Raw genomic sequence first — 57671 nt, 5'->3', positions numbered from 1 at the left:
GTAATTGTCGAAAAGTTTGAATTTTCATCCATCCTCACTTTTCTCACAATTTCTATATTAATACAACCTTTTATATAAGTAAATAACAAGAAAGTTATTGTTTCTGATAAGTTTTTCTTATAGTAAATTTCATTTTAACGATTTTAATTGTTAAAAAGCGATAAATGAAAGCGTTTTTCATTTAGTGACATAAATTTTACATTCTTGGTTATTATGCTGAAAAAATAATAAAACATTAGCTCTACATCGGAATTTTATCATAATTTGTCATAATCCAAGGAAAAATACCTCCTACGGAGGTGATTTTCTATGGCTAAACGAAAAGCAAATCATATCATTGAGGGCATGAATGCAGCTAAGGGGCAAGGCATGGGGACTGGATACAATGAAGAATTCTCCAATGAGCCATTAACCGAAGCGCAAAAACAAAATAATAAAAAGCGGAAGAAAAACCAGTAATATAGAAAAGCTTTGGCGCCCTTGCCCATCGGCGGAGCGTGATGGACTGAGGCCCGCAGGACAAGGAATGCTACGGCAGCGATACATCGCACGACCAAAAGCGACAGCTTTTGGGAGGACGTGGCGCTTTTTGTCTGAGTTCCTTTTATGAGATAAAGGAAACATGAAGAACAATAGTGATTCGATGTTGACTTATAACGCTCGGAAACGCGCACGCTCTATGCGCCTCGCCTTACTAGCACATCCTGTGCGTCGTGGCAGGAGAGGTGAGGGAAGCACGTCGGGTAGACAGGGTACCGGGCTAGACAGTTATCAAAGTTCAGAATTTATACTTTCAGTTAATAATAAAACCCGGCTAAGAGGTAGCCGGGTTCTCCATTTTATTTCCTTTAAAGCCTGCTTTTAATACTGATTTACATCATCCACCATGGACTTTAAGTCCTGTTGAAATCGTTCCAGCTGTGCACGCTGGTGTTCAGAGGCAACTTCCAATGCATTTTCAATTTGCGCATATGCTTCATTTACTTCCTGCTTAAGATGTTTAAGCTGGTGGCCATAGCTGGCTGAATCTTTAACAATCTCAGCATATAGCTCCTGTGCGTCTTCCATTCCCTGCTGTGCTGCCTGGAATGCTTGCTGTTTATCTTTATGGTATGGCATACCTTGTTCACTCCTAATAAAAATTTGTACCATTAAATTGCGCATTAGCCGATAAAAATATTCCGCAAAGTGGTTTAGGAGCAAATGTTCAATTATAGCCACATTTTGCAAGGCAATTTTATCGAAAAAAAAGCCAAACTAACACTAGAAATACAGGTGAAATTCACCTTATTTCTTTAATCATGAGGAGGGATTGAGATGAACAAAAACAATGGCAAAGACATGAGAAAGAATGCGCCTAAAGGCCACAATCAAGGCCAGCCTGAGCCTTTAAGCGGATCCAAAAAAGTGAAAAACCGCAACCATACAAGACAAAAGCATAATTCCCATCATGATATGTAATTTTTTTAATATGGGCTGTGTTAAAGGTCATTTCTTATGCAGAGCCTAATTATAAAACAGCTGCCGTTTTTAGCGGCAGCTGCAGTTTCTTTATATGGAAGATAATGCGTTTAAAATGTTCTCCTCTTCTTCTACAGTAACCGTGCGCAGATCGATTAGTATTTCTTCTTTATGAATCCTGACAATAATCGAAGGAGTGAAGCCCGTTCTTAACTGCCGGCCTACATGCTCAGCTGAGTATTGTTTATGCTTCAGGACAGCAATCCAGGAAGGCAGCTTCACATCAGGCATTGTCCCCCCGCCTACTTGTCCTGCACTTTCCTGCATTGAAAAATGATAATTTTCCGAGAGCTTTTCCAGTTTATGAATGAAATGTTCTGTTCGCTTTTTAAGTTCTTCCCTGGTTGTCAGTACATCCCGAACAACAGGAATACTTTTCAGGCCAGCCTCGCCTTTTAAATAATCAAGAAGTGTCCCTTCAAGGGCTGCAAGCGTCATTTTGTCCACACGCAGCACTCGGGCAAGCTGATGCTTCTTTAATTTATTGATTAAATCCTTTTTGCCGGCTATAATCCCAGCCTGCGGGCCTCCCAGCAGTTTGTCGCCGCTAAACGATACAATGTCAGCTCCCAATTTGATGACCTCGCTGACTGCCGGCTCGTCTCCGATTCCCCTGCTTTTAAAATCCAAAAGGGCTCCGCTGCCAAGATCTTCGTAAAAAATAATATTCCTTTCTTTCGATAAGTCAGTAAGCTCTTCTGTATCAACTTCTTTTGTAAATCCGATAATTTTAAAATTGCTCGTATGAACTTTTAGAATCATCGCAGTTTCTTCGTTTATGGCTTTTTCATAATCTGACAAATGAGTCTTGTTTGTGGTTCCGACTTCGGCAAGCTTTGCACCGCTTTCTTCCATAATACTTGATATCCTGAAGGATCCGCCAATTTCTACAAGCTGGCCTCTGGATACAATAACTTCTTTATCAGCTGCAAGGGCTTTTAAGATAAAATAAACTGCCGCAGCGTTATTATTAACAACCATGGCGGCTTCCGCGCCTGTTAACTCCTTTAAAAGGCCTTCAACATGGCTATGCCTCGAACCGCGTTCACCTTCCGCCAGTTTATATTCCAAATTGGAATAATTTATGGCTGTTTCAAGCATGTGTGCGGCAGCCTTACTGCTTAGACGGGCGCGTCCAAGATTGGTGTGCAGGATCGTTCCTGTTGCATTAATTACCCTTTTTAGCGTGTAGGCATAACGATATTGGATCGCTTCCTCTACCCTTTGAAAAAGTGTTTCCATGAATCCCTTCATACCCGGATCATCATTCTCCCAGCGGGCACCCAATATTTCCTGTCTAATATCCGAAATAACATCTTTTAGGATGTTTGTCATATGTATAAAATCCAGCCCATTCTGGGCCATAAGCTCATTGAACCTGTCTTCCTTTTGCAATTCATGTACAGATGGTATGTTTCTAAGTATTTTTTTCAAAAGTATCCCTCCAACACTAGCCTGTTTATTATACCATTTTTCACTAATTAGCATGGAATGAATACTATAGAAAGAAGCAAGGGGGTAATGGAATGAATAAAAAGGAAGATTTGCACTCCTTTAATATAAGCGAAATGGAGAAATGGATGGAGAATTTTTTCCTTGATCCTCTCACATCCTATCTGGATCAGCTGACTTTTCGCATTGATTTATTTGAGACACAGAACGAAATCATCATAGAAGCTTTATTGATCGGCTGTGATCAGAAAGATGTAACCGTTTCCTTAAAAGAAAATAAGGTCTTCATAAAAGCTGTTAAAAGGGAACTTCCCTTGGGAAAAAGTGGTCAACCCTGTATGCGGAAGGTAGAATTGCCTTTTAAGGTGATTAATAAAAGAGTAACAGCCGCCTTTTCGAATGGAATCCTGGAGATTTTTATTGCCAAAAACGAAGCTGGGCCTGGCTGTAATAGAAATATAACGATTCCTTGATTGAGGGTAAGTGTGAGTATGCCTATTTTTATAATCATGTTTACATAATATTATTATGGTCTCAATAGGCCGGTAAAAAACCTCCTCCTGATTGGAGAAGGTTTTTTACGAGTTAACCCTGCATTTGTTCTATAATATTTTTTGATTTTGGAAATACACCTGTATCCAGTTTGGAATAAAGCTTTTCACCATTAACTGTCACCTCAAACGCTCCGCCTGAGCTAGGAATAAGCTCCATTTTTACAATATCAGAACGGAAATGAGAAAAAAGTTCCTCCGCGAAACTCGCGGCTTTTGGCGCGTAGTTTCACATCATACAAAATTCAACAGTTACTTCAAATGTCTTCATGTTAATTCCCCCGTATGTATAGTTGCTAAAAATGTAAATATATTGACATTTTAGTACAAACAGCTTTTCAGTGCAAATCGTAATTTTTAGAGCAGGCAAAGCTTGCCATTACTTTGAAAATAAAGCAATATAAACATGTACTGCGTAATAATGAGGTGATTTTATGAAAATACAGGAATACCTAAACCGTTTATCTGTACCAGCAGATAATAAGCCGGATTTAAAGTATCTGACTCAACTGCAGCAAAGCCATATGGAGAGTATCCCTTTTGAAAACCTGGATGTAACTAGAAAGGTTCCTATCGAGCTTGACGCTGATTCTTTTTATGAAAAAATTATGGTACGGAAACGAGGCGGCTTTTGTTATGAATTAAATGGTCTCTTCCAACTCCTGCTGTCAGAGCTCGGGTTCCAAGCCCATTTAATATCCTGCACCGTAAAAAAGCCGGATGGCTGGGTTAGAGCAGATTCACATGCGGCCATTCTCGTTTCGATAAATCATTTTCCTTACTTGGTGGATGTTGGTTTTGGAGATTCTGTCCGCCAGCCTATGCCTTTATCCGGTGAAGAAAAGTCAGATGTAAGCGGATCTTACAGGATAAAAGAGATCGGGAAGGGTATTTTTGACCTTGAAAGGCTGGAGAATGAAAAGTGGAAAATCCTTTACCGTTTTTCCGATAAGCCTAAACAGCTCAAAGACTTTACTGAAGCTTGCATCTTTAATCAAACCTCACCGGAATCAAATTTCACTCATGGCGATCTTGCTACGATTGCAACCAAAAATGGCCGCATCACTCTCGCGGGACATATTGTCACGAAATCTGTAAATGGACAGAAAGAGAAATTAGAATTAAATGAGAGTGAAATACACGAATATCTGCAGAAGCAATTTCATATCAAAATATGAAAGGACAGCTTTATGGGCTGTCCTTTTGTGTTCTTTATAATTTTGTCTTTAGCTTATCCAGCATGTCTGCTGTCATTTTTGCCAGATCATATTCTGCTTTGAAGCCCCACTCTTCTTTTGCTGCTGATGAGTCAATCGAATTTGGCCAGCTGTCAGCAATCGCCTGGCGGACAGGATCAACATCGTAAGTAATCTCAAAATTAGGGATATGCTTGCGGATTTCCGCGGCAATCTGCTCCGGTTCAAAGCTCATTGCTGTCACGTTAAAGGAATTTCGGTGACTCAAATTATCAGCGTCCGCTTCCATTAAGTCTACAATCGCATTTAAAGCATCCGGCATATACATCATATCCATATAGGTGCCTTTATTGATATAGGAGGTGTAACGGCCATTTTTAATGGCTTCATAATAGATTTCAACAGCGTAATCCGTTGTTCCGCCCCCTGGAGGAGTAACGTAAGAGATTAAGCCAGGGAAACGCAATCCTCTCGTATCTACACCGAATTTGTTGTAATAATAATCTGATAACAATTCGCCTGCCACTTTGTTTACACCATACATGGTAGTCGGCCGGTGGATGGTATCCTGTGGTGTATTGTCTTTTGGCGTTGAAGGTCCGAATGCGCCAATGGAACTTGGCGTAAAGAATTGTGCTTTGCATTCTCTCGCTGTTTCCAGGGCATTCATCAGTCCGCCCATGTTCAAATTCCATGCAAATACTGGATTGGCTTCAGCCGTGGCAGATAAAAGAGCAGCCATATGGATGACTGAATCAATATCATATTTTTTTGCTATTTCAAGCATGGTTTTTGCATCGGTCACGTCAACCATTTCAAAAGGGCCTGATTGGGCAGCTTCTGACTCATTTTTTCTGATATCAGTAGCAATAACATTATCTGTTCCATAGATGTCTCTTAATTTTAAGGTAAGTTCAGAGCCGATTTGCCCTAAAGCACCTGTAATCATAATTCGTTTCATTGTTTTCCTCCAACTTTTCCTCTTTGCCTATAAAGCTTTATTTAGAAGTGTTTTGTTTTATTAGTTCTGTTAAACTTGCCTGTTGATTTCCGCTCAATCCACAGGTTGCTGAAATCAAAATTGAGTTTTAACACAGCGGATTTATCAATAAACCAAGCTTAAATAATGCCCATTTCTTTGCCTGCTTTTTCATAAATAGAAATTGCGTTATCAAGCATCTCTTTCGTATGTGCTGCAGACGGCATATTTCTCACGCGGCCTGTTCCCCGAGGTACTGTTGGGAAGACGATTGACTTCGCATATACACCTTCTTCGTTAAGCTTTTTGCTGAATTCCTGGGTTTTAACCTCATCCCCAATTATGCAAGGAGTGATTGGTGTTTCGCTGTCACCGATATCAAATCCTAATTTCTTTAAACCATCTTTTAAATAGTTGGCGTTTTCCCAAAGCTTTTCATTCAGCTCCGTACTTTCCATTAATAGTTCAATGGATTTTATGCTGGCAGCTACATCCGCAGGTGTAAGCGATGTTGAGAATAAGAATGGCCTGCTGCTTACTTTCAGCCAATCAATTAAATCCTTCTTGCCGGCCACATATCCTCCGACAACACCGATTGCCTTTGAAAGTGTCCCGATTTGGAAATCAATTTTATCAGAAAGTCCAAAATGCTTAACCGTTCCTGCGCCTTTTCCAAGAACACCAGAACCATGTGCATCGTCTACATAAGTGATTAGATCAAATTCTTCAGCAATTTCCACAATCTCTGGAAGCTTTGCAATATCTCCATCCATTGAGAAGACACCATCAGTGATGACCATGATTTTGTTGTATTGGCCGGATTCCTTGGCTTCTTTCGCTTTTGCTCTTAGGTCGTCCATATCTGAATGGTTTACCCGGATAATTTTTGCTTTGGAAAGGCGGCAGCCGTCAATAATGGAAGCATGGTTTAATTCGTCAGAAAGAATGGCATCGTTTTTGTCCATAACCGCGGAAATCGCGGCCATGTTGCAATTGAACCCTGACTGGTAAGCGATAGCTGCCTCTGTATGTTTAAACTGGGCAAGCTTTTCTTCAAGCTTTGTATGCAGCTCAAGTGTTCCATTGATTGTCCGGACCGCACCTGCTCCCACTCCATACTTTTCAACTGCTTCGATCGCAATCTTCTTGAGCCTTTCGTCTGTGGCCAATCCCAAATAGTTATTAGAGGAAAGGTTGATTAGCTCTCTGCCGTTGATTTTAATAATAGGCCCATTTGGACTTTCAAGAGGGTCAATCACATTATAAAGTCCTCTTCCTTTCAAATCCTCAAGGTTTTCATTTAAAAAAGAATCTAAAGTTTTGCTTGTCATCTAAAATCCCCCTATACATTTTTAATAAATGTCGCTAACTCATAAACAATTGTATTCCCAGAGCGGACATTGAATTTACTGATTAGATAAGGCTATGTAAAGGTTTCTCATTCATTACTTTATCACATTTTTTGAATTTGTACACTTATGGAGGACACAATTTTATAATTTCCTCTTCAATGGGTACCCCGTTTTATTAGTTTGTCCCTTTAATCCAAAAGTGTTTCATAACCTGTTAAAAGTATTGTTTTCATATTATATATACAATTAATTTTTTGAACTCCAAAACCCATTTTCTTTATGGTGAATAAATATACACAAAGTTGAGCTGTTTACTCTATCAAATCCAAGGGAACCAATTCTACATAGTAAAATTTGGTCAGGCTTAAAGCCTATGGAGGTTATAGAATGAAACACCCATTAAATGTCACATCGGAAATTGGAGAGCTTAAAACGGTTCTTCTGCATAGACCGGGGAAAGAAATTGAAAATCTTACTCCCCAATATTTAAAAAGGCTATTATTTGATGATATTCCATTTTTGCCTGCAATCCAAAAAGAACATGATTATTTTGCAAACATTTTAAGCAATCGGGGGATTGAGGTTTTGTATCTCGATAAGCTTATGACAGAAGCTATTCAAAAGGAAGAAGTTCGTCTTTCTTTTATTGAAAAAGTTTTATTGGAAAGCCAGTCAAATATTAATGGATCATATGAAACTGTGAAGGAATACTTGCTATCTCTTCCTGCCTATGAATTAGTCAGCAAAGTAATGGCTGGTGTTGTGAAATCTGATATTGAACAGGAGAAGAAAGTCCACCTTCATGAGCTGATGCCGGATCACTATCCATTTTATTTGGATCCAATGCCAAATCTATATTTTACAAGGGATCCCGCGGCAGTTATTGGAGAGGGCATCACCATTAATCGCATGCATGAACCGGCAAGAAGAAGAGAATCCATATTTATGGACTATATCATGAATCATCATCCCCGTTTTAAAAGACATGAAATACCAACATATTTTAAACGGGATGATATTTATTCGCTGGAAGGCGGGGATGAACTTGTCCTTAGTGATGAGGTTGTTGCAATTGGAGTAAGTGCGAGAACATCCGCACAGGGCATTGAAAAGCTTGCGCACGAATTATTTCGCCGCCAGGAATCCATAAAAAAAGTTGTCGCAGTTGAAATACCGAAAATCAGGGCATTTATGCACCTCGATACTGTGTTTACTATGATTGATTACGATAAATTTACCTACCATCCTGCTATTGAGGACAGTGACGGCAGTATGAAGATTTACATACTGGAACAGGAAAATAATTTTGGTCAGCTGAAAATCACAGAAAAAAACTCTCTTACAGAAACGCTAAAAGAAGTATTGAATCTTGATGAGATCGTATTAATTCCATGCGGAGGGGGCTGTCCAATCGCATCGGCAAGGGAACAATGGAATGATGGCTCCAACACGCTCGCGATTGCACCTGGCGTGGTCGTCACCTATGATCGCAACTACGTATCCAACGACATCCTCCGCCAAAACGGCGTGGAAGTCATCGAAATCCTAAGCTCGGAGCTATCAAGAGGCCGCGGCGGCCCAAGATGCATGAGCATGCCAATATTGCGGGAAAATATAAGCTAAAAAATTCGGGTGGTACCAGGTACCACCCGAATTTTGTCGAATGACTCTTAAGCAGTTGCGAGTTTAATTCTATTGCCTGACGGGTCTTGGACAAATATCCCACCGATCGTTTTTTCTATAGTTGTACCCATTTCTTTTAATCTTTGCAGAGTAGTGCCTCTTTCAGCCTCATCCCGCAGAATGAGGGTAAAATTATTTAGGCCCGGTGTGTTATCTTCGGCTGGTTCTCCCCCCCTGCTTTGCCATGTATTAAGGCCAATATGATGGTGGTATCCCCCGCTGGAGACAAAGATGGCCTTGCTGCCATATCGGTTCACAAGATCAAACCCCAGGCCTTTACAGTAAAATTTCTCTGTTTCTTTTAATTCGATAACCTGCAGGTGGATATGGCCCATAACCGTACCTGCAGGCATCCCTTCCCAATCTTTATCATTTCCTACAGTTAATAAACCGTTCGCATCTAAAGGTTCCGTTGTCATGTGAACTTCACCTTGGTTCCATTGCCACGTTTCTGCAGGGCGATCAATATATACTTCAATGCCATTCCCCTCTGGATCCGCTAAATAAATGGCTTCACTGACATAATGGTCTGATGCTCCCTGAAGCGGATAATCGCTTTTAAGCATATGACGAAGAAACCTTGCCAAGTCAGACCGATCAGGCAGAAGCAGTGCCATATGATAAAGACCAGGAGCTCCCGCCTTTTTTGGTACAACCTCCCCCGCTTTTTCAATTGTTATAAGAGGTTTTTCTCCATCAGCACTAAAATCAGCTTTGCTTTCTGTTCCCTTTAAAAGCTTTAATCCCAAGATATCCCTATAAAAAGATTTACATCTTTCCAGGTCCTTAACCAATAACCCAGTATGGCTGACAAAAGTAATCGGACTTTCATGAAAACTCATTTACCTTTCCACCTCACAAATTAAATGGTATTGTTCTAAATTTTTGGCTCTATTAAATTTGCCTGTTGATTTCCGCTCTAGGTGCTCAGCAAACCACGGGCGATCAGGGAGCCTCCTCAAGCGTTAAGCCTGCAGGGTCTCCCTTTGATCCTCACTCCCGCAGGACTTTGAATAAGTATCCTGAGTAAACACCGCACAAAGGAAATGCGGATGCATTTTCGAGTATCTCGCACTTTCCGCTCTAATCCACAAAGTGCCAAAATCAACTTTGAGCTTTAACAAAGCCAAATTTTTAAAAGCAGTTCTTTTAAAGAATAACCTAAATATAAATATACTAATGTCCATTAAAACAAGCACCTTTTAATAACTTTTCCACTTTATTTATAAAAAATTCTTCTTAATAATTTATTTTTATTTATAATTATTATAAAAAAGTATTGATTTTATATTGAGAAGTGTTATCATTATTTTTGTAAGTAACCTATTAAACTATTTATGAGGTGATTAAAGAATGACGAAAAACAACAACCTTACTACTAGCTGGGGCGCACCTGTAGGCGATAACCAAAATTCATTGACTGCCGGCTCACGCGGGCCAACCTTAATCCAGGATGTACATTTGCTTGAAAAGCTGGCCCACTTTAACAGAGAACGTGTACCTGAGCGAGTTGTCCACGCCAAAGGTGCTGGCGCCCACGGCTATTTTGAAGTAACTAATGACCTCACAAAATATACAAAAGCAGCCTTTTTATCTGAAGTAGGAAAACGCACTCCTATGTTTATCCGCTTTTCCACTGTGGCAGGAGAGCTTGGATCAGCTGATACAGTCCGTGACCCGCGAGGTTTTGCGGTTAAGTTTTATACAGAAGAAGGAAATTATGACCTTGTTGGAAACAACACACCTGTATTCTTTATTCGCGATGCAATCAAGTTCCCTGACTTCATCCATACACAAAAACGCGACCCTAAAACACACCTGAAAAACCCGACAGCAGTATGGGATTTCTGGTCTCTTTCACCTGAATCTTTGCATCAGGTAACCATCTTAATGTCGGACCGGGGCATTCCTGCAACACTTAGACATATGCATGGTTTCGGAAGCCATACATTTAAGTGGGTTAACGCTGAAGGAGAAGGTGTTTGGGTAAAATACCACTTTAAAACAGAGCAGGGCGTTAAAAATCTTAGTGTTGAAGCTGCAGCTAAAATGGCTGGAGAAAACCCTGATTATCATACAGAGGATTTATTTAATGCGATTGAAAATGGAGACTTCCCATCATGGAAACTATGTGTGCAGATTATGCCATTAGAAGATGCGAACACTTACCGTTTCGATCCATTCGATGTAACAAAAGTTTGGTCACAAAAGGACTACCCATTAATCGAAGTAGGCCGCATGGTTCTGAATAAAAACCCTGAAAACTACTTTGCAGAAGTGGAGCAGGCAACCTTCTCGCCTGGAACATTAGTACCGGGTATTGATGTATCGCCTGACAAAATGCTTCAGGGACGCCTATTTGCATACCATGATGCACATCGTTACCGCGTAGGAGCGAACCATCAAATGCTTCCAATTAACCGCCCTCGGAACGAGGTTAAGAACTATCAGCGTGATGGCCAAATGCGTTTTGATAACAACGGCGGAGGGTCTGTATACTACGAGCCAAACAGCTTTGGAGGTCCAACAGAAGCACCGGAGCATAAGCAGGCAGCCTACCCTGTTTCCGGGTTGGCAGAAAGCGTGGCATATGATCATAATGACCACTATACGCAGGCGGGTGACTTATACCGCTTAATGAGCGAAGAAGAACGCTCCCGCCTTGTAGCAAACATTGTGGCAGCTATGAAGCCAGTGGAAAAAGAAGAAATCAAACTGCGCCAGATTCAGCACTTCTATAAAGCAGACCCTGAATACGGTACACGAATTGCCAAAGGACTCGGCCTGGCTGTACCACAAGGCGTAAAATAACAGATCAAAATATTGGGGAAAATTCCCTCCTATTCTCATTTTCATTCTCTAATTATCATTTAAAAAGGCATCCATTGAGTACCAATGGATGCCTTTTTTCTCAAATAAACCACGCTTCATGCAAAAGTCTTATTCCACTTTCAATGTCCTCTAATGATAATCCGCCAAACCCCAGCATAATTGTTGCATCCTCAGTAATTACATCGTTGTTCAAAAGATATGCTGACGCAGAATAAACCTTTACTCCATTTAACCCTGCTGCCTCAATAAGTTCAACATCTTTGCGATTTTTCACCTTAAGCAAAATATGCAGTCCTGCCTTCTCTCCGATAATTTCAACTTTATTCCCCATGTGATTTTCAATGCTAGAAAGAAGGACCCTATGTTTGCCATGATAAATTTTCCGCATTTTTCGGATATGGCGTTCAAATTCTCCGGAAGCCATAAACCGGCTTGCCGCCTTCTGAATAATAGAAGGAACGTTTTGATGGTACAGCTGGTTTTCTTTCTTGTATTTAACAGCCAACTCAGGCGGAAGTACCATATAACTCAGCCTGGCAGATGGAAGAAAGCATTTCGAAAAAGTGCCCAGATATATAACCTTTTCTCCTTCATCCAAAACTTTTAATGGAGGGATTGGCATACCCTGATAGCGGAATTCTCCATCATAATCATCCTCAATAATATACCCCCCAGATTGGTACGCCCAATTCAGCAGCTTTTTTCTCTTTTGAATCGAAAGGATCATGCCCATCGGAAATTGGTGGGATGGCGTAACATAAACAGCCTTTGTATCAATTGGCAAAGTCTCTATATCAATACCATCCTCATGCAAAGAGATGGGCCTAATTTTGCAATTTTCATAGGAAAAGACCGATCGGACCCCATCATAACCGGGATCTTCGAAACCTATCTTTTCATTTCTGAGACATAAGAGATGAATCAGCATACTTATTGATTGCTGCGTACCCGATGTAATTACTATTTGCTTTTGCCCGCAATCTACACCTCTGCTTCTATATAAATATAAAGCTATCTGTTTTCGTAACTCTGCATCCCCTTGCTTATCCCCATATTTAAAGCAGGCACTATCCAATGAATCAAGGGTTTCATTTAAATACTTCCTCCATTTTTTCATCGGAAAACTGGGAATATCAATATCTCCATACTGAAAATCATATTTAAAAGTTTCCTTAGGCTGTTCTTTGGAGTTCATTAACTCTATAGCCAGCGGCTGTTTAGGTTTTAGAACTTCTTCTGTTGGCAAAACGAAAATTCCGCTTTTAGGCCGGCTTTCTGCATATCCCTCTGCAATGAGCTGCTGATAAGCTTCTTCTATCGTATTCTTGCTTACTTTTAAATATTTTGAAAGGTAACGGATCGATGGAAGCCTGGAGCCTGGTGATAAACGGCCGCTCTCGATTTCTCTTTTAATATAGGAAGATAGCTGTGAATATATCGGATCTCTCTTATTTTTATCAAAATATGGCGTAATCTCCATTGTTCCTCCATCTGACCCTTATAAAAAAATTAAAACTGTCACTGTTAATCAGGTCAAAGCTTTTTTAAAATGATTTTACCATATCTAAGGAGGAAATCGGATGTATTCAATGAGACAACAAACGATGGAGTGGAAGGATAAAATAAGGATAGAAGCGTTTTTATCAAAGGTTAAGATTGGTCACTTAGGTTTATCGGATGATGGTTTTCCCTATGTCATCCCTTTAAACTTCACCTGGCATAACGGTTTTATTTATTTTCACGGTGCTTCTGAAGGAAGAAAGATTGATATAATGGCAAAAAACCAGCAGGCCTGCTTCACCGTATGCGAGGAGCTTGGAACCATGTCAAATCCGGTCCCGGCCAAAACAGACACAGCCTATATGAGCGTCATGGTTTTTGGAAAAACAGAAAGAGTTGAAGATCTGGCTGAAGCAACAGCAGCTATGCAGAGCATGCTGGATAAATATGTGCCCGGGTATTATTCGAATAAGCTTCCAAGCACGCATATTGAAAAATACCGTTCTTCACTGGGGAGTAAGACAGCAGTTTTTAAAATAGTTCCCGAAACTGTAACTGCTAAAAAAAATGAACTGAATGAAAACACAAGATTTTTTCCGGGCAGGACTGCGCTTTCTGATATGGATACATGATCTCGTAAAAATTCCCCCTCCCTCCAGCGGTTTCCGTCTAGTCTAACTGATAAAAATCTAGTATCATGTAGAGATGGATTATTTATGGACAAAGTGAGGATTAAAAACAATGAGTTTATTAACTGTAGATAAATTGAGCCATACATTCGGTGACCGGACACTTTTCAAAGATGTTTCGTTCCGTCTGCTGGCAGAAGATCATGTAGGACTTGTAGGAGCCAATGGGGTTGGAAAATCAACTCTTATGAATATTATCACGGGACAGCTTATCCATGATTCCGGCCGTGTCGAGTGGACGCCAACCGTAGAATATGGATATCTTGACCAGCATACTGTACTTACACCTGGCAAAACGATGCGAGATGTCCTTAAGGACGCTTTTCTTCCTCTTTTTGAACAGGAAAAAGAATTAAATGAAGTAACAGCAAAAATGGCCGATGCCACTCCGGAAGAACTGGAAGATCTTCTTGAAAAAATGGGTGAGATACAGGACCGCCTTGATGCGGGCGGATTCTATTCCCTTGATATTAAAATTGAAGAAGCGGCGCGGGGACTTGGCCTTGATGCGATCGGGCTTGACCGTGATGTTGCAGCACTTAGCGGAGGACAGCGTACAAAGGTACTCTTGGCCAAACTTCTTTTGGAGCAGCCGCAGGTATTGCTGCTGGATGAGCCGACCAACTATTTGGATGTCGAGCATATCCGCTGGCTGACAAACTATCTAAAAGAGTATCCTTATGCCTTTATGCTGATTTCCCATGATACTGAATTCATGAACCAGGTATCAAACACTATTTTCCACTTGGAATTTTCAAAACTAACCCGCTATACGGCAAGCTATGATAAATTCCTGGAGCTGGCGGAAATTAATAAGAACCAGCATATCAATGCTTATGAAAAACAGAAAGAATTCATAAAAAAGCAGGAAGATTTCATTGCCAAAAACAAAGCTCGTTACTCAACGACTGGCCGTGCGAAAAGCCGTCAAAAGCAGCTTGATCGCATGGAAAGAATTGATCGTCCTGAAACAGCGATGAAACCGACGTTCGAATTCAAAGAATCACGCGGCAGCAGCCGGTACGTTTTCCAGGGCGAAGATGTTGAAATTGGGTATTCACATGCCTTATTGCCAAAAATGTCAATGACCATTGAGCGCGGGGAAAAGATTGCCATTGTCGGCTGCAATGGTGTCGGGAAATCGACTCTGTTAAAAACAATGCTGGGCAAAATCAAGCCAATCAGCGGCAAGGTTGAACAAGGTGACTTCCTATACCCTTCTTACTTTGAACAGGAAGTAAAAGCCGAAAACATTACGCCGATCGATGACGTTTGGAGTGAATTCCCGGGATTGGATCAGCATCAGGTTCGTGCTGCTCTGGCAAAATGCGGTTTGAAAAACGAACATATTTCGCGTCCGATGAACCAGCTAAGCGGAGGAGAGCAGGCTAAAGTCCGCCTCTGCAAGCTTCTAATGAATGAAAGCAACTGGCTGTTATTCGATGAGCCGACTAACCACCTTGATGTGGTTGCAAAAGAAGAATTAAAGCGTGCACTGAAAGCCTATAAAGGCACAATTGTACTCGTATGCCACGAACCGGATTTCTATGAAGATTGGGTAACAAAGGTTTGGAATGTCGAAGAATGGTCACAGCAGCTTAATCCTAATTAAATAAGATGATCCCCTGCCTTGCAGGGGATTTTTGTTTGGCTGATAAATCCATGATTTAGGCCGATAAATTGGGCTGTTTGGCCGTTAAATCCCTGATTTAGGCCGATAAACTTGTAAAATTGGCCGATAAATTTGAATACCCGCATTTTATCAGGAAAATTATTGCTAATTAGATCGTTATTTTAGAAATTTTATTGGTTTTCTGCATCTTTGCTTCAAAAATGCAAAAAAGCCGCACCAAAAGGATGAGGCCTTATAAATTCTATTCTTTTTCCACTTTTACATGTAAGCCTCTATCGACACGATACGTAAATGTTACTTCTTCAAAGCTGTCAGGATCAGCATGAAACCAGAAGACAACCTCCGAGCTGCTTGCCTTTGTATATTGGTAGCTGCTCTCAATAATTTCCCAATTTGGTTCATGAATATAATGGCTAATCCTAATAAGTGCTTCTTCTTCTTTATGGTTCCGGATGATGTATTTATGCTCCTTATATTCATATCTTCCTTGTCGGTAGCTGTTCTTTTCAATATGAGTACATTTGATATCAAAAGCTGTACCAAGCTGGAGGTTTACCTTTTCGTTTTTAGAAGTGTGGCTAATTGAATCTTCACCGATGAATTCGAGTGAGCTGTCTTCGCTGCCTTTCTGATAAACCTTAACTTTTCCTTTAGGCAGTGGAAGGCCAAGCCTATTTTCCTGGCTGTTTTCAAATTCTATTAATATCTTAACATCCTCAGACCATTTGGTGCATTCATAGTATCTTTTTAAATTAGCCTTTTCAACTTGAAGAAAGTTAATTTGCTTGGTCTGATTATTTTTCAAAGTGGCCAGCCTTTCCAGTTTGTATAGATGGTAATCGGCAAAGCTCTTTTCCGTAAATTCCGGGGAAGCTTTTTCTGTATTGGTGTACAAATTCATGTCATCTTCTTCGATCCTCCAGTTGTCCTCTATCCGGTTAACCTCTCCAGCAATCACTTTTATCTGTGCATCTTCATAAGCCGCACCGGAATGGTTTTCGATTTTCACCCATCCTGCCAGTTGAAAGCCTTGGTCTGTCAATTCCATTACATAATTGGCATCCCAGGATATCCCCTTTGTCAGATAAGATACTGTCATATCTTTCACAGGTCCTGGTTTTACCTTCCAAACAAGGGCTGGCCGGACAAGCAAACCGCGGGGCAGCTTTGGCAAAATGATTTCGCCCTTAGGATTAATCATTATCTCTTTCGTTTCTGCATGTTCCAGAACAATGCCATTTTTTCAGCTACGTCCATGTATTGAATGTGATCAATACCTTCATTGCTGTTGACCGAACGATCCTCTCTTACAAGCGCAAACCCTCCATTATAAATGGTTAAAGCCATCCCCTTTGTTTCTTCTTTTGTTGAAGTGTAGGTCATCACTTTCCCCCTCCCCTTTAACTATTATCGTAACAGCCTACCCTGTTAAATTTTCAAAAAGGGTCAATTTTTTATAATAATTCTTCTTCTAACTTTTCAAGCTTTTTAAAGTTCCTGTTATTTTTGCTTCTAGCTAATAAGTGTTTTAGCCAGTATTCAGCTTTTTCCTGGTCACCAGTTTTAATGATTGTCCCAAATGCACGTTTATAGCCTTTGTTATAGGGTATATCTTTACCAGCAACAAGCAGAAATGACTCCATAGTAGGCAGCTGCCATATCAAATATCTGCAGCTCTTCTTATAGAATACCTAAATTAAAATAGCTGCTTTCAAGATCTTTAATAGAAAACGGATTTAGGACAGCTGGTTTATTGTATTTAAGTGCTTTGTTCACATAATGTTCATATTTCTCATATCGCTTTTTAATAGAAACAGTGCCATTTCATCACCTTCTTAAATGCTCCCAATATTTCCTTTAAATGGCTTCTTAAAAAAGCAATACGGGTTATGATTTCTTAGTGTATAATAAAGTGATTTTGCAGATATGGAAACGTTTAAATTTTTACCAAAAATATTGAAAAAAGGACTAATTCATAAATGACTAGTAAAAAGATTGCCTGGATTACGGACAGCACGGCTTTTTTAACCCAAGAATTGCTGGACCATCCCGATGTTTATGTGGTCCCCCTTACAATTACTTTCGGTGAAGAGTCTTTTGAAGATGGCATGGATTTGACAACCGATCAGCTCTATAGCCGTATCCGTGCTGAAAAAGAAGTACCGAAAACATCTCAGCCTTCTGCAGGAAGATTCGCTGAATTGTTTGAAAAACTAAAATCGGAATATGATTCAGCGGTTGCTGTGCATATTTCAACCAAATTGAGCGGTACACTCAACAGCTGCCTTGCTGGGGCAGAGCTAGCCGGATTTCCTGTTGAGCCTGTGGACTCCAAGTGTATGTCATTTGCTATAACAACACTGATCCAAAAAGGATTCATGCTGGCCAATAATGACATGCCTTCTCGTAAAATAGCTGAAATTCTGCAGAAAGAAGCCGATAAGTCGGAGAATTACATTCTGCTTGGGAGCCTTGAGCAATTTTACAAAGGCGGGAGAATGTCAGGTACACAGTATTTGCTTGGCAGCATTTTAAAGATCAAGCCGATTATCCGGATTAACCGGGATGGTGAATTTGAGTTATTTGATAAAGTCCGTTCTGAAAAGAAAGCAATTAAAAGAATGCTTGATCTGCTGGGAGATTCCTATAGCAAACATACCATTCCGCAGGTACAGATTATGCATGGAAATGTACAGGAAAAAGCTAATGAACTGGCTGAAGAGATTAAATCTGTTTTTCCTCGCCTCGACATTTTTATCGGGGAAATCAGTTCCACTATTGCTGCACATGCGGGTGAAGGCACACTTGCGGTCATTTGGCATAATGAAAAGTAATAAAAAAGCACCTTCCGTGTAGGAAAGTGCTTTTTTTCTATTCAACCCATGTATACATATACTTTTCGTCTTCAATTGATTTTGCCTGCTTAACCAGTTTTAAAGGCTTAAAGGTATCAATCATCACAGCAAGTTCAAACGTTTCCTTTTTTCCGATGCTCGCTTCGGTTTTACCAGGATGAGGGCCATGCGGGATTCCACTCGGATGAAGGGTTATAGAGCCTTCCTTGATTCCCTTGCGGCTCATAAAATTCCCCTCTACATAATAGAGCAGTTCATCACTGTTTACATTGCTATGGTAGTAAGGTGCCGGGATCGCCTCCGGATGGTAGTCATAAAGCCTTGGCACAAATGAACATACTACGAAATTATGCCCTTCAAAAGTCTGATGGACTGGAGGCGGCTGATGGACCCTGCCGGTAATAGGTTCAAAATCTTCTATATTAAATGCCCAGGGATAAAGATAGCCATCCCAGCCTTCTACATCTAGCGGATGATGATTGAGAATATGAGAATGCAAGTATCCCCTTGTTTTCGTAATAACTTCAAATTCCCCTTTTTGATCGTAAGTTTCCAATGTTTCCGGACCGCGGAGATCTCTCTCACAGAAGGGACTATGTTCCAATAACTGGCCATATTCATTGCGATATCTCCTCGGAGTAGTGATCTGGCTAAAAGACTCAACTAGCAGCACTTTCGTCGTTTTATTTTCATCTGGAATGACCCGGTAAATGGTACCTATTGGAATGATCACGTAATCCCCAGGGCCATAGGTTAGGGTTCCAAACATGGTTTCGACTTTTCCGCTTCCATAATGGATGTAGATCATTTCATCTCCATCGCCATTCCGGTAAAAGCTTTTCATGGGCTCGGTAATATTAGCGATCCCTATTAATAGATCATCATTTCCCAGCAAGTATTCTCTTGCCTTTAATGCATCGCCTTTTTTTTCAATTTGGTCAGTCAGCAGATGGCGGTGCTTCAAACTTTCCTGATCCTCATAGTCGGGAAGATATTTACCAATCAGCTCGGTACGCGCTACTTCTGTCGGCATATAGTGGTGATACAGAATCGATTGTGTCCCGGAAAAGCCTTTGGTGCCCATTACTTGCTCCCGGAAAAGCGTTCCATCAGGTTTTTTGAATGTTGTATGGCGTTTATGCGGGATTTTACCCATTTGGCGATAAAACATTTTTCCACCTCACTCTATAGCAATCTTATTTTTTAAAGTACCTAGACAGCCTATTTCAATCTCCACTACATCACCGGGCTCAAGCCAGCGGTGTACATCTGTGCCAAGTTCCAAAATGCAGCCGCTCCCGACTGTACCTGAGCCAATCAATTCGCCAGGGCATAAAGGTACACCATCCGACGCCCGTTCAATCATCTCGTAAAAAGAATAATAGATATCCTGCATATTTCCTTCTGATAGAAGGGTGCCATTAACCTTCGCGGTCATGGGCAAGTCATAGCCATTTTCAACACGATAATCTTCCAATTCATCTTTTGTAAGAATATAAGGACCAATCGTGGTTGCAAAATCCTTCCCTTTTGCAGGCCCAAGGCCAACCTTCATCTCTTTCCTTTGAATATCCCTTGCACTCCAGTCATTCAGAATACAGTAGCCAAAAATATAATCATCTGCTTCCGAAGCTTTAATATCCATACCTTCCTTCCCGATCACACATGCTATTTCCAGTTCATAATCCAGCCACTCACAATTCTTTGGCCGGGAAATCTCTTCTTCTGGCCCCTTTATGCTGAGATGATTTGAAAAATAAAAAACGGGAATGTCATACCATTCAGGTATCATATCAAGTCCGCGGTTTCCTCTCGCTGTTTTAACATGCTCTTCAAATGCATAAAAATCCCGGAAGCTTTTTGGATTTGGCAGAGGGGCTTTTAAGACCACCTCTGACAGCGGATATACACCTTTATCTGTATTTTTCAGCTTTTTGCCTGTTGATAAAAACTTCATAAAAAACGCATGATTTTCCAGAAATGCAAGCATGGTTTTGGGCAGCACTCCGCTTGTGGCTTCATGCATATCCACAGCATACTCATTATTTTTCAGCCAACCAGCTCTAATGGATCCATCTTGTTTTTGAAAGGTTATAAATTTCATAGCATCACCTTGGCTCCGTTTTTCGGATTAATTCAAAGACATCAGACATTGGCCTTGTATAGATATGTCCAGCCATACGGCCTACCGGTTTAAGCTTTTCAGAATTGACCCGGCCATTTTCATAAAGCTCTTCAGCAATATGCACATGTTCGACTTTTCCAATCACCAGGCTACCGGAACCGGCATGTTCTCCAAAATGCAGAACCTGATATAAGCTGCATTCCAGATGAACTTTTGATTCCTTCACCCTTGGCGGCTTTACGGCAGCGCTTTTTTCTTTCGCCAGCCCGGCAGCCTCCATCTCGTCTGTACCAGCAGGGTAATCAGCTGCGCAAATGTTCATCTTCTCGGTAAAATCCTCACTGACAATATTGATGACGAATTCTTTTGTCGCTTCAATATTAGCAAGGGTATCTTTTTTCGATCCATCCGTCCCTTTTCTCATAGGAGAAAAACAGATCAGCATCGGGTCTGCACAAATCGCTGTAAAAAAGCTGAATGGTGCGGCATTTACATTGCCGCTTTCATCAACCGTTGTGACAAACGCAATGGGACGGGGCAGGATTGAACCGACCATTAACTTATATGCGTCCTTCCATTCAAGACTTCCAGCATGAATTTCCATTAATCTTACACCGCCTTATTATTTAAAAGCTCACTGATCAGGTTTATAACCGCTTTGTTATCTCCTCTTGTTCCAAGAGTCATCCTAAAAGCGTCTCCATATCCCGGAAGCTTCATTTGGCGAACAACCAATCCGTTCGCAATGAGACTCGCTGCTATTGGATGCTGGCTGAAAACATAAACAAAGTTGGTTTGAGAAGGAAAGAAACCAATGTTCAGCTCTGCGAGTTTTTCACAAACAAATTCCATTTCGGCCGCATTCTTTTTCGCACAATCTTTTACAAATTCTTGATCACTCAGAGCTGCGGCGGCAGCTGCCTGTGCAAGATGATTCACATTAAAAACATCTTTCACTTTGTGAAGCTCCTTAACAATCTCAGGGTCCATTATTCCATAACCGACGCGAAGCCCGGCAAGGCCATAAATCTTTGAAAAAGTCCTGAGGACGATCAGATTTGGATACTGTTTGAGCAGCGGAAGAGATTCCAAATATTCCTTTGAGGTAACATATTCGTAATAGGCTTCATCCAAAATGATCAGGATGTCCGATGGGATTTTTCCTATGAACCTGTAAAGCTCATCATTCCCGACAATGGTACCTGTTGGATTGTTGGGATTACAGACAAACACCATTTTTGTTTTATTGTTAATCTCTTCATACATAGCATCCAAATCATGTGTTCCATTTCGGAGTGGGACGGAAACAGCATTGCCGCCTTCAATAACTATATTTGTTTCATATCTTGGAAAGGTAAGCTGCGCCATCACAGCTTCATCGCCAGGGCTTATGTATGCTCTAGTCAAAAGGCGGATTATTTCTTCTGATCCGTTGCTGACCAGAATTCTGTCTTCGCTTAAGTTGTAAAAGTCCGCTATTTTGCGAATTAATAGGGAACCAGTGCCATCCGGATAAAAATAAAGGCTGTTTATCGCTTTGATGATGCTATCCTTTACCTCTGTGGAACAGCCGTACACATTTTCATTATCAGACATTTTCCTGACAGCTTTTAGATTGAATTTTGCTTTAATCTCCTCCGGGGAATTGCCAAGCGGGTAAGATGCAATTTTCTCGACGGCACTTCTCGTCTGGATTTTAGCCATAGCCTTTGCCTCCTTTGCGCCAAGGTACTAATTGTTTAATACACTTATTAAAAAAGGGAGAAAAGCATCTCCCTTTTTCTGTTCTATAGATTTCCGCGCCTTTCCTGCTCGCGCTCAATCGATTCAAATAGTGCCTTGAAGTTTCCTTCTCCAAATCCTCTTGCCCCTTTACGCTGAATCACTTCGATAAAAAGGGTTGGCCGGTCAACAATCGGTTTCGTGAAGATTTGCAGCAAATAGCCTTCATCGTCACGGTCTACTAAAATGCTTAACTCTTTTAACTTATCAATCTCTTCATCAATTTCTCCTACACGCTCTGAAAGCATGTCATAATAAGAATCAGGTGTATTTAAAAACTCTACGCCATTCTTACGCAGAATGCTGACCGTTTTGACGATATCTTCAGTCAGGATGGCCAGATGCTGTACGCCAGCCCCATTATAGTATTCGAGGTATTCCTCAATCTGTGACTTGCGTTTTCCTTCTGCAGGCTCGTTGATCGGGAATTTAATTCTGCCGCCATTATGCATTACTTTAGACATTAAAGCGGAATATTCTGTTGTAATATCTTTATCAGTGAAGTGCTTCATTTCTTTGAAGCCCATTACATTCGCATAATAATTCACCCATTCTTCCATTCTTTCCACATTGCCGACAACATGGTCGATGCCAATAAACCCTGCATCTTCAAACGGAACGGTTGTTTCGTAAGGCTCAAAGCCAGGCATGAAAATACCTTTATAATTATTGCGCTCAACTAGTGTGTGGATCGTATCTCCGTATGTTCCGATTACAGCTTTTTTCACAGTTCCATGTTCATCCTTTATTTCATATGGCGGCTGAATTTCAATAGCGCCTCTTTTTACTGCCTCTTGATATGCCTTTTCAACATTATCAACCGTTAAAGCAATATCCTTAACTCCATCCCCGTGCTTTTTAATAAAAGCTGATACTCTCGAGCTATCATTCAATGTTCCTGTGATCACCAGGCGTATTTTTCTTTGCTGGAGCACATATGAAACAGTTTCTCTGTTGCCTGTTTCAAGACCAGAATATGCAACTGGTTTGAATCCGAATGCTGTACAAAAATAATGGCATGACTGCTTCGCATTGCCGGAGTAGATTTCTAAATAGTCCACTTCCTTAACAGGAAAGAAATCCTCCGCCTTTTGTTCTCTCAACACTTTTTCTTCATGCATGCGAACCCCTCCATTTATAAAATTATTAATATTTTGAATTTATAATATACGAAACTTGTAAACGTTCTCAAGAGTTCAAGTTAAAGCTATAATGCACTTATGCGATAAAGCGAAACTTCTTCCAGCCAGCATTTTTTGGCTGGGAGGAAGTTGAGGCCCTTAGGAAGAGGGGCATTCAGACGTTGCCCCCAGCTACACTGCCTTTAAGACGGAGAAAATTTATTAGACTTTCAATCTTTCTTTTTTCAAGCTCGGGGGGATGTGGATAGCCTGTTTTTTCAGTGCCTCTACTGCTTCTAGCAGCCCTTCATTCATGCTTGGATGCGGATAGTTCGGGAAAATTAGATCCTCATCCCTGGCTCCCATTTCCAAAGCTGTGATCCCGCTTGAAATCAATTCAGCCGCACCATGGCCTACCATATGAATGCCAAGCAGCACACGCTGTTCCTTATCACTAATGACTTTGATAAACCCGTCTTTTTTCCCGATTAAAGTGCTATAACCATTAGAGGATAATGGATATTGGCCAATTTCAATTTCATACCCTAGATCACTAGCTTCTTCTTCCGTCAAACCAGCACTTGCAATAGGAGGCTGCGTGTGGGCTACTACTGGAATAAAGCGAAAGTCAGATTCCGATGCTATGCCAGCAATCGCTTCAGCAGCTGTTTTCCCTTGTTTAATAGCTTTTACTGCAAGAGCAGGTCCCTCCGTAACATCGCCGATCGCATATATACGCTCCCGGGAAGTCCTGCTTTGATGATCCACCTTAATAAAACCGGCTGTGCTTGTTTCTACTCCTATGCGGTCAAGACCGAGCAGGTCTGTATTTGGCTTTATGGATGTGGATGAAAATAAGTATGCTCCTGAAAGGGTTTCTTTCTTTCCCTTTGCTTCAAGAATTAGTGATACATTGTCCTCATAGAGCTTTGATTCTAATATATCCACATTCCTTACAACCTTTAGCCCTTTCTTTTTTAAAATTCTCTTCAGCTCCCGGCAGATTGATTGATCAAATTCAAACTCTGCTTTTCCTTCATCAAGGATAAGAGTCACATCCGAACCAAGTGCCTGATAAGCCATCCCAATCTCCAGGGCGATATAGTCACTTCCGTAAACCAGCAGCTTTTCGGGAATTTCATCTAAATTTGCAATAGTATGAGTATCCAAGAGCCTCTCACTTTTTTCTTGCAGCCATGAAGGGAGAACCGGAGAGCTTCCAGTTGCAATGATTGCATCCTTAAATCGAAAAACCTCATATTTCTCCCCATTTTCTACGCCTATTTTATCCTCGGCCAAAAAAAACGCCGAGCCCTCAACAATCTCGACCTTATTTGCTTTGCAGAGTCCCTCGATTCCTGTCCGAAGCTGCTCAATCGTCTTCTGTTTGTATTGCTGAAATTTTTTCATGTTAAAAGAGATGGCTTCTCGTTCAATCCCCCAGTTTTCTGCCTCCTGATAGGAAACTAATTTCTCAGCAGACTGTGTAAGAATCTTTGAAGGAATACAGCCTTTGTTTAAACAAACACCGCCGAGTTGTCCACGTTCAATTAACGTGACAGTACGTCCGAGCTGCGCAGCGCGGATCGCCGCATGGTATCCCCCAGGGCCCCCGCCAATAATCATGACATCGCGTTCATGTGCAAGTTCGCCAACTACCATCTATACCATCTCCAGAACAAGCATTTTCGGATTTTGAACCAGTTCGGCAAACCGGTTTGTAAAGCGGACTGCTGTCGCCCCGTCTGCCACTCTATGGTCAAAGGACATTGAAATATTCATCATCGACCGGATGACAATTTGGTCATCTTCCGTAACCACAGGCATTTTCTTAGTTTTATGGAAAGACACAAGAGCTGTCTGCGGATGCTGGATTATCGGTGTAGCCCCGAAGCTTCCTCCCAGCGGCCCCACATTGCTGATGGTAAAAGTGCCGCCGGATATGTCTTTTACAGTCAGCATGTTTTCCTGCGCTTTCTCTGTCAGCTGCTTCATTTCTTTGTGGATATTACGGATGGATTTCTTCTCAATATTTTGGATGACCGGAACGATTAACCCCTCCTCGGTATCCACCGCGATGCCAATATGATGATCCTTAAGAAAATGGATTGCTTCCTTTTCTTCATCAAGCTCCGCATTGAACACAGGAAATTCCTTCAGGCAAATGGATAGTGCCTTAAGGAAAAAAGCTGTTGCGGATATGTTCTGGTTTTGGTCTTTCAGCTCATTTCTGAAAGTAATCAGCTCTGTAACATCAATTTCTTCAAAGTGGGTGCAATGCGGAATCGTATTAAGTGAGTGTTCCATTTTTTTGGCAATCTGCTTTCTTCTCCCTCTGAAAGGAATTGTACTCGATTCCTTATCATTCCTTTTTGCCGGTTCCTTAGGAACAGGCAGTTTAGGCTTTTGCTGTGCAGCCGCCATAAATTTATAGATATCTTCATCCAAAATGCGGCCTGCAGGGCCAGTTCCTGCTACATTTTCTATATTAATTCCGTTCTCACGGGCAATCTTTCTTGTAAATGGGGAAGCGAGAACCCTTTTTCCTTTTACTGCTGCAAAAGATTTCAGCCGTTCGGCTTGTATTTCAGCAACAGCCGGCTTGGGGAGGTTTTTCTCGATTTTAACTGGATCACCGGCTTGCTCACCTACCTCTAAAATTAATAATGTGGACCCCACCGAAACCGTATCGCCGGTCTGGACTGTAAACTCCTTTATAATTCCAGCTCTCGGCGCCGGAATTTCTGCAGTCATTTTATCGGTCTGTACTTCGACGAGAGGGTCATCTGCTTTAACTTCCTCTCCTGGTTTGACTAAAAAACAATTTATTTCTGCCTCTGTCATGCCTTCTCCAATATCATGCAGTTTAACTTCCACGGCTTCCCCTCCTAAAACTTCATTACTTTTTCAATGCTATGCTGAATTCGCTTTGGGGTGGGCAAATAATGATCCTCAAAACCGAAATATGGCACTGGGGCATCAAAGCCTGTCACTCGCTCTACAGGGGCTTTTTGATATAAAAAGGATGTATCATTGATAATGGCAAGTACATCATTTCCGACTCCGCCAGTAGCATGCGCTTCATGGACAATAACGGTTCTGCCTGTTTTTTGCACAGATTCTGCAATAATATCCTTATCGATTGGAAATAACGTCCTTAGGTCAATAACATCACAATGGATTCCCTTTTCCGCCATCATCTTGGCAGCCTTCATCGCCTCTGGAACCATTGCGCCCCAAGTAATAACCGTAACATCATCGCCTTCCATGAGCTTATTGCCCTTTCCAATTTCAACGGTATATTTCCCTTCCGGCACTTCTTCCTTAATTGAGCGGTAGCAGCGCATCGGCTCAAGGAACAGAACAGGATCCGGGTCTTCAATGGCTGCTATCAGCAGACCCTTGGCATCATAGGGATTTGCTGGGCAAACAACCTTAATGCCCGGCATATGGGTAAAAATGGCTTCCGTTGAGTCACAGTGGATTTCCGGAGCTCTGACTCCTGCCCCATAAGGGGCGCGGATTACCATCGGAACTGTAAAATGGCCCATCGTCCTCATCCGCAGCCTTGAAGCATGCGTCATTATTTGCTCATAAGCGGGGTAAATAAACCCAAGAAACTGGATCTCGATCACAGGCAAAAAACCGTTCACTGCCATGCCTATCCCAGCTCCTACAAACCCAGCCTCGCTTAATGGGGTATCAATGACCCGGTGTTCTCCATACTTTGCCTGGAGTCCGTCCGTGGCACGAAACACTCCGCCGTTTTTCCCGATATCTTCACCAAGCAGCAAAACTTCTTGTCTCTTTTCAAGCATCGTATCAAGAGCATCTGTAATGGCTTGAACCAGCGTCAATGTCTTTGTTCCAACTGCGGTTTTCATTATTTGCCTCCTCCAATCAGCTTCAGATACTCCTCTTTTTGCTGTTGAATTTGCCAGGTCGGCTCAGCGAAGACATAGTCAAATATAGCTGCAGGATCTGCAGGTGGAAAGTTCTCCATTTCAGCTACAGCTTGATCTATTTCTGCAGAGGCCTCTTCCTCTGCTGCCTGCACCCATTTTTCATTATAAATTCCTTCGTTTTTCATCCATCTTTCCAGCCTTAAAATCGGATCGGTCTCCTGCCTTCTGTTGATGCTATTCGCTTGATCACGATATTTCGATGGATCATCAGCTGTTGTATGGGCTCCGTATCTCCAGGTAACAGCCTCTATAAGAGTCGGACCCTCTCCGTTTCTTGCCCTTTCCAAGGCTTTTAACGTTTCAAAGTAAACGATAAAAATGTCATTGCCGTCTATCCTTACTCCCGGCATATCATATGCAAGCGCTTTTTGGGCTATTGTTTTTGAATTCATTTGTTTATGGATTGGCACGGAAATGGCATACTGATTATTTTGATTAAAAAAGACAACAGGCGCCTTGAATACACTTGCAAAGTTAATGCCTTCATGGAAGTCCCCTTCTGAAGTAGCTCCATCCCCAAAATAAGCAATAGCTGCATTTGCTGTGCCTTTTTTCCTTTCAGCAAATGCAGCGCCGGCGGCATGCGGGATTTGTGTTGCAATCGGGATTCCCGGAGGAAAGATTTTTTTTCCATCCGGAGGGATACAGCCCTCATTGCGGCCGTTCCAAAACAGCAGGATGTTCCTTAAAGAGTGGCCGAATGTCATGGCCGCTCCATGGTCCCGATAGGTCGGGAACATCCAGTCATTTGGATCAAGTGCCGCAGCAGTCCCGACCTGTGAAGCCTCCTGGCCTTCAAAAGGCGCATAAGTTCCAATCCTGCCCTGCCGCTGAAGCGAGATGGCTTTGCGGTCAAAAATTCGTATTCTCGTCATCTGTTTGTAAAATTCTTTTACAAGTTTTTCAGTTAGCTTTCCTTTATACTCAGGGGAAACGATATTTCCGTTTTCGTCCAGTATGCGCCGGATCGGAAAGTGATTTTCCATTTTCTCACCCTTTGGCTATGATTTTTAAATTGTTAAAGAACTTAAAAAAGGTACAAATGTTGTTAACCAGAAAAAAAATTATGTTCTTACTGCCCACTTCGGGCGCTTCATATGGGAAAAGAAGCTGTTTCTGCGTGTTCGTGCTTCTATCCTGCTTTCGCAGAACTGGTTGGATGCTTCCACTGTTGTAATTCCATTTGCTTCGGCATGTTCGTAGATGTTTAGAAGAGAATTGTAGATTGCCTTCGTTTTGCGGAGTACCCTTTCTTTGTTAGGTGTATAAAGTTCATCAGCCACCTGTATTAAACCGCCTGCGTTAACAATGTAATCGGGAGCAAACAAGATGCCTTTGTCCTTCAGGATTTGTCCATGGCGCATTTCCAGGAGCTGATTATTGGCAGAACCAACGATTGCTTTTACTTTTAATTGCCCAATCGTTTCATCATTAATAATTCCTCCCATTGCACATGGAACAAATACATCGGCGTTGGCACCATAAATTTCATTACTGGATAATACCTTAACTCCCGCACCTAGTTCTTTCGCTTTTGTGAGCAGCTGGTCAATCGCATGCTGGTTAATATCTGTTACAAATAAATCAGCACCTTCTTCAAGCAATCTTTCTGCAACCTTATAACCAACTTTGCCGAGCCCCTGAATCGAATAACGTTTCCCTGAAAGGTCATCAGATCCTGTCAACGCTTTATTTGTGGCCTGAAGCCCGTAAATAACGCCCTGTGCAGTCGGAACAGAAGAGTCTCCGCTGCCCCCGTACACTTCATCAACACCAACAATGCAATTGGTTTCTTTTAGCGCATGTACAAAATCTTCAGTTGATGTGCCCATGTCCGTCCCAGTATAGAAACGCCCATTCAATGATTCAACAAATTGCCCAAATGCACGGAACAATTCAGGCGTCTTATCCCTCGCCGGATCTCCAATAATGACGGCTTTCCCGCCGCCAAAGTCAACATCTGCGGCCGCGCATTTATATGTCATGCCTTTAGATAATCGGAGGACATCTTCAAGTGCATCATCGACACTGTTATAAGGAAACATACGGCAGCCTCCCAATGAAGGTCCAAGCCTTGTGCTATGAATGGCAATGATCGCCTTCAATCCTGTAGACTCATCATTGCAGAAAACAACTTGTTCATGGTCTTTTATTTTTTGAAACATATCAGCCATTTCCTTCTCCCCTTTACTTATGATAGCGCTTACAACATTCTCTAATAAAAATGCCTTAATTTAAAGGCTGATTTTTCACTCATCAATATTAATCTTTTATTCTCTTTTTAGCATTTCGGAAATTTTGGTTTTAGGCAGGATTACCTGTTTGACTTCTCCCTGGCCTATAAGTTTAGTTCCATTATGAACTGTCACAGTTGTGTGAACCGATTTTCCATCTAGCCTATCAACCCTTGCTGTGATGGTTAAGGAAGATCCTTCTGCTGAAGGAAAAAGATGCGTGGCAGAAACCGCCCCTCCCATACCCTCCTCCTCTTCTTCCAAGTACGGTAGGATCAGCAAGCGCGATGCCCATTCCATATGATAGATCATGGTCACGGTTGAATACGCCCGGTGGACGATTTCCCCATCAAATTGAGCAAACATTTCAGGAGTTACAACGGCATGGATGACAGCCTGATGTCCAATATTCAGCCCAGGTTTCATAACATTCCTCCCCGTGCTTACATTAATATGTATGACGTTTATTTAACGATATAATACCATTACGTCAAATGAATAGTCAATAAATTGTAAAAACTTTAAAAATTCTTGCGTAAAAAAAGGATTAACCACTTGTCTTTTTTGGTTAATCCTTTTTCTATTAGTCTATGAAAGAAGTGCACGGTCACTTGCCATTTTTGTTCCGCGAATGCGCTGGAACTCATTCAGCAGCTGTTCTATTGTTAGATGCTGCTTCTGATCCTCATCTACCTCAAGGATAATCTGGCCTTTGTCCATCATAATCAGCCTATTTCCCAAGTCCAAGGCCTGTTGCATATTGTGGGTAACCATTAAGGTTGTTAAATTATATTTTTCTACAATTTCCTTTGTCAAGTTCGTAATGAGCTCTGCACGGGCCGGGTCAAGGGCTGCCGTATGTTCATCCAATAATAGAATGGAAGGCTCTGTGAAAGTCGCCATTAATAAAGAAAGAGCCTGCCTTTCCCCTCCCGATAATAATCCAACCTTTGCATTCAAGCGATTTTCAAGACCCAGGTGAAGGGTTCCGAGTACTTCACGGAAATATTCCTTGCGCTTCTTCGTAACCCCTTTTCTTAATGTTCTTGATTTATTCCTTGAATATGCCATTGCAAGATTCTCTTCAATTGTCATCGAAGGAGCGGTACCTGCCATTGGATCCTGGAACACACGTCCAATAAGCCTTGCCCGTTTATATTCTGACATGGCCGTTACATTTTGGCTGTCAATATAAACAGACCCTACATCAGGAACCATAACGCCCGAAATGATATTCATTAAAGTTGACTTCCCTGCTCCATTGCTTCCAATTACAGTGACAAAGTCACCTTCATTTAAAGTAAGATTAATCGTATCAAGTGCAATTTTTTCATCCGGTGTCCCTTCATTAAAAACTTTATGAATCTGATTTAATTGCAGCACCGGCTTCCCCCTTTCCGCCTGAAGGCAATTCGCTTAGAGTCATATTTTCTGCCAGCCTTTTCGCCTTGCGCTTTTTCTCTTTTGTCCGGTCGATCACTTTTGGCATGATTAAGGCAAGTATTACGATTGTTGCTGTGATCAGCTTCATATCGCCTGGTTCAAGAAATTCTACGCGAAGTGCCATTGTCACCACAATTCGGTAAATAATTGCACCGCCAATTACAGCAAGGGTTGTTCTAGCAATCGTCTTGGTGCCAAATAGAGCTTCTCCAATGATGACAGACGCGAGCCCAATAATAATCATTCCTATTCCCATCCCAACATCGGCAAATCCGCCTTGCTGGGCAATAAGCGCTCCCGAAAAAGCAACCATTGCATTAGACAATCCCAAACCCAAAATGACCATTAAATTGGTATTGGCTGAAAGGCTCCGGATCATCCTTTTATTGTCTCCTGTAGCCCGTAAAGCTAAGCCAACCTCTGTCTGCAGGAAGCGGTCCGTTAGGAATTTAATCGTAAAGGTTACAAGGACCATAAACAGAATGATTCCCCAGGTTCTCGGGAGACTGTCTCCAAGTCCAATCATTGATAAGATACTGTTGAAAAAGGCATCAATTCCTGTTTTGTCCCAGAAATCCCTAACATGTGTCATAGCCGTTTCTGTATTTAATAACGGAACATTTGACTTGCCCATGATCCGAAGATTAATAGAATACAAAGCAATCATCATCAATATCCCTGATAGCAAGGCATTGATTTTTCCAAAAGTATGAATTATGCCTGTAAGACAGCCGGCAATAAACCCGGCGAACATCGCAATGATCGTGGCAGCGAAAGGATTAACGCCGCTGACAATCATGGTTGCTGTTACTGCAGCACCGGTTACGAAGCTTCCATCAACCGTTAAATCGGGAAAATCCAGTACTCTGAATGATAAATACACGCCAAGTGCCATAATTGCGTAAATGATCCCTGATTCGAAAGCACCGAATATGGCTGTAAACACTAAGAATCACACCCTTTTTTTAATTAAGCCGTATCAGAAAGTTTACTAAGCAGTTTTTAGGAAGGATCTTTTAAACTTGCCTGCTGATTTTTCCACTCAAAAAGTTCAGGGACAGCGGGCGGTCCGGTACCCTCTTTAAGCACTAGGCCTGCTAGTTCCCCTCCCCCTCTGACTCGCTTTACCCGCTCGAGATTGAATAAGCATCCCCGAATAAACACCGCACGAAGGAAATGAGAATGTTTTTTCGAGTAGTTCTTGCGCCTTCCCTTCCAATCAACAAGGTCCCAATATCAGCAATCAGCTTTAACAGAGCCTAAAATGATAGGCAGCCGGCAAATCCTTAGCGCTTTTTATTCCTCATGGAATTCTGCAATTTCTGACCATGCATCTTTTACTTCCAGCCCCTGTTCTTCAGCTGCTTTTTTGTTGATGACCAGCTTAAGACTGCCTGGAAGCTCAACTGGAATTTCAGACGGTTTTTTATTCCCTTTTAAAACCTCGGCTGCCATTTTTCCGGTTTGGTATCCCAGGTCAAAGTAGCTGAATCCGCTGGCTGCGATCGCCCCGCGCTTCATAGAGTCCAACTCTCCTACAAATAGAGGGATTTTTTTGCTGTTAGCTACTGAAATAACAGATTCCAGTGCCGAAACAACCGTATTATCAGTAGGAATATAGATGGCGTCCACCCTGCCTACAAGGGAATCGGCAGCCTGTTTTACTTCTGCAGAAGTTGAAACAGATGCTTCTACAATCTTGGCGCCTTTTGGCTCAGCTAATTCTTTTACCTGTTTTACCTGCACTTCGGAATTCTGCTCTCCAGAGTTATAAATGATTCCAATGTTCTTAACACCAACTTCATCAATCATAAAATCAATTGTCTTTGCTGTTCCTTCCGGATGGTTATCTGTAGTGCCGGTGATATTATCACCTGGTTTATCAAATGACTCTACCAGACCTGCTCCAACAGGATCTGTTACAGAAGTAAATAAAATGGGAATATCCTTTGTCGCATTTAAGGCACTGACAGCACTAGGGGTTGCATTGGCAAAAATCATATCCACTTTGTCGCCAACGAAATTATTGGCAATAGTTTGTGTGTTGTTCATATCTGCTTGGGCATTTTGAAAATCAAACTTTACATTTTCTCCTTCCTTAAACCCCTCATCCTCCAAGGCTTTCTTAAATCCATCAGTAGCTGCGTCTAGTGATGGATGTTCCACAAATTGAGTGATCCCTATGGTATACTGCTTCTTTTCACCTGCCTCCTCAGAAGAACTTTTAGAAGTCTCCTTTCCGCAGCCACTCATAACAAGCATCCCTGCAGCCATTATTAAGGAGAAAGCCTTTAACGATTTTTTCATTTAAAAACCCCCTGATTTAAAATATTAACTATCCGTGGGTACTGATAGCACAACCCTCATTATGTATGCGCTTACATGTTGTGGTAATAAAAACCGGGAAATAGCCTAGCTAATCTTTTTTCTCATTCATATGATATTTACATTGAATATCGTAAATACAACGTTATATTATCATCAGAGTTAAGCGAGTGTCAATAATATTCCAAAAATTTAATATATTTTGATAAGTGGAGATTTACCTATTTCTCTGATTTCCCCTCATGCTTTTATTCATAAAAAAACATGCAGATTAATGAACCTGCATGCTAGTTTAATAACTTTGCAGCACTTTGCAACTGAAGGTTAGCGTCCCCCATCATCATATCCAGCAGTTCCTTAACAGTTGGCAAATCAGCAATCAGTCCGGAAATTTGCCCGCTATTCATAAACCCTTCTTCTCCGTTGCCTTCTAACGCACCTATCTGATGATAATCCTCTGATGTCAAAGTATTAAATTTCTCTAAACTAATGCCTTCTTTTTCATAATTCAAAAGCTTTTGGGCGTATCCAGTTGAAAGCACCCTTCTAATTCTGCCAACGGAACGCCCAATTATAACCGTTTCATGATCGGTGGCTTCAATAATTTTCATTTTATATTCTGGATGAAATGGCGCCTCTTTCGTGGCAATAAATCTTGTACCCATTTGCACGCCGCTAGCTCCAAGTGCAAGCATTGCAGCTAGCCCTTTTCCATCGCCAATTCCTCCTGCTGCAGCCACAGGAACTGACACCTTATTAACGATTTGCGGGATCAATACAAGTGTTGTCGTTTCAAGTGAAGAATTTATCCCGGCTGCCTCGTATCCCTCGGCTACAATAATATCCGCACCGGCAGCCTCTGCTTTTATTGCCTGTCTGACCGATGCTGCAACTGTTATAACCTTTAAACCGTTCTCATGCAGCTTTGGTATAAAAGGGGCCGGATTGCCTGCTGAGAGGGAAACAACCGGAACCTTATGCTTGATAACAAGCGATAGTATTTCCGTAACATATGGAGAGACACTTATGGCCACATTCACAGCGAATGGCTTTTCAGTAAGCCTTTTAGTCTCAACGATGATCTCCTCGACTTTCTGGGGTACCATAGTTCCCGCTCCTATTGTCCCCAGCCCGCCAGCTTCAGAAACGGCTGCTGTTAAAATCGCATTGCTTATATTCCCCATCCCGCCCTGGATGATCGGATATTTAATATTTAAAATGCTTGTTAATATATTCAATAAAATTCCCCCTTCGTAAAAATAATGTTATACTAATTTTAATAGTTTGACAATTAGGAAAAGATTCAGTTCTTTTTAATTTATTGTTAGGGGGATGTCTATGCTTTTAGCTTACAATGACAAGAAACCGCGGGTTGGCCAATCTGTGTTTTTGGCTCCAGGCTGTTATGTGATTGGGGATGTGGAAATTGGCGAAGAATCAAGCATTTGGTTCAATGCAGTTTTAAGAGGCGATGAGGATGCAATCAAAATCGGAAACCGCTGCAGCATTCAGGATAATGTGACTTGCCATTTGTATGAAGGCTCTCCATTGGTAATTGAAGATGAGGTGACAGTTGGCCATAATGCAATTCTGCATGGCTGTACGGTCAAAAAGCGAACGATTGTCGGCATGGGGTCAACCATTCTGGATGGTGCCGAAATCGGCGAAGAGTGCATAATTGGTGCAAACACACTTATACCAGCAGGCAAAAAAATCCCTGCCCGATCACTTGTTGTCGGCTCGCCGGGAAAAGTAGTCAGGGAACTTGCCGAGAAGGATTTGGAACTCATCCAGCTTTCCATCGAAACTTACGTTCAAAAAGGCCAGGAATATAAAAACAACCTTACTGAAGTAATCAATACAAGGGACATAACAAAATATTGACGAAGAAAAAAGCCGTTATTCAGCGGCTTTTTCTAATTTTAACGAAGTGTGATAGAAAATGACTTGCAGGGACTGAACAATCATATAGGTTGGAAAAGACCAAACCATTTGATAGCCTTTATTATAATGAAAGACACCTAGCTTAACTGAGACCCATTCAATCAGTACAGCAAACAGCGACCAGGCAGTGATATATAAGATATTTTTAAAGCCGGCTATATTCCATTTCACATACAAATAAATAAAAATGTAGCTATAAGGGCCATACATGATATAACTAAGCAGGTCAATAAACTGATAAGCTGAGGTATCATTTACATCATAAAAATCCCATGGTTTTATACTGATTGTATGATCCAAAAACATCCCTATAAATATTCCGTATGTGAAATGGGCTGCTGACTCTATTGCAGATACAACCTTAGGCAGTTTCCAAATAAGGATTCCAGACAAAATAAGATTAGCAATGACAAACCATTCATTAGCATCAAAAGTTTTTTCATATACTGTTATCATAATTAGAACGCTCCCGCTTAAAGTACAATATACCCTTGGACAATCCCAGTCCGGCAAATAAAAACGCACTATTTGCTAGCCCAGCTTTTAGGAAACTCCACTTCGTATACGTAATAACTCCAAATCCAACACTAAAAAAATCCATCAACTGCAAACAGATTAGAAATATTATATAGAGGAAAACTTTCATTTTACCTGAATGGAATGTCCAATAACCATTTATAAAAATTAGAACCAAAATCGGTCCAATAACATCGCGATGCAGCAAAAAAACTAAAAATAATAGCGAGTCTTCTGTTAAATGAAACCATTTTAACTGCATAGACATAATGGTTGTGTAATTTCTGGCTGCAATAGAGATGATCATAAAAATAAGAGAGTTTTGCAAAAAAGACAACTGCTTTTTTGAATAATATAAACCAAGCAATAAATATACCGAAATGACAATTGCGGTCGGAAGTGCCATAAAATCACCTTAGGGTCAGTCTCTTAATGGGTTATTATTCCTTGGTCTGCTTTAAAAATTCATATAGGAACTTATTCATAGAAATGATCAAGTTTGGGAAGCTAATTTTAAACTAATGCACATTTTGTAGGTTATCGGGGCTTCTGGAAAGAAAGAGGGATTTGATGCACTTACTATTTAATTTTCTCTTTTTAATGGCGGGGTTTAAATGGGGTGACTGGAAAAATTGGCGTGAATATTACCCAACCATCTTATTTTTTATCGGCGGAGATTTGCTGAAAAACTTTTTATTCCGTGATTATCCTATGTAGCAATACAAAGAGACTATATTTGCGGAAAATTTTCTGATTGGGCACCCTGCCATTAATTTAATAATCATGGCGATCTCTTATCCGGCTACAATCCTTATCTTTCTTGGCCATTACCCAAAAGAAAGGCTAAAACAGGCTGGCTGGGTTGTTTTTTGGGTGTTATTATACAGCTCCATAGAATTTGTCAACTTCTATTATTTAGATTTAATAGAACATTCCAATGGTTGGTCCATTCTCTTTAATATTTTTATGTTTATTATTTTTAGGATCCATCACAAAAGGCCTTTGATGGCTATGGGCATTGGCTTTTTATCGATTATTTTCCTATGGAATATTTTTGATGTACCAATAGAGCTCTTAAAGTGATTCTAGAATATCCTGTAATTGACAGTGAGTACAGAACGACTTCAAGCTATTTCCTTTAAACGTAGAAAAAAAGCCAACCTAGCAGTTGGCTTTCACAAGAAGAGCTTTAAACTTGTTCCTTTTTACCTGGCTGCGAAGCTCTTCAAGTTCATTCAGGCAGCTTCATTAAGAAGTTTAAGCTTCCAATCTACTTAATTATTATAGAGAGAACATAGGCGCACTTTTAGCATAAATAACTTGCCTGCCAAGAAAGCCAGGGAGCTCCTGGCTTTTACTGTGACTTAATGATATATTGCAATCCTGCATATGCGGTCTGGAAAGTAAGAATGGAACTGCTGATGTCTCCTGCTGTCATGGCCAGTGTAGGAGTTATACCGACAATTACACATTTCGTCCCAATTAACCGCAGACAATCGTTCAATTTTTGCAGCTCATCCTTCGTTTCATTTTCGAATTCATATAAACCGCTCACATCGATTAAAACATATTGGATGCCATTTGAAGTACATTCCTTCAATACCGACTCATTTACTCTGTCAGCCCGCTCTTTGTCGAATTTACCAATTAACGGAAGAGCAATAGTCTTCTCCCATATTGTAATCATTGGAATAGATAGAGCCTGGATCAATTTCTCTTTTTCCTTGTCTTCCTCAGCTTTCGTAGTAACATCCATCAGCATAACCACATATCCTTGCAGCTGGTCTTCTTTATCATTAATAGGAGTGATAACGATGTCTGTAACAAACCGATTTTTAATAGTGATCCGGGCACGGTGGCTTCCGGATAGCTGCTTCATAATCCTTTGCTGGTATTTAGGCTGTTGATGAAATTGATCCATATTCACTCCCAGGATCTCTTCAGCATTTGAAAGGCCGAATAATGGGGCAACATGGGATAAAAGTTTGACCGCACATGAATTCATCCATCTAATATTGTAATCTTTATCAGCAATCAAGATATTTTCTCCTATGCTGTCCAGAGCATTTAAAGCAGATATTTTATCCGGCAAGCTGCCGATTGCATTATTCATGGTCATTCCACCTTATTTCTTTTAATTCCAAGATTATAACATAAACAAATTATTAACGTCTTTTACTGTACATTCATTCCTTTATAGCTTTTCCAGTTAACCAAAAAGTAAAAAGCCATCCGTTCTTTTAGCAACGGATGGCTCTTTATTACTCGACCATATATGGATGGTTTAGCACGTCATAATCAGCATCCCTGTTTTTAAGTTCATTCCCTTCCTTAAATACACTTTCGAAAAACCGTAAAGCCGGTTCCGCCAGTTCCTTATAATAATCACTGAACAAAGCAGCCGCATGGCTGCCAAGCCACTTGTCAGGAAGAAGTTCCTCCGGAAGTCCCGGATCAACAAAGAGGAATTTCCTGTACTCATGAACTAGCTTTGTTCTTTCTACAAAGCATTCAGCATCACTCATATTCCCTCTTTGTATTTTATTTTTATCAATTATATACTTTTGGCTGTACTCAGAAATAAATTCCTGGTATCGATCATTAATTTCCTGCAGATTCCAGCTCTTTTCAACAATTTCAATATTTTTATGCGGTCCTGCATATCTGGCAATAAAGAAATCAACATAATTGGCAATATCGTATTTCTCAATCAGATCAAATACTTGCTTCTCCAGGTTATTCGCAGAAATCCAACAGCTGCTGGACATGGAACCAAAACCGCTCCAAACAAGCTCCTTACGCAATTCATCCCGTACATTTCGTATTTCTTCCGGAATGGTATACATGAGAATCCGCCAGTGGCCATCCCATTCCTCCGGCTTTAATTTAAAAATACGCTTTGCTGCTTCCTCAATCCTTTTCTGGCCTCTAGGTGTTAAAGAGTAATAGCTTTTATTTCCGATCTTTTCAGCCTGTACCCACCCTTGCTTATTCATTCTCGAAATGGCAGCCCTGACAGACTGGTCATTATGGCCAAATTCGCTTAAAAGCCTGATCAGGCTGCCAATCCAGATTTTGCTTCCATAGTGTGAAATATAATCTCCATAAAGTGTAAAAATCATTGACCTTGTATTCAACTTGCTTCCATCCTCATTTCATTAAGAGAGTTGCACGGAAAAAATACGTTATATAACAATTGTACTAAATTTATTTGGTTTTGAAAAATATTTTTTCGAAATACTAAATATCCTGTGAATAAAAAACCATAGAGAACCTGGTTCCCTATGGGTATAGCAATTAGTTTTCAACACGTTCGACGATTGTTGAAATCCCCTGGCCGACTCCCACACACATGGTGGCAAGGCCATATTTAGAATTCCGCCTTTTCATTTCATGTAAAAGAGTCGTCAGGATTCTCGCACCGCTTGCTCCCAGCGGATGTCCGAAAGCAATCGCTCCTCCATTCACATTCACCTGGTTAGGATCTGCTTCAAGCTCTTTGATGCAGGCAAGTGATTGGGAAGCAAATGCCTCATTCAGTTCTGTTAAATCAATATCCTCCATTTTAAGTCCTGCTCTTTTCAGTGCTTTCCTTGTTGAAAAAACCGGGCCGACTCCCATGATTGATGGTTCCAATCCTGCTGTTGCGGAAACTACGTATTTCCCTAGGGGTCCCAGTCCTAGTTTCTTGGCCTTTTCGGCCGACATCAGCAGCAAAGCTGATGCCCCATCATTCACTCCTGAAGCATTTCCTGCAGTTACTGTTCCGCCCTTAAAAATCGGCTTTAACCGTGAGAGTTTTTCATAGGTTGTTTCCGGGCGCGGATGTTCGTCGTGAGCTAAAGTGATTTCATTTCCTTTTCTGTCCGTATAAGTGACAGGTATGATTTCATCTTTAAAAAGGCATTTTTCCATCGCAAGCTTTGCTTTCATCTGGCTCTCCAAGGCAAACTGGTCCTGCTCTTCACGTGTTATTCCAAACCTTTCAGCAACATTTTCTGCGGTTTCCGGCATACTTTCCGCTCCATATATTTCTTTCAATTTACTATTTGTAAAACGCCAGCCAATCGTTGTGTCATACATCTCCATGTTGCCTCTTGGAAATTCGCTGTTCGGTTTAGCCATGACGAATGGCGCTCGTGTCATGCTTTCAGTACCCCCAGCTATGAAAATGTCGCCTTCTCCGGCCAGTATGGCCCTGGCGGCATAATTAACTGCATCCAGTCCTGAACCGCACAGTCGGTTTACGGTAGAAGCTGCGACCTCCACTGGCAAACCGGCGAGAAGCGCTGACATTCTGGCAACATTTCGGTTATCCTCACCTGCCTGGTTGGCATTCCCAAATATGACCTCTTCAATTTCCTGAGGATTTATATTAGGATTCCGCCCGAGCAGGGCTTTTATGACCATGGCACCCAAATCATCTGGACGAATACTTTTTAATGCCCCTTTATATCGCCCGATCGGCGTCCTGACTGCATCTACTATGACCACTTCTCTCATTGTGCAACTTCCTCCTTGGCGGAATAATCGTATACGCCTCTGCCAGTCTTGCGGCCGAGCCTGCCTGCCTTCACATACTGCTCAAGAAGCGGTGCAGGACGATATTTTTCCCCCAGCTTGCTGTGGAGATAGTTTAAGTTATTCAGGCGGGTATCAAGCCCGACAAGATCCCCCAGCTCAAACGGGCCCATCGGGTAATTAAGGCCGAGCTTAATGGCTTTATCAATTTCCTCAGGTGTGCCTACACCTTCCTGAAGCATATAAAATGCCTCATTTCCGACAAGCGCACTGATTCTGCTCGTTACGAATCCAGGAAACTCATTGATTATAACCGTTTCTTTCCCCATTTGCTCAGCAGCTCTTCTGATCGCTTCAGCTGTTTCATCACTTGTTTCAAGCCCTTTAATGATTTCCACAAGGGGCATTTTATGGACAGGGTTGAAAAAATGCATGGCAATCACTCTATCAGGCCGTTTTGTATATGACCCAATCTCTGTCGGGCTCATAGTGGAAGTATTGGTTGCAAAGCAGCAAGTCTCAGGAGCGTGCTGATCGATTACTTCAAATATATTTTTCTTAATGTCCATCACCTCAGGCACCGCTTCTATGACAAGGTCAGCCTCTTTCACATACTGGGCCAGGCTTACTGAATATCGAAGACGGCTTTTGCTTTCTTCCATTTCCGTAAATGTTAACTTTTTTCGGGCTAGCCCTTTTTCAAATATGTTATTAATCTCTTTTTCTGCATTGGCCAACTGTTCCTGGCTGATGTCAACCAGAGTGGTTTTAAATCCTCCGACTGCACTAACATATGCAATTCCGCGCCCCATTACGCCAGAACCAATCACTACAAGATTTTTCAATTGAAAGCCCCCTTACAGATTTTTAAAAGTCTCTATTAAACTTGCCTGTTGAATTCCGGTCCAGGAGCCTCCTTCGAGTCAACGCCTGCGGGGTCTCCTTTTGACCTGCGTTTCCCGCAGGATAGTATAAGCATCCTCAAGTAAGCACAGCACGAAGAAAATGAGAATGCATTTCTGAGGATCTCATGCCTTCAGCTCCAATCAACAGGGTGCCAAAATATACAATAAGCTTTAACATAATCTTATAAAAAGACGAGCACCCGAAACGAGATGCTCGTAAATTAGAACATATGACGGGCAAATATTTTGCTGATTGATGGCCGGTGCCCTTACCTGGCTTCCGGCAGATTATTTTACTTCCCTTGAAAAACAGGCTTGCGTTTTTCCATAAAAGCCTTGACGCCTTCTTTATGGTCAAGGGTAAGGCCAGCAATGCGCTGCCCCTGAGCGTCCCGCTCCAGGCTCTCTTCCAAGGTAGATTCCCAGCTTGCCTTCAAATTCTTTTTTATGAGGCCAATTGCGGCTGTCGGCATTTTGGCTAGTCTTTCAGCAAATACTGAAACCTCATCATGCCATTGTTCCAGCGGAATCACCTTTGTAGCGAGGCCGTGCTCCTTTGCTTCCTGTGCAGGTATTTTTTCACCGAGTACCGCGAGCTCCATGGCTCTTGCATGGCCAATCAGCTTTGGCAGGAAATACAGATTCCCTGCATCGGGGACTAATCCCACATGGATAAAAGATTCTATGAAGCTAGCTTTTTCAGAAAGAAGGCGAAAATCGCATGCCAATGCCAGGCTCATGCCGGCTCCTGCCGCAACACCGTTTACCGCGGCAACGACCGGCTTTTCACATTTATTCAGTTCCATCACCATAGGGTTATAACATTTTCGGAGTACCTGCCCATGATCCATATTCTCGTTTACACCTTCAAGGTCCTGGCCTGAGCAGAAGGCACGGCCTTCACCTGTGATGACGAGGCAACGAACCTCCATATCTCTGCTTGCCTGCTTAATTGACTGTTGAACCTCTTTATTTACCTGCTCAGTAAACGCATTCAATTTATCAGGGCGATTTAGAGTGATCCAAGCTACACCATTTTTCACTTCATATTTGACTGTTTCGAACATATGCTATGTACACCTCCTCTATTTCCCTTTAAAATGAGGCTTGCGTTTTTCGATAAATGCCTGCATACCTTCTTTTTGGTCATCTGTAGAGAATAATAGATAAAAGTTCTTTCGCTCAAATTCCATTCCTTCTTTTAATGGAGAGTCTACCGCTTTAAGGATGGCTTCTTTTATAAGCCGAATGGATATCGGCGCCTGATTCGCAATTTGTTCCGCCGCTTTCATAGTCTCCTCCATAAGAAGTTCCTTGGAAATCAGCTGGTTGACGATGCCATGGTGAAGCGCTTCACGGGCAGATATCCTTTTTCCTGTAAAAAGCCATTCCATCGCCTTGGTTTTACCAGCGAGCTTCGTAAGCCGCTGTGTCCCGCCAGCGCCCGGCATGACACCCAGATTTACTTCAGGGAAACCGAATTCGGCATCATCTGCCGCATAAAGCAAGTCACAGCACAAAGCAAGCTCAAATCCTCCGCCAAATGCGAAGCCCTGCACCGCACCGATGATCGGTTTTTTAATCATGGCAAGGCGGTCCCAATCCTTGAATTGGTTTCGGAGCTCAAAATCAATTGCGTTATCATTCGCCATTTCATCAATATCAGCACCGGCAGCGAAAGCCCTGCCCTTGCCGCTTAATACAATGGCACGTACGCTGCTGTCGGCCTCAAAGCCTTCCATGGCATCAAGAATTTCTGATACCATTGGCCGGTTGATGGCATTGAGAACTTTCGGCCGGTTCAAAGCTATTAATCCAAGCTGGCCTTGCTTTGAAACTTCAATATATTCATAGGTTTTACTCATCTACTTCCTCACCAATCATAAGGGTGATCAAGTCACCTGCAAACTTCATGGCGTCTTTGCCTGATGCCTTTCCTTCGTCTGTCCTCATAGCAGTTTGCAGAGCTTCATGGCTGTCATAATACATTTCACACATCAAATAGTACTTCCCTTCGCCCCCCATAGGACTGCCAACAATTTTTGTAACCTCCATTTTACGAAGACCCGGAATTTTGGCTGTGATTGGCGCATGTGTATTAAAATAATGGTCATCAAATGCCTCCTTATTTTCAGGGTGCTTATAAAGCGCGATTAATTTTACCATTTGGACAACTTCCTCTCGTTTTTGTACTTGGTTCTTCAATTAAAAGTATTCCTGAAGATCAATTGATATGTGATAATGCTTTGAACACGAAAGACTTTAGTTTTAAACTAAATCTCCAGGAGTTGTCTAACATGTGTCTTGGTTTATCTATCATATTATTGAAAATTACTAGCACCTTGCGTGTTTTACCTTGCATGTTTGAAGGTTTATCTAGCATGTTCTGAAATTTATCTAACATTAGGCACAATTTTACTGAGGTTGTAGACCATTTGAGCATTATTCGAAGCATCTCCCGAAATATGCTTCACTTTTCAAAGTTACGAAACTATTTTTCCGATATATGCATCACTTTCCATTTTTATGCGTTACTTTTCCACAGTTATGCGCCACTTTTGAAATTTATGCGTCACTTGTTGGTCTGACGGCACTCTGGACAAAAATAGGAATTTCCCGTTCCTACATCATTGTTGATACTGGCTTCATTGCCTCAAATGGGTTCCGGCAGGATTTGCAGTATAAAATACTGCGGCATGCAGTTGGACCGAAGAGGTTATCCATCGTGGTGTAGGCCGACCCGCAAAATGGGCATTCAACATGCCATTCCCCTGTTTCACTGATCAAATCAGGCGGCGGTGCAATACCGAATTCTTTCAGCTGGATTCTTCCCTTTTCTGTAACCCTGTCAGAGGTCCATGGCGGATGATAGATAAACTTAACTTCTATTTTCTCAAAGGAGCCCAGCTTTCCTAATTCAGCTTCTACATTTTTCCGAATAATGTCCAGCGCCGGGCAGCCCATAAAAGTTGGCAGAAGTTCTACCCTAACTGTACTCCCCTCAGCCTTTAAATGCTTAACCATCCCCAAATCAACAATTGAAATAGAGTCTATTTCAGGGTCCTTCACATTCTGAAGCGCTTCTAACGCTGCTTTTTCCATTACTTGAATTTGCTTCATATCTATCATCCCTTAAAAAAACTTACCAGCTTGCAGCCGGATTTACGTTATACACTTCGCTTAAAGTGGATAAAGCTGCATCAAGGTCAGCAGTATGTTCCCCTTTGCGGCCATTTCCATTTTTCATCGCGAAATCAGACTCGGATACCGATAGATTTACAGATTCAAGTACAGGCTTCATCATATAAAGCCAGCGCTGTTTTAACCTCTCTTCTGTTTCAATCAGACCATGCTTTGCTATTTCATACCCGAGCGGTCCCAATGTAAGCACTCCTTCAAAATCAACAAGAACCTTTTTGATCGCAGCTTCCATTCTCTGCCTTGCTTCGCCGCCTGCCTGGATTAACTGCACAAACCAGGTTTTCCAGTGTAGGAGATGATAGTAAAGCTCCATATTTACCTTTAATGCCACATCGGCTAACGGCTGATAAGATGAATTTTTCAATGAGTCCATTCGGATCTTCTTGGCCTGCACGTAAAAATAGTTTCTTACAACTGCGAAGGCCCAGTCGTATTGGGCTGTGGATAAGTAATGCCCCGGGCCATTTACCATTTCCAAAAGAACGGCATTTTTACGCTCGGACGCTTCCCTACCATGGGCGAGGCTGTCTACATTACCTTCTCCAAGATCCTCCAGCAGCTGATAAAACATCGCCGCATGGCCCATCGTATCCTGGCTGATGGATGAGAAAGCTACGTCCTCCTCAATATGCGGGGCAAGGCCAAGCCATTCAGAACCGCGGTAGGCAAGGATGAAGTCATCGTCAGCAAGCTGGTATAATAAAGCTGTTAGAGCTGATTTAATAACTGGATCGAATGGCTTATAATCAGGCTTATTCACTTTTCTTCATCCCTCCCCATGATAAGATTTCCTTTTCGTCGAGCATTTCCTGTTCATAATGGCGCCACTTCTTCTTCAAGTAGCCGTATCCTTTTGTAGTCCGGTATTCTTTATTATCAAGCCGCATGAGTGATTGTTTTTCCTCCGGAGTCATTTTCCTGACATCGGACCGTTTAACAACCCAAATGTCTGCGACCGGTTCTCTCCTCATAAAATTTTCCTGTGCCATGACGAGGGCAATCTCCCGATTTGGCGCCAGCATAGAAAATTGATACTGCAGAGGAGAGGTATCTGTTCTTTTGCTGAACACTTCAAATTCTTGATAAAATCCTTCGCTTCCCAAAGCGTTCCCTCCCATCTGGTCCGGTTAATTTGCTGTATTTAGAGCATCTCTCACCCATTTGTTTGTATCATAAGCAGTTCGGCGCAGGCCGAGGCGCTCCTTTGATTTCGGTCCATTATTTTTAATAATGTCCTTAAATTTGTTCCAGTCAGGCTGTTTATAGACCCAAAGATTCTGTTGCTGATCAAAATGCATCGTTTCATCAGGAACCGTTAGGCCGAGCGAGAGAACACGCGGAATATACTTTGTAAAGAAATCCTGCCTCAATTCTTCGTTGGTCTTTGTCCGGATTTTATATTTAATGGTTGTATCCTGCTTGGAAGTGCCAGTAGTGGAAGCATCACCCGGTCCAAAGAACATTAGCAAAGCGTCCCACCAGCGGTTCACCGCATCCTGTACCATGGACCTTTGCTCATCGGTCCCTTCTGCTAACGCCATGATAATCGCTTCACCGTGCTGGGCATGGAATACTTCCTCGGCACAAATTCTTTTGAGTGCACGTGCATAAGGGCCGTATGAGGCATTAAGCATATTGGTCTGAGTAATGATGGCCGCACCGTCAACCAGCCAGCCAATCAATCCAGCATCCCCCCATGTTGGCGCCTCCATATGAAAGACGTTGTGGAACTTAAGCCTGCCGCTGAATAGATCCTGCATGATGTCCTCACGCGTTTTCCCGAGCGGCTTCATTAAGTCCTCTGCAACACGGAGCAGCAGCTGTCCATGCCCCATCTCATCCTGTACCTTTGCCATTATTCCAAGCTTGCGTTTTAAAGAGGGAGCTTTCGGAACCCACTCCTTTTCAGGCAGAGCTCCCATAATTTCACTGATTCCGTGCATGGAAATCAATTTAATTAAGGTCAGCCGGTAATCTTCAGGCATCCAGTCATCCGCTTCAATTTTTTCGCCTGCCTCGATACGCTTCATAAATTGCTCATATTTTTGTTCATCAGTCCATCCCTGATAAGAAATTACTTCAGACAAAAAGTTCACCCCCTGTTTTGTTCGAATCTTGCAAGTCCTATTTAAACAACTGCATTTTCCTTCGTTCGATCCACAACCCTTACAGCTTTGCCTTCCGATCTTGGCAAGGTTTTGGGCGGATGGACTTCAAGCTGTATGGTTATAAAGCAATGCTCCTTCAAAGCATGCTGAATCTTCCTTTTTATCAAATCAGCGTCTATCATTTCCTTGAAAAATCCTTCGCTCCATTCTGCATGAAGCTCTAATGCCTTGAGGCTTCCTTTTTGCAGTAAATGAATCTGGTAATGAGGGGCAAGTTCCGGAATCTGCAAAAGACAATGCTCGATTTCGGAAGGAAATAGATTAACGCCATTTACATTCAGCATATCGTCAATACGGCCTTTTACCCGGCTCATTCGTATCGTAGTTCTTCCGCAGCTGCACTTCTCCTTAGAAAGGGAAGCAATATCACCTGTTCGGTAGCGAATCACTGGAAAAGCTTCCTTTGTTAAGCTGGTGAAGACCAATTCACCCTCCTCACCGTTTGGAAGCGGTTTCAATTTTACCGGATCAATTACCTCTGCGAAAAAGTGATCTTCGGCTATATGCAATCCATTCTGCGCTTCATGGCACTCCATGGCTACTCCTGGTCCCAATACTTCGCTTAACCCATAAATATCGCATGCTTTAATGCCCAGTTTCTTTTCCAACGTATGCCGCATCTCCTCCGACCATGGTTCGGCACCAAAAATGCCGTACCTTAAAGAAGTTTTTGAAGGATCTAAACCCTTTTCTTCCATCTTTTCAGCCAAATTCAATATATACGACGGCGTGCCGCAAATAACCTCAGGTGCAAAGTCCCGTATCAGCATAATCTGCCGGTCAGTATTACCGCCAGATACAGGGACAGTGGCCATTCCGAGCAGTTCACTTCCATAATGCAGCCCTAGCCCTCCGGTAAACAATCCATATCCGTAAGCATTATGCAAGATCTTTCCCGGCTGGCCTCCTCCGATTATGATCGCTCTGGCAACAAGATTCCCCCACATCTCAATATCATTGCGTGTATACCCAACAACAGTCGGCTTTCCGCTTGTTCCAGAAGAAGCATGAAGCCGGACAATATCCTTCTTATCCACGGCAAAAAGCCCGAATGGGTAATGTTCACGCAAATCTGCTTTAACGGTAAATGGCAGGTTCCGAATATCCTCCAGGCTGTTAATATCCTCAGGTGTAATATTACTTTCTAAAAACTTTTTCCGATAAAAAGGTACTTTGTCAAATACTCTCTCCGCTGTCTCCTTGAGCCGGTTCAACTGCAATTCCTCTATAAAATCGCGGCTTTCCGTTTCAATTTCATGCAGGATCAAGCCAAAACCTCCCAGAAAATTATCATTTTAAGATAACACTTTTATATAACGTTTATATATCGTTATATATATTAAGTGTCATATATTTAACACAAAGATACCGTGTAAAAAGGAAAAAGTCAACTTATATTCAGAAAATTTACTAATTTATTTTTTTCAGTTAATAGCTCAAACCTTTGAGCGAAAAGCACATAAAAAAAGCCCACAAGAACTGTCGGCTATTTTATCAATATAGACAAATTTTATTGCCATTCCTTCAATTTCTTTATAATGTTATTCTTCCAAAGTAAAATAAAAGCCTCTTCACCTTTTGCTGTTTTTTGTTTCTGCCATTCGTTATAACTGGCGACAGTGATGAGAAGAGAGCCGGCTATTAAGAGATAAGCCCACCAAGGGAGATTGCCCCAATACGGTCTTGTCTGAAGCAGTACATTTAGCAGAAGTACTCCTGAACCGACAAAGAAATACGCTTTTATTCGGAAGAAAGTTCCTGCCAGCATAGAAAGAAGTGAAAGCGTGCCGACAATCAGCGCATCATAAACAGTGTTGCTTGCAAGGCCATCCTGTACAAGCAGCAATGAAACAATGATAAGAACAGCCCATTGCATCCTATTTGTAAGTTTGCCATATCGGTCTTTGAAAATTTTTCTTGTTAAAATAATCAGAGCAATCCATGGAAGCACGTAAAGTTCCCTCGTTAAAAGTTCGGGAATCTCAATATGACGCAGTAAAGCATAATACGGTTCCAAAAGAACATAACCGGAAAGCAATCCAGGTAGCAGCCAGAAGTGATTAGTTGGAATTCTATTACGCTGCAAATAAATAAGGATGCTGATTAATAAACCCGGAAGAACTTTTGCCCATAAATCCTCTGTATGAAATAGGTAGATTGAAAGGAAGAATAAGAAGGCTGTAAGGGTATAGCTGTCTGCCTGTTTCCTCTTGCCTTTGAATAAGAAAATCCGGTTATAAATTATTTTGCCGATAGTGGTTAGGATCAGGCCAAACACAGCCGCGGCAAGAGTCTTAAACTCAGGAGAAATTTGATTGATATACAGGAATTTCATTGTGCCAATAAAAATTAAAAACAGTGGAATTCCTGACAATATATCTAATTTCAATCTGTGTAAGTAAGCAATTAAACCTGCTGCATACAAAACCAAAACAACAAATGGAACCAACCCAAATGGATAAGCTGAAAGAAATGCAAAAATGCCGACCAAAGACCAAGGAATAAGAAAGAAAATGCTTCTCTGTTTATCACCCTGGTTTGAATGAAGCCAAAATGCAAAAATAATACAGCTTACCAGCAAGAAAGCAAACTCACTGTACTCACCATCCCATATATGATCCATTCCAGTCAAAATGGCCATGAAAAGTGCAAGGAATACGCTATATAGGAAGACTTTCACTTTCCACTCTTTTAGGGAAACTCTCGAACTGATCCAATAAACTCCCAAAGCGCCCAGAAAGCCCCAAATGCTATTTTCCCTATACATGAAAAGTGTCAGAAACATTGCGAGCGGCATGTAGAAATGGCCAATCCAAGAAAAGCCTTTTGCCAATATTGAATCTCTTTTCAATAAATAATAAGCAAAAGCCAGGAGAATAAATGCCCCCATCGGCAGCTGAATCCAATTGAAATATTCAAAGTTAACACCTGCTAAAGTTAAGCCATTTATTATAGAGAAATAGGCAATCAAAGAAACCCCTGCAGCAAAAAACGGCACCCATACTTGTTTTATGGCAAAATATAGTGCCAGGTACATAGCCACACCGCCCAAAAGGATTGCCGGCCTCACCCAAACATCATTGATTGGCAATACGAGTGCTGTAAATAATGAGATCGAATAAAAGCCCTGTGCAATGAAAAAAGCATTTCTGACAGCAGTTTTATGATTCTTCCTTTTTAAAACATAAGTTAACGCCAAGAGAACAGCACTAGCCATAACCGTATTCATCGCCATTCCAAGTGAATCATGATAGAAGTTAAAGGTCCTGCGCATTTCTTCTCCATAGAACATAAAAGCGAACCCTATGGAAACCGGGATGGCCCATGGTGCTGCCTCTTTATAAAAGCTTCTTTTTTCAACCGCATTAATCAGGATCATCACAAAGCTAAAAATTAAAAGCATGGTTCCGGCTGCCATCCAATCCCAAAGGCCAATTGCAAGCAATATGGAAAATACCATGATGCTATTTCCCACATCACGTGAGCTTGAATCAATGACTTTTAGCATCGGAAGCTTTAGTGAATATCCTATGCTTATAAAAAGCACAAAACCGATAAAGAATACTGGGGGAATAAAATTCTTAAAACCAAATGCCTGATCCAGCATGAGCATAATCTCATACAGTGCAGAGGCTATAAAAATGGGGGCAAGGTACGCAAAAAGGACGTTAGCCATCATTTTTGCCAAATAAATAAACTGTACGGCTATAATAATATACGCCCAAAGCAATGCAGCGGACGGTTCATTCATCCTAAGAAGTATGCCTTCAACCGAAATATAGAGAAACGCCAGGATTGAGACAATTGAACTCGTAACCCTGAACACTTTTTCCCAATGATAATGATGATCCATCACCCTCGGCATTAACAGAAATCCTGTTCCAATCAGCGCATAGAATACCGGACCAGCCGCATCCAAAACGGAATGTTCAATAAGCTGGTAGGCACCGTAGACAACCAATAAACTAAAAGCAAAGTGGAATTCCTTTTTACCAGTAACATAGACCATTGATAAATAAATAGCTGCAGTTACTAAAATATTTACACTGTAAAAAACATGGCTATTAAAGAAAGCGAGCATTAAAATCGTAGAGAGCACCAAATTAATTTGCGCAAAATAAACAAGCTCTTTTGAAAACAGCTTTAAGTCTTCTCGGTTTTTGATTCTGTGATAAGCTGCTGCAAGCAAAGCGTTAAAAAGGATGAGGCCTAAGTAGAAGCCATCTTTATCAAGCTTGAATGCTGCCAATGTATATCCTGCACTGAAACTTATGGCAATATAAGAGAACCAGACAAATAGACGTGAACTTAACTTCTTTGCAAGAATACTGTATATCGGTACAATTAGAGAACTTCCTGCCGCTCCAAGGATGAAACGCCCTTCTCCATAAAATGAAAAATATGGGCCAAGCAAATTAAACCATCCAATAGATAAAATAAAGATTGGCAAGAATAAGCTGCCGAGAACAATGAAAGCAAACGATGTTCTCTCAATTTTTAATATTTTATTTGAAATATAGGCCATTCCATAAAAAAGAAGAGAAACAAAAGCAATAGAGCCGCTCTTCATCCAATCCGACATCGTGTCCCAGTTGCTCGTGGCGACAAACAGCCCGCCAATCAGCAGGAGGATAACTCCGATATTCAACAGCCAGGAGATGTTTCTTTCCCTGGCTTCTTCTGGTGATAATTTCCTTTTTGGTTCAACCGTCTGCTGGGCAGGCTGCTTTGTATTTTGTTTAATGGCGGGAGTATGGATCAGCTCATGCTCCTGCCTCTTCTCGTCAAGATCAGAATAATATTTGTTATGTGCATTCATGGTGATTTCAAAATGTTCATCTGTTATATAGTCTTTTTCTTTAAGTTTTGCCAGTTCAAAATGGAAAATGCTTTTATGGTATTTTTCAGTTTGAGCATCCATTACTTCACCTCTTTTAAAATAAAAATTATTAGAATTACAATAATTTTATACTTTTGGTGTAATTTTACACATATTTAATCAGATAATCAATCCCCTTTTTGGTAAAATTTAAAGGTTTCTCCTTCATAGTCTACTTATCGATTAGAGCTGCCAATTCGTCTTCCTTCCCAATTAACATAGTGCTAAAGCCAACAAGGAACTTTAATATAGCCTTCTTTTATGTACCCTCATTTAATAATCAGGCTTTTTAACAAAACTAATTAGCAGTTAGTACTCATAGCAAGAGTTCTCCTTTTTAATTATTTATTTAAATGCAGGAAACAGAGGTATAAAAAGGGACTTTTCCAATACATCCGAACATTGTCCTTCAACTGCTAATGATTAAGCCCTTTGAAAATGCATATTTCTTAGGCTATATAACCTATTAATAAAAGCCTATTATTATATCCGATAAATTGCAGAATAACAATTCTATCCGAAAAATATTTTTTACATTATATTATTCTAGAAATTTATAAATTTTAATGGAGGAATCACCTTTGAAAAGACTGCAACTATTATTAACTTCTGTTCTATTGTTCGGTTTGTTCCCTGCTGTAAGCTATGCAGCTCCAAACGAGGAAGAACTGGCTGTATTTTTACAGGAAATAAATTGGACTGAAGATGGTTTGATTGACCACCTGGAATATTTTTGGGATGTAAATATGGACGATTTTGAAACGATGGAAGATTTAATTGAGTTCCTGGGTGAGCCAATTACTGAAGAAAACCTGCAGCATTTATTGGATGAATATGGTTTCGAGAATGAGGAAGAATTAGCAGCATTGCTTGTTGAAAATGGAGAAATGGAAGCAAATGAAAATGTTCGAGACGTTTTCAAATATATTGACGCTTTGGATTCAACAACTTCTTTTCTGACATATACAGGTACAGAAATTAATGCAGAAACTCTTCAGCAGCTGCTTGAAGACTACGGCCTTACTTTGGAAGAACTAAACGCACTGCTTGAGGAAAACGAAGATGCTTTAGAAAACTACGAGTATATTGAAGACCTGGATATCATGGTTTCCATTTATCTTGGTGCAGATGAAATGCCAGGTGAAGATGAGCTGACTCAAATACTTGCAGATATCAGCCTTACTGACGAAGAACTCGAAGCATTAATGACACACTTTATGACTTTGGATTTTGAAGATCCAGCCTTTCTTGACAAAATGATGGACCTGGAAAGCCGCTTAATGGCGTTTGGCAATTTTGAAAGTGCTGAGGAACTGAACGAAGAACAAATTGCTGAACTTATTAGCATTATGCAGGAAATGATGGATCTGTTCCAGCTGGATGCAGAGTTCTACCTCATTAAAGGCAATGAAAAAGTTCATTTAACAACAGAGGAAATGATGGTATTAGAAGAGACAAATGGCTTTGACTTATTGATCGAGCTATTCAATACACAAGGCGAATTCCTTGCTGATTTGGTCATTACAGCTGACATGTTCAGTTCAGAATTGATTGAAGATACAGTAGGCGATTTGAACCAGGCTGAAACGGTTATTAAAAAACAGGAACCAGCTAAAGCCAAGCCTGCTCCGAAGAGTGTAAAAACAGTTAAAGGCGGCAAGCTCCCAAATACTGCGGGCAATTATGCTGAAGGCATTCTTGCAGGAATGGGTCTAATTGTATTAGGAGCGTTCATTATTCGCAAACGGAAAGTGAAATCTGAGTGAACAATAAGACTGTTTTAAAGGCCGTTCTTGGTTCGGCAGTGATTATTATAGGAATTTGGCTTGTATTTTCAAATATACAGCCCTTATTCTACGCTCACCAAACTACAGCCCAAATTGAGCAGAAACCTATAGAGCAACAAAATCATCAGCCTGTGCCAAAGGCAGAGAAAACTGATGGATCAACCTTGTATCCGGTAAGGCCTGCAACGGGGGAAGAGATTGGCGAGCTGTTAATACCGAAAATATCGGCAAGCCTCCCGATTTTCCATGGTACCGACGAAGATGAACTGGAAAAAGGGGTCGGTCATTTTGCGGGTAGTGTACTCCCGGGCGAAGCTGACAACTCTGTCCTTTCCGGCCACCGGGATACCGTATTCCGAAAGCTTGGCGAAGTAACAATAGGCGATTTGCTGGTAGTCAACACGTCAGCAGGCGAGTTTACCTACAAAGTCCGCAAAGTAAGAATAGTTGATGCAGACGACAGAACAGTCATCGTACCTAAGCCTAGAGCAACCCTGACTGTCACAACTTGTTACCCGTTTAATTTTGTCGGGGATGCACCACAGCGATATATCCTAATTGGAGATTTAGTAAGAGAATAGAAAAACCCGCTTATTATGCGGGTTTTAAAGGGGAAGGCCATTTAGAGGCCTTCTTTTTTATTGAGTTATTGTCACTAATTTGACGTCTGCAAAGTCAAAGCGATGGTAATTGTCATCGGAATCAGTAACTTCAACGAATCCTTCGAGATCCTTTATGCTCCCAATAACCTCTGATTTATTTTCTGCTTCAACTACTTCCGTAACAGTTACGTCTTTTTCAAATGTGTAAATAACCTTAAACGAATTCATATGTGTAAAACTCTCCTTTCGCCTTATTTCTTCCCGTTAATACAGAGTTTAAACTAGTAATATTCTTTGGTGTAATATTTTAAATACAGTCTTCACCTTTAAAACAAACTGTATTTAAAAGAAAACAAAAAAAGGTAGCAAGAAGAAAGAACGTGCTAGCAAGTTGCTATCCGACAAATATCAACCTATATCTACAAATTTTTAACGTCCTTTGTCTAATTACCAATAAAAGGACAAGTTTCTCCGAGTGTGAATAAACTTAAACAGTGCATAGCTCTTGTACAAGCCGTATAAAAAAGCTTCCTTTCTCTTTCTTTACTATACTCTGAAGCATTTGTAGATCACGACAGCATCAAATTCAATCCCTTAGGTGATCACCAATGGTTACTCCGGTATCACACATTCCTTCTATTACACCATTTCGAATGATGAATTGCCGTTTTAAAGTCATTTCACCATGAATAGTTCCTGTTGGTGTGCGCTACTTGGCAGCCCCTGGTGAGTAATCATAGAAAGGCTTGAAATTGGATCTCACCAATCATATATGATAAAATTTTCATCATTTTTCTCATCCATAAGAGAAGCAATGAGATGCGCATTTTTTTATGTGAATAATTTTGTTTACATAATTATATTATCGACCACCTTATGCTATTACAAAAAAAAGGAGTCCAACATTTAATCTGGACTCCTTTCTTGATTCTTATTCACCTAAGTCAACATTATGGTAAACCCGTTGAACATCTTCCAGATCTTCCAGAGCATCAATCAGCTTTTCAAATTGAGCTTGTGCATCAGAATCCAGTGCAACTTCATTTTGAGGAAGCATCGTTAATTCCGCCACCGCAAATTCTGTAATGCCTGCTTCTTTAAAGGCTTCCTGAATAGCATGAAATTGATCTGGCTCAGCGTAGACGATTACGGTTTCATCTTCTTCTAAAATATCACGGGCGTCTACGTCTGCTTCCATTAAGATTTCAAGCACTTCTTCTTCGGATTTGCCTTCAACGCCAATTACAGCTGTTGAATCAAACATATATGATACTGAACCGCTCACTCCCATATTGCCTCCATTTTTACCAAATGCAGCACGTACATTGGAAGCAGTGCGGTTTACGTTATTTGTCAGCGCATCAACAATGATCATGGAACCGCTTGGCCCAAATCCTTCGTAACGAAGCTCGTCATAATTTTCTTCCGCTCCGCCTTTGGCTTTTTCAATCGCACGATCAATGATATTTCTTGGCACATTATATGTTTTTGCACGTTCAAGTACAAATTTCAAAGCCTGGTTTGCTTCAGGATCAGGCTCGCCTTGTTTGGCAACTACATAAATTTCAAGTGCGAACTTGGAATAAACACGACTTGTATTTGCATCCTTTGAAGCTTTCTTTTCTTTAATATTGTTCCATTTACGGCCCATATGTCCCACTCTCTTTCAACTTTGGATCTATAAAAAGTTATTTATATGTAATGGAATTCTTCTTCAACTGAAGAACTCATACCCCATTATTATACATTAAGTGAGGGGACTTTTTCGAGTATATACTTTTAATTCCATTTTAGATAAGGATACCTGCGGGTTCCCTTTAAATTTATTTAAATCTTGCTCTATAAATATTTTATTGTCTAAATAACAAAATCCTGTACTGTAACCTAGAAGGAAAAAAAGCCAATACAACTCGTATTGGCTTTGAGTTTGGTCAGATTTTAAACTAAATAAAGGCGGCAGGCAGGGATTTTGATTGATTCTTTTTCAAGAATAGGTACAAGAAAAAGAAAACTCCGGCACTTGATCCCCTTAGTATCGTTGATACGATCATCGCCATATCGATGCTCGTTTGCTCCAGAAGATAGACGCCAAATTGTGGAGCAACAAAGGCCACTAGTGCAAGCAAAATATTATAATTGGAAATAAAGACACTCCGTTTTTCTTCTTGTGTTACCTCCAAGAGCTGGTTAAATAGGATAAGAACTGTACCAGACACAAACAGCCCGCTAAAGCCGTTCACTAAAACTAGATAAATCATATTCGGAGAAAGAATTGTCAAAACTGGTGCACTGGCCATTCCAGCAGAGACAAGGATCATCATTTTTGCATTGCTGTGTTTATCAGCCATTCTCCCCCACCATTTGTAGCTGATAATTTGCGCGAGCTGGTTTGCTACTGTAAATAAACTGATCCACATTGCTGTTGCTCCCGCATACTTAATCTGATAAATGCTAAATAATGACCAGGCCATTTGCCAGCCGAAATTGAAAAAGAGGCTGCAAAACAAAAAGTAGAGAAAAGGCTTATGCCTGAAAACCTCCAACCCGAAGGATAGGCGCTTTTTCTCTTTCTTTTTTTTCTTTTTCTCCTCCTTATGCTTCAGCAAATAATAAACCTCTATTAAGCCGAAAAGAAACGCAGTGACAAACAAAACTTGAAAAGGAAATGGGCTTGATTTTTCAAATTGCTGAAGAAGGATGCCAATCAAAAAAGTAGAAAACATACCAACTATCGTGAGGACTTTATTTCGTTCGCTAAAGAATCTGCTTCTCCGGTCATCAGGGATCAAATCGCCTATAAGACTCTGCCAGCTTAAATTTGCGAAGGATCCCGGCAAATTCATAAAGCCGACAAGGAGAACAAAGGCCCAGCTTCTAAATTCAGCCGGCAAATATATAACGAAAAACATCAGGAATAAAAAGAACCTTGCTGCCAGGAAGGAATAGGCAGTAAATCTTTTCTTCTCTTCCAGGTGGTTCAATATCATAGATCCTAACACCATGGCAAACATGCCAATAAACTGCGGTAAAGAGCTGATAAGCCCTATTTGAAAATTTGTTGCTCCGAGCACGCTGATGGCAAACAGCGGAAAATAATTGTTGCTTATATTTAATACAATAGTTGTAGCAATTCCATTGTGGATACTGAGCTTCTCATTCTGCCTTGTTTCACTTAGCGGGAGTGCCATCGGTCATCTTCCTTCACGATATATATATACTTCTATTTCGACACACTAAATATTTCCTAAGTAATCATAATCCCGTACCCCTTTTTTGGCAATACTTTTATGAAAAATTTTCAAAATAAAAAACCTCTTTAAAAGAGGTTAGCGCAGGGTCTTATATAGACGGCTTTAGATGACGTTTTCCCTTCCATCATCAGGATAGCTTCTTCATTCTTTGCTATCTTTGTTAACTGTGCGTCAAGCCGCTGGTGGATTTGTGTAATTTCTTCGCTTAACCTTTGCTTTAAAGTCGTTTCTTTAATAATTTCCAGAAAACCCTTTATTTCTTCTCTCTGGAAAGAATCCATTTTTTCAACGATTTCCTTTATATCTGTCAGATCAATTTGGTTAACCATTACTCGGTGTTCAATACTATCCACCTTTTCCAGGCGGTCCAACCTTTGTTCAAGTATTTTTACATTTTTATCGATTTGGACCAGCTGATTCTTTATCTCTATATTGCTTTCCAGCAGCTGCTTCAAAAGCTCCTCCATCATTATCTCTCCTCATCTTTTTGTTAGACAAATTTTATCACCACCACTCTTTTTAAAGCTGTGAACATTTAGTTACAAATGTACTGAAATGGAAAATAATCGAGTAGAGGGAAAATAAATGTATTATTTTCGCCCCTCTCACAACACCGTACGTACGGTTCGCGTATACGGCGTTTCAATTTATATCACAGT

General features: G+C 41.1%; 56 protein-coding genes and 2 pseudogenes. 13 read left to right on the top strand and 45 right to left on the bottom strand.

Translation table 11 applies throughout. The features are described 5' to 3' along the window. The first annotated feature begins 309 nt into the window (after positions 1 to 309). Positions 310 to 459: a small acid-soluble spore protein O gene (gene sspO / locus DFO73_RS20055; protein ID WP_110066474.1), complete on the top strand. Its 150-nt coding sequence runs from the start codon at positions 310 to 312 to the stop codon at positions 457 to 459. Positions 460 to 861: 402 nt separating this feature from the next. Here sspO and DFO73_RS20050 read toward each other — a convergent pair whose 3' ends face one another. After that, positions 862 to 1119 (bottom strand): hypothetical protein, encoded by a 258-nt coding sequence (locus DFO73_RS20050; RefSeq protein WP_026581646.1) that lies wholly within the window; start codon positions 1117 to 1119, stop codon positions 862 to 864. A 198-nt stretch (positions 1120 to 1317) separates the two neighbouring features. Here DFO73_RS20050 and DFO73_RS20045 point away from each other — a divergent pair, with 198 nt between their 5' ends. After that, the gene (locus DFO73_RS20045) at positions 1318 to 1461 is read left to right on the top strand and encodes a small acid-soluble spore protein P (RefSeq protein WP_110066473.1); all 144 of its coding nucleotides are present in this window, start codon (positions 1318 to 1320) and stop codon (positions 1459 to 1461) included. A 90-nt stretch (positions 1462 to 1551) separates the two neighbouring features. Here DFO73_RS20045 and selA read toward each other — a convergent pair whose 3' ends face one another. Next, positions 1552 to 2955, bottom strand: a complete 1404-nt coding sequence (selA, locus tag DFO73_RS20040) for an L-seryl-tRNA(Sec) selenium transferase (RefSeq protein ID WP_110066472.1) — start codon at positions 2953 to 2955, stop codon at positions 1552 to 1554. Positions 2956 to 3047: 92 nt separating this feature from the next. On the opposite strand from selA, the gene DFO73_RS20035 reads away from it, so the two are divergent. Beyond that, the gene (locus tag DFO73_RS20035) at positions 3048 to 3446 is read left to right on the top strand and encodes an Hsp20/alpha crystallin family protein (protein WP_110066471.1); all 399 of its coding nucleotides are present in this window, start codon (positions 3048 to 3050) and stop codon (positions 3444 to 3446) included. Between the two features lie 112 nt (positions 3447 to 3558). Here DFO73_RS20035 and DFO73_RS29665 read toward each other — a convergent pair. Further along, positions 3559 to 3741: pseudogene (locus DFO73_RS29665) on the bottom strand (Rdx family protein); the annotation flags it as partial. A gap of 217 nt (positions 3742 to 3958) precedes the next feature. Between DFO73_RS29665 and DFO73_RS20025 the strand changes: the two are divergent. After that, the gene (locus DFO73_RS20025; protein WP_110066469.1) at positions 3959 to 4702 is read left to right on the top strand and encodes an arylamine N-acetyltransferase family protein; all 744 of its coding nucleotides are present in this window, start codon (positions 3959 to 3961) and stop codon (positions 4700 to 4702) included. A 34-nt stretch (positions 4703 to 4736) separates the two neighbouring features. Here the strand turns inward: DFO73_RS20025 and DFO73_RS20020 are convergent, their stop codons facing one another. Together DFO73_RS20020 and DFO73_RS20015 are read right to left on the bottom strand one after the other, a co-directional pair. After that, on the bottom strand, positions 4737 to 5681 hold the full coding sequence (locus tag DFO73_RS20020; RefSeq protein WP_110066468.1) for an L-threonine 3-dehydrogenase: 945 nt from the start codon (positions 5679 to 5681) through the stop codon (positions 4737 to 4739). A gap of 158 nt (positions 5682 to 5839) precedes the next feature. Next, on the bottom strand, positions 5840 to 7030 hold the full coding sequence (locus tag DFO73_RS20015) for a glycine C-acetyltransferase (RefSeq protein ID WP_110066467.1): 1191 nt from the start codon (positions 7028 to 7030) through the stop codon (positions 5840 to 5842). A 408-nt stretch (positions 7031 to 7438) separates the two neighbouring features. Between DFO73_RS20015 and arcA the strand changes: the two genes are divergently transcribed. Continuing rightward, entirely contained in the window at positions 7439 to 8674 is a 1236-nt protein-coding gene (gene arcA, locus DFO73_RS20010; RefSeq protein ID WP_110066466.1) for an arginine deiminase, read from the top strand. Between the two features lie 47 nt (positions 8675 to 8721). Here arcA and DFO73_RS20005 read toward each other — a convergent pair whose 3' ends face one another. After that, a complete protein-coding gene (locus DFO73_RS20005) occupies positions 8722 to 9576 on the bottom strand; it encodes a VOC family protein (protein WP_110066465.1) in 855 nt (284 codons plus the stop codon). 511 nt (positions 9577 to 10087) lie between these two features. Here DFO73_RS20005 and katA point away from each other — a divergent pair. Then, entirely contained in the window at positions 10088 to 11545 is a 1458-nt protein-coding gene (gene katA, locus DFO73_RS19995; protein ID WP_110066463.1) for a catalase KatA, read from the top strand. 100 nt (positions 11546 to 11645) lie between these two features. Here katA and pdxR read toward each other — a convergent pair whose 3' ends face one another. After that, entirely contained in the window at positions 11646 to 13046 is a 1401-nt protein-coding gene (gene pdxR / locus DFO73_RS19990; RefSeq protein ID WP_110066462.1) for a MocR-like pyridoxine biosynthesis transcription factor PdxR, read from the bottom strand. 100 nt (positions 13047 to 13146) lie between these two features. Between pdxR and DFO73_RS19985 the strand changes: the two genes are divergently transcribed. Then, a complete protein-coding gene (locus tag DFO73_RS19985; RefSeq protein ID WP_110066461.1) occupies positions 13147 to 13698 on the top strand; it encodes a pyridoxamine 5'-phosphate oxidase family protein in 552 nt (183 codons plus the stop codon). 109 nt (positions 13699 to 13807) lie between these two features. After that, positions 13808 to 15367, top strand: coding sequence for an ABC-F family ATP-binding cassette domain-containing protein (locus DFO73_RS19980; RefSeq protein WP_110066460.1), 1560 nt, complete (start codon positions 13808 to 13810; stop codon positions 15365 to 15367). A 262-nt stretch (positions 15368 to 15629) separates the two neighbouring features. Here DFO73_RS19980 and DFO73_RS19975 read toward each other — a convergent pair whose 3' ends face one another. The 3 genes from DFO73_RS19975 to DFO73_RS19965 form a co-directional block, all read right to left on the bottom strand. Beyond that, a complete protein-coding gene (locus tag DFO73_RS19975; protein ID WP_110066459.1) occupies positions 15630 to 16589 on the bottom strand; it encodes a DUF4139 domain-containing protein in 960 nt (319 codons plus the stop codon). Then, positions 16589 to 16771 carry a hypothetical protein gene (locus tag DFO73_RS19970; protein ID WP_110066458.1) on the bottom strand — a complete coding sequence of 61 codons (183 nt, stop codon included), beginning with the start codon at positions 16769 to 16771 and terminating at the stop codon, positions 16589 to 16591. The genes DFO73_RS19975 and DFO73_RS19970 overlap by 1 nt, the downstream gene beginning before the upstream one ends. A gap of 71 nt (positions 16772 to 16842) precedes the next feature. Further along, positions 16843 to 17031 (bottom strand): hypothetical protein, encoded by a 189-nt coding sequence (locus DFO73_RS19965; protein ID WP_142669539.1) that lies wholly within the window; start codon positions 17029 to 17031, stop codon positions 16843 to 16845. Between the two features lie 336 nt (positions 17032 to 17367). Here DFO73_RS19965 and DFO73_RS19960 point away from each other — a divergent pair, with 336 nt between their 5' ends. Next, positions 17368 to 18222 (top strand): DegV family protein, encoded by an 855-nt coding sequence (locus DFO73_RS19960; RefSeq protein WP_110066456.1) that lies wholly within the window; start codon positions 17368 to 17370, stop codon positions 18220 to 18222. A 37-nt stretch (positions 18223 to 18259) separates the two neighbouring features. Here DFO73_RS19960 and DFO73_RS19955 read toward each other — a convergent pair whose 3' ends face one another. The 15 genes from DFO73_RS19955 to DFO73_RS19885 all read right to left on the bottom strand — a co-directional run bounded on the left by DFO73_RS19955 (position 18260) and on the right by DFO73_RS19885 (position 34476). After that, the gene (locus tag DFO73_RS19955; protein WP_110066455.1) at positions 18260 to 19414 is read right to left on the bottom strand and encodes a homogentisate 1,2-dioxygenase; all 1155 of its coding nucleotides are present in this window, start codon (positions 19412 to 19414) and stop codon (positions 18260 to 18262) included. Between the two features lie 9 nt (positions 19415 to 19423). Then, a complete protein-coding gene (locus DFO73_RS19950) occupies positions 19424 to 20347 on the bottom strand; it encodes a fumarylacetoacetate hydrolase family protein (RefSeq protein ID WP_110066454.1) in 924 nt (307 codons plus the stop codon). A gap of 4 nt (positions 20348 to 20351) precedes the next feature. Further along, positions 20352 to 20972: a flavin reductase family protein gene (locus DFO73_RS19945; protein WP_110066453.1), complete on the bottom strand. Its 621-nt coding sequence runs from the start codon at positions 20970 to 20972 to the stop codon at positions 20352 to 20354. A gap of 5 nt (positions 20973 to 20977) precedes the next feature. Further along, the gene (gene hisC / locus DFO73_RS19940; RefSeq protein ID WP_110066452.1) at positions 20978 to 22072 is read right to left on the bottom strand and encodes a histidinol-phosphate transaminase; all 1095 of its coding nucleotides are present in this window, start codon (positions 22070 to 22072) and stop codon (positions 20978 to 20980) included. Positions 22073 to 22155: 83 nt separating this feature from the next. Beyond that, positions 22156 to 23271 carry a 4-hydroxyphenylpyruvate dioxygenase gene (hppD, locus tag DFO73_RS19935; RefSeq protein WP_110066451.1) on the bottom strand — a complete coding sequence of 372 codons (1116 nt, stop codon included), beginning with the start codon at positions 23269 to 23271 and terminating at the stop codon, positions 22156 to 22158. A gap of 222 nt (positions 23272 to 23493) precedes the next feature. Next, the gene (lpdA, locus tag DFO73_RS19930) at positions 23494 to 24933 is read right to left on the bottom strand and encodes a dihydrolipoyl dehydrogenase (RefSeq protein WP_110066450.1); all 1440 of its coding nucleotides are present in this window, start codon (positions 24931 to 24933) and stop codon (positions 23494 to 23496) included. Next, entirely contained in the window at positions 24934 to 26148 is a 1215-nt protein-coding gene (locus DFO73_RS19925; RefSeq protein WP_110066449.1) for a dihydrolipoamide acetyltransferase family protein, read from the bottom strand. It lies immediately after the preceding gene. Between the two features lie 11 nt (positions 26149 to 26159). Continuing rightward, positions 26160 to 27155, bottom strand: a complete 996-nt coding sequence (locus DFO73_RS19920) for an alpha-ketoacid dehydrogenase subunit beta (RefSeq protein ID WP_110066448.1) — start codon at positions 27153 to 27155, stop codon at positions 26160 to 26162. After that, on the bottom strand, positions 27155 to 28222 hold the full coding sequence (gene pdhA / locus DFO73_RS19915; protein ID WP_110066447.1) for a pyruvate dehydrogenase (acetyl-transferring) E1 component subunit alpha: 1068 nt from the start codon (positions 28220 to 28222) through the stop codon (positions 27155 to 27157). The genes DFO73_RS19920 and pdhA overlap by 1 nt, the downstream gene beginning before the upstream one ends. 78 nt (positions 28223 to 28300) lie before the next feature. Beyond that, positions 28301 to 29410, bottom strand: coding sequence for a Leu/Phe/Val dehydrogenase (locus tag DFO73_RS19910; protein WP_110066446.1), 1110 nt, complete (start codon positions 29408 to 29410; stop codon positions 28301 to 28303). Between the two features lie 96 nt (positions 29411 to 29506). After that, positions 29507 to 29896: a thioesterase family protein gene (locus DFO73_RS19905; RefSeq protein ID WP_110066445.1), complete on the bottom strand. Its 390-nt coding sequence runs from the start codon at positions 29894 to 29896 to the stop codon at positions 29507 to 29509. 162 nt (positions 29897 to 30058) lie between these two features. Beyond that, a complete protein-coding gene (locus DFO73_RS19900; protein WP_110066444.1) occupies positions 30059 to 30853 on the bottom strand; it encodes an ABC transporter ATP-binding protein in 795 nt (264 codons plus the stop codon). Next, the gene (locus DFO73_RS19895; RefSeq protein ID WP_110066443.1) at positions 30828 to 31859 is read right to left on the bottom strand and encodes an ABC transporter permease; all 1032 of its coding nucleotides are present in this window, start codon (positions 31857 to 31859) and stop codon (positions 30828 to 30830) included. Before DFO73_RS19895 ends, DFO73_RS19900 begins: the two co-directional genes overlap by 26 nt. Positions 31860 to 32209: 350 nt before the next feature. Then, positions 32210 to 33220: an ABC transporter substrate-binding protein gene (locus DFO73_RS19890; protein WP_110066442.1), complete on the bottom strand. Its 1011-nt coding sequence runs from the start codon at positions 33218 to 33220 to the stop codon at positions 32210 to 32212. A 305-nt stretch (positions 33221 to 33525) separates the two neighbouring features. After that, positions 33526 to 34476: an NAD(P)H-dependent flavin oxidoreductase gene (locus tag DFO73_RS19885; RefSeq protein WP_110066441.1), complete on the bottom strand. Its 951-nt coding sequence runs from the start codon at positions 34474 to 34476 to the stop codon at positions 33526 to 33528. 100 nt (positions 34477 to 34576) lie between these two features. On the opposite strand from DFO73_RS19885, the gene DFO73_RS19880 reads away from it, so the two are divergent. Continuing rightward, the gene (locus tag DFO73_RS19880; RefSeq protein ID WP_110066440.1) at positions 34577 to 35122 is read left to right on the top strand and encodes a gamma carbonic anhydrase family protein; all 546 of its coding nucleotides are present in this window, start codon (positions 34577 to 34579) and stop codon (positions 35120 to 35122) included. A gap of 15 nt (positions 35123 to 35137) precedes the next feature. Here DFO73_RS19880 and DFO73_RS19875 read toward each other — a convergent pair whose 3' ends face one another. Both DFO73_RS19875 and DFO73_RS19870 read right to left on the bottom strand, forming a co-directional pair. Beyond that, positions 35138 to 35638 carry a hypothetical protein gene (locus tag DFO73_RS19875; protein WP_110066439.1) on the bottom strand — a complete coding sequence of 167 codons (501 nt, stop codon included), beginning with the start codon at positions 35636 to 35638 and terminating at the stop codon, positions 35138 to 35140. Further along, positions 35622 to 36104, bottom strand: a complete 483-nt coding sequence (locus tag DFO73_RS19870) for a hypothetical protein (RefSeq protein ID WP_110066438.1) — start codon at positions 36102 to 36104, stop codon at positions 35622 to 35624. Before DFO73_RS19870 ends, DFO73_RS19875 begins: the two co-directional genes overlap by 17 nt. Before the next feature lie 164 nt (positions 36105 to 36268). Here DFO73_RS19870 and DFO73_RS29435 point away from each other — a divergent pair, with 164 nt between their 5' ends. After that, positions 36269 to 36415, top strand: coding sequence for a hypothetical protein (locus tag DFO73_RS29435; RefSeq protein WP_258309631.1), 147 nt, complete (start codon positions 36269 to 36271; stop codon positions 36413 to 36415). 637 nt (positions 36416 to 37052) lie between these two features. Here DFO73_RS29435 and DFO73_RS19860 read toward each other — a convergent pair. The 13 genes from DFO73_RS19860 to DFO73_RS19795 all read right to left on the bottom strand — a co-directional run bounded on the left by DFO73_RS19860 (position 37053) and on the right by DFO73_RS19795 (position 51414). Continuing rightward, positions 37053 to 37811 carry an STAS domain-containing protein gene (locus DFO73_RS19860; RefSeq protein ID WP_258309629.1) on the bottom strand — a complete coding sequence of 253 codons (759 nt, stop codon included), beginning with the start codon at positions 37809 to 37811 and terminating at the stop codon, positions 37053 to 37055. A gap of 148 nt (positions 37812 to 37959) precedes the next feature. Then, the gene (paaX, locus tag DFO73_RS19855; RefSeq protein ID WP_110066436.1) at positions 37960 to 38835 is read right to left on the bottom strand and encodes a phenylacetic acid degradation operon negative regulatory protein PaaX; all 876 of its coding nucleotides are present in this window, start codon (positions 38833 to 38835) and stop codon (positions 37960 to 37962) included. Between the two features lie 160 nt (positions 38836 to 38995). Beyond that, on the bottom strand, positions 38996 to 40201 hold the full coding sequence (locus DFO73_RS19850) for a thiolase family protein (RefSeq protein WP_110066435.1): 1206 nt from the start codon (positions 40199 to 40201) through the stop codon (positions 38996 to 38998). Further along, positions 40198 to 41064, bottom strand: a complete 867-nt coding sequence (locus DFO73_RS19845) for a 3-hydroxyacyl-CoA dehydrogenase (RefSeq protein ID WP_110066434.1) — start codon at positions 41062 to 41064, stop codon at positions 40198 to 40200. Before DFO73_RS19845 ends, DFO73_RS19850 begins: the two co-directional genes overlap by 4 nt. 353 nt (positions 41065 to 41417) lie before the next feature. Beyond that, positions 41418 to 42191 carry an enoyl-CoA hydratase-related protein gene (locus tag DFO73_RS19840; protein ID WP_110066433.1) on the bottom strand — a complete coding sequence of 258 codons (774 nt, stop codon included), beginning with the start codon at positions 42189 to 42191 and terminating at the stop codon, positions 41418 to 41420. Between the two features lie 18 nt (positions 42192 to 42209). Further along, the gene (locus DFO73_RS19835) at positions 42210 to 42989 is read right to left on the bottom strand and encodes an enoyl-CoA hydratase-related protein (RefSeq protein WP_110066432.1); all 780 of its coding nucleotides are present in this window, start codon (positions 42987 to 42989) and stop codon (positions 42210 to 42212) included. Continuing rightward, entirely contained in the window at positions 42982 to 43290 is a 309-nt protein-coding gene (locus DFO73_RS19830; protein WP_110066431.1) for an EthD family reductase, read from the bottom strand. Before DFO73_RS19830 ends, DFO73_RS19835 begins: the two co-directional genes overlap by 8 nt. Before the next feature lie 456 nt (positions 43291 to 43746). Further along, positions 43747 to 44244: a 1,2-phenylacetyl-CoA epoxidase subunit PaaD gene (gene paaD / locus DFO73_RS19820; protein WP_110066429.1), complete on the bottom strand. Its 498-nt coding sequence runs from the start codon at positions 44242 to 44244 to the stop codon at positions 43747 to 43749. A 22-nt stretch (positions 44245 to 44266) separates the two neighbouring features. Then, a complete protein-coding gene (gene paaC, locus DFO73_RS19815) occupies positions 44267 to 45085 on the bottom strand; it encodes a 1,2-phenylacetyl-CoA epoxidase subunit PaaC (RefSeq protein WP_110066428.1) in 819 nt (272 codons plus the stop codon). After that, positions 45078 to 45443, bottom strand: a complete 366-nt coding sequence (paaB, locus tag DFO73_RS19810; protein ID WP_181396069.1) for a 1,2-phenylacetyl-CoA epoxidase subunit PaaB — start codon at positions 45441 to 45443, stop codon at positions 45078 to 45080. Before paaB ends, paaC begins: the two co-directional genes overlap by 8 nt. Before the next feature lie 9 nt (positions 45444 to 45452). Continuing rightward, the gene (gene paaA, locus DFO73_RS19805; protein ID WP_375137336.1) at positions 45453 to 46355 is read right to left on the bottom strand and encodes a 1,2-phenylacetyl-CoA epoxidase subunit PaaA; all 903 of its coding nucleotides are present in this window, start codon (positions 46353 to 46355) and stop codon (positions 45453 to 45455) included. 98 nt (positions 46356 to 46453) lie between these two features. After that, positions 46454 to 47761, bottom strand: a complete 1308-nt coding sequence (locus DFO73_RS19800) for a phenylacetate--CoA ligase family protein (protein ID WP_110066425.1) — start codon at positions 47759 to 47761, stop codon at positions 46454 to 46456. 242 nt (positions 47762 to 48003) lie between these two features. Beyond that, entirely contained in the window at positions 48004 to 51414 is a 3411-nt protein-coding gene (locus tag DFO73_RS19795; RefSeq protein WP_110066424.1) for an SCO7613 C-terminal domain-containing membrane protein, read from the bottom strand. A gap of 539 nt (positions 51415 to 51953) precedes the next feature. Here DFO73_RS19795 and DFO73_RS19790 point away from each other — a divergent pair. Both DFO73_RS19790 and DFO73_RS19785 read left to right on the top strand, forming a co-directional pair. Next, positions 51954 to 53138 carry a processed acidic surface protein gene (locus DFO73_RS19790; RefSeq protein ID WP_110066423.1) on the top strand — a complete coding sequence of 395 codons (1185 nt, stop codon included), beginning with the start codon at positions 51954 to 51956 and terminating at the stop codon, positions 53136 to 53138. After that, positions 53135 to 53740, top strand: coding sequence for a class D sortase (locus DFO73_RS19785; RefSeq protein ID WP_258309624.1), 606 nt, complete (start codon positions 53135 to 53137; stop codon positions 53738 to 53740). Before DFO73_RS19790 ends, DFO73_RS19785 begins: the two co-directional genes overlap by 4 nt. A gap of 57 nt (positions 53741 to 53797) precedes the next feature. On the opposite strand, the gene DFO73_RS19780 is transcribed toward DFO73_RS19785, so the two are convergent. The 5 genes and pseudogenes from DFO73_RS19780 to DFO73_RS19760 form a co-directional block, all read right to left on the bottom strand. Then, complete coding sequence (locus DFO73_RS19780) at positions 53798 to 53989, bottom strand: hypothetical protein (protein ID WP_110066422.1); 192 nt, start codon at positions 53987 to 53989, stop codon at positions 53798 to 53800. A gap of 367 nt (positions 53990 to 54356) precedes the next feature. Next, positions 54357 to 54577: pseudogene (locus DFO73_RS29865) on the bottom strand (hypothetical protein); the annotation flags it as partial. A gap of 115 nt (positions 54578 to 54692) precedes the next feature. Further along, positions 54693 to 55412, bottom strand: a complete 720-nt coding sequence (locus DFO73_RS19770) for a YebC/PmpR family DNA-binding transcriptional regulator (RefSeq protein WP_110066421.1) — start codon at positions 55410 to 55412, stop codon at positions 54693 to 54695. A 292-nt stretch (positions 55413 to 55704) separates the two neighbouring features. Continuing rightward, on the bottom strand, positions 55705 to 56949 hold the full coding sequence (locus tag DFO73_RS19765) for an MFS transporter (RefSeq protein ID WP_110066420.1): 1245 nt from the start codon (positions 56947 to 56949) through the stop codon (positions 55705 to 55707). A 128-nt stretch (positions 56950 to 57077) separates the two neighbouring features. Then, positions 57078 to 57482, bottom strand: coding sequence for a hypothetical protein (locus DFO73_RS19760; RefSeq protein WP_142669538.1), 405 nt, complete (start codon positions 57480 to 57482; stop codon positions 57078 to 57080). Between the last annotated feature and the right edge of the window lie 189 nt (positions 57483 to 57671).

The sequence above is a fragment of the Cytobacillus oceanisediminis genome (genome assembly GCF_003182355.1).
Lineage (GTDB): Bacteria > Bacillota > Bacilli > Bacillales > Cytobacillaceae > Cytobacillus > Cytobacillus oceanisediminis_A.
The sequence above is the reverse complement of the archived record's forward strand: the minus strand, read 5'-3'. Positions and strand labels throughout refer to the sequence as shown.

What these genes read in the sequence shown, in the direction of transcription:
- DFO73_RS19950 (WP_110066454.1), bottom strand. Translation starts at nt 20,347, where the DNA reads ATGAAATTTATAACCTTTCAAAAACAAGATGGATCCATTAGAGCTGGT.
- DFO73_RS19970 (WP_110066458.1), bottom strand. Translation starts at nt 16,771, where the DNA reads ATGACCTACACTTCAACAAAAGAAGAAACAAAGGGGATGGCTTTAACC.
- DFO73_RS20035 (WP_110066471.1), top strand. Translation starts at nt 3,048, where the DNA reads ATGAATAAAAAGGAAGATTTGCACTCCTTTAATATAAGCGAAATGGAG.
- DFO73_RS19880 (WP_110066440.1), top strand. Translation starts at nt 34,577, where the DNA reads ATGCTTTTAGCTTACAATGACAAGAAACCGCGGGTTGGCCAATCTGTG.
- DFO73_RS19920 (WP_110066448.1), bottom strand. Translation starts at nt 27,155, where the DNA reads ATGAAAACCGCAGTTGGAACAAAGACATTGACGCTGGTTCAAGCCATT.
- katA (WP_110066463.1), top strand. Translation starts at nt 10,088, where the DNA reads ATGACGAAAAACAACAACCTTACTACTAGCTGGGGCGCACCTGTAGGC.
- sspO (WP_110066474.1), top strand. Translation starts at nt 310, where the DNA reads ATGGCTAAACGAAAAGCAAATCATATCATTGAGGGCATGAATGCAGCT.
- hisC (WP_110066452.1), bottom strand. Translation starts at nt 22,072, where the DNA reads ATGGCTAAAATCCAGACGAGAAGTGCCGTCGAGAAAATTGCATCTTAC.
- DFO73_RS19960 (WP_110066456.1), top strand. Translation starts at nt 17,368, where the DNA reads ATGACTAGTAAAAAGATTGCCTGGATTACGGACAGCACGGCTTTTTTA.
- DFO73_RS19875 (WP_110066439.1), bottom strand. Translation starts at nt 35,638, where the DNA reads ATGATAACAGTATATGAAAAAACTTTTGATGCTAATGAATGGTTTGTC.
- DFO73_RS19975 (WP_110066459.1), bottom strand. Translation starts at nt 16,589, where the DNA reads ATGATTAATCCTAAGGGCGAAATCATTTTGCCAAAGCTGCCCCGCGGT.
- DFO73_RS20015 (WP_110066467.1), bottom strand. Translation starts at nt 7,030, where the DNA reads ATGACAAGCAAAACTTTAGATTCTTTTTTAAATGAAAACCTTGAGGAT.
- DFO73_RS19905 (WP_110066445.1), bottom strand. Translation starts at nt 29,896, where the DNA reads ATGAAACCTGGGCTGAATATTGGACATCAGGCTGTCATCCATGCCGTT.
- paaA (WP_375137336.1), bottom strand. Translation starts at nt 46,355, where the DNA reads ATGAAGCGTATCGAGGCAGGCGAAAAAATTGAAGCGGATGACTGGATG.
- DFO73_RS20025 (WP_110066469.1), top strand. Translation starts at nt 3,959, where the DNA reads ATGAAAATACAGGAATACCTAAACCGTTTATCTGTACCAGCAGATAAT.
- DFO73_RS19870 (WP_110066438.1), bottom strand. Translation starts at nt 36,104, where the DNA reads ATGGCACTTCCGACCGCAATTGTCATTTCGGTATATTTATTGCTTGGT.
- DFO73_RS19965 (WP_142669539.1), bottom strand. Translation starts at nt 17,031, where the DNA reads ATGGAGTCATTTCTGCTTGTTGCTGGTAAAGATATACCCTATAACAAA.
- DFO73_RS19760 (WP_142669538.1), bottom strand. Translation starts at nt 57,482, where the DNA reads ATGATGGAGGAGCTTTTGAAGCAGCTGCTGGAAAGCAATATAGAGATA.
- DFO73_RS29435 (WP_258309631.1), top strand. Translation starts at nt 36,269, where the DNA reads ATGCACTTACTATTTAATTTTCTCTTTTTAATGGCGGGGTTTAAATGG.
- DFO73_RS19795 (WP_110066424.1), bottom strand. Translation starts at nt 51,414, where the DNA reads ATGGATGCTCAAACTGAAAAATACCATAAAAGCATTTTCCATTTTGAA.
- DFO73_RS19910 (WP_110066446.1), bottom strand. Translation starts at nt 29,410, where the DNA reads ATGGCTGATATGTTTCAAAAAATAAAAGACCATGAACAAGTTGTTTTC.
- arcA (WP_110066466.1), top strand. Translation starts at nt 7,439, where the DNA reads ATGAAACACCCATTAAATGTCACATCGGAAATTGGAGAGCTTAAAACG.
- DFO73_RS19835 (WP_110066432.1), bottom strand. Translation starts at nt 42,989, where the DNA reads ATGAGTAAAACCTATGAATATATTGAAGTTTCAAAGCAAGGCCAGCTT.
- DFO73_RS19840 (WP_110066433.1), bottom strand. Translation starts at nt 42,191, where the DNA reads ATGTTCGAAACAGTCAAATATGAAGTGAAAAATGGTGTAGCTTGGATC.
- DFO73_RS20045 (WP_110066473.1), top strand. Translation starts at nt 1,318, where the DNA reads ATGAACAAAAACAATGGCAAAGACATGAGAAAGAATGCGCCTAAAGGC.
- paaD (WP_110066429.1), bottom strand. Translation starts at nt 44,244, where the DNA reads ATGAAGCAAATTCAAGTAATGGAAAAAGCAGCGTTAGAAGCGCTTCAG.
- DFO73_RS19780 (WP_110066422.1), bottom strand. Translation starts at nt 53,989, where the DNA reads ATGAATTCGTTTAAGGTTATTTACACATTTGAAAAAGACGTAACTGTT.
- lpdA (WP_110066450.1), bottom strand. Translation starts at nt 24,933, where the DNA reads ATGGTAGTTGGCGAACTTGCACATGAACGCGATGTCATGATTATTGGC.
- pdhA (WP_110066447.1), bottom strand. Translation starts at nt 28,222, where the DNA reads ATGGAAAATCACTTTCCGATCCGGCGCATACTGGACGAAAACGGAAAT.
- DFO73_RS19980 (WP_110066460.1), top strand. Translation starts at nt 13,808, where the DNA reads ATGAGTTTATTAACTGTAGATAAATTGAGCCATACATTCGGTGACCGG.
- DFO73_RS20050 (WP_026581646.1), bottom strand. Translation starts at nt 1,119, where the DNA reads ATGCCATACCATAAAGATAAACAGCAAGCATTCCAGGCAGCACAGCAG.
- DFO73_RS19890 (WP_110066442.1), bottom strand. Translation starts at nt 33,220, where the DNA reads ATGAAAAAATCGTTAAAGGCTTTCTCCTTAATAATGGCTGCAGGGATG.
- DFO73_RS20005 (WP_110066465.1), bottom strand. Translation starts at nt 9,576, where the DNA reads ATGAGTTTTCATGAAAGTCCGATTACTTTTGTCAGCCATACTGGGTTA.
- DFO73_RS19830 (WP_110066431.1), bottom strand. Translation starts at nt 43,290, where the DNA reads ATGGTAAAATTAATCGCGCTTTATAAGCACCCTGAAAATAAGGAGGCA.
- DFO73_RS19770 (WP_110066421.1), bottom strand. Translation starts at nt 55,412, where the DNA reads ATGGGCCGTAAATGGAACAATATTAAAGAAAAGAAAGCTTCAAAGGAT.
- pdxR (WP_110066462.1), bottom strand. Translation starts at nt 13,046, where the DNA reads ATGGAGATTACGCCATATTTTGATAAAAATAAGAGAGATCCGATATAT.
- DFO73_RS19985 (WP_110066461.1), top strand. Translation starts at nt 13,147, where the DNA reads ATGTATTCAATGAGACAACAAACGATGGAGTGGAAGGATAAAATAAGG.
- hppD (WP_110066451.1), bottom strand. Translation starts at nt 23,271, where the DNA reads ATGCATGAAGAAAAAGTGTTGAGAGAACAAAAGGCGGAGGATTTCTTT.
- DFO73_RS19945 (WP_110066453.1), bottom strand. Translation starts at nt 20,972, where the DNA reads ATGGAAATTCATGCTGGAAGTCTTGAATGGAAGGACGCATATAAGTTA.
- paaB (WP_181396069.1), bottom strand. Translation starts at nt 45,443, where the DNA reads ATGGGAGGGAACGCTTTGGGAAGCGAAGGATTTTATCAAGAATTTGAA.
- DFO73_RS20020 (WP_110066468.1), bottom strand. Translation starts at nt 5,681, where the DNA reads ATGAAACGAATTATGATTACAGGTGCTTTAGGGCAAATCGGCTCTGAA.
- DFO73_RS19860 (WP_258309629.1), bottom strand. Translation starts at nt 37,811, where the DNA reads ATGAATAATGCAATCGGCAGCTTGCCGGATAAAATATCTGCTTTAAAT.
- DFO73_RS19955 (WP_110066455.1), bottom strand. Translation starts at nt 19,414, where the DNA reads ATGTTTTATCGCCAAATGGGTAAAATCCCGCATAAACGCCATACAACA.
- DFO73_RS19765 (WP_110066420.1), bottom strand. Translation starts at nt 56,949, where the DNA reads ATGGCACTCCCGCTAAGTGAAACAAGGCAGAATGAGAAGCTCAGTATC.
- DFO73_RS19850 (WP_110066435.1), bottom strand. Translation starts at nt 40,201, where the DNA reads ATGAGAGAAGTGGTCATAGTAGATGCAGTCAGGACGCCGATCGGGCGA.